The following is a 57,322-nucleotide window of genomic DNA, read 5'->3' as shown; positions in this document are numbered from 1 at the left end:
TGGAGCGTCGTCCTGATCGCCGACGCCCGCCGAGCCGGCGCGCCGTCCTGGTCCGGGGCCCGGAGGGGGACACCGGGCGCGGCGTCGGTCGAGACCGCGGCGGACGAGGCCGTGATCCACTGACAGACTAATGACTTATGGTTTCCTTCGTTCGCGACGGCGGGAGGAGCTTGGCGTGACCACGACGGCGGTCTTCACCGAGATCGGTTACGAGGTCTCCGACGGGGTCGCGACGGTCACTCTCGACCGTCCGGACCGGCTCAACGCCTTCACCACGGCGATGGGCCGGGAGCTGGTGGCCGCCTTCGACCGCACCGACGCCGACGACGCGGTCAGGGTCGTGGTGCTCACCGGGGCCGGCCGCGCGTTCTGCGCGGGTGCCGACCTCGGCGGGGGCGCCGCCACGTTCGACGACTCCGCGGCCGGGGCCGACGGCACCATCGACGGCATCCCGCGGGACGTCGGCGGCATCGTCGTCCTGCGGATCGCGGCCTCGCGCAAGCCGGTGATCGCCGCGGTCAACGGCGTCGCGGCCGGGGTCGGGGCGACGATGACCCTGCCGGCCGACATCCGGATCGCCGCCGACGGTGCCCGCTTCGGCTTCGTGTTCGCCCGGCGCGGCATCGCCCCCGACGGCGCGTCGAGCTGGTTCCTGCCACGGATCGTCGGGATCTCGCGGGCGATGGAGTGGGTGACCACCGGCCGGGTGTTCGGGGCCGACGAGGCGCTGGCGGGCGGCCTGGTCTCCCGCGTCGTCCCCACCGGCGAGCTCTCCGAGGCGGTGCGGGGGGTGGCGGCCGAGATCGTCGAGCACACCTCGCCGGTCTCCGTCGCCCTCACCCGGCGGATGCTCTGGTCGATGCTCGACGCGCCCTCGCCGTGGGACGCGCACCGGCTCGACACCCGGGTCATCTCCGCCCTCGGGCGGGGACCGGACGCCGCCGAGGGCGTCACCTCGTTCCTCGAGAAGCGCCCGCCGCACTTCACCGCCCGCCTCGAGGACTACCTCGGCCTCGTCCCGGGGTGGCCGGAGCCCCCGGACGACGTCGTCCCCGGCGGGCCGGGGACGGACGCGTGAGCCGGGAACGACGCGTCACCACCGTCAATCGGGGTGTCCGGCTCGTCGGGAGCCGCTGGGACCCCACCGGGCCGGGGCGCGGCACCGTCGTCCTCCTCCACGGCGGGGGGCAGACCCGGCACTCGTGGAAGACCACCGGGCGGCGGCTGGCCGCGGCCGGGTGGGCCGCGACCGCGATGGACACCCGCGGGCACGGCGAGAGCGACTGGGCCCCCGACGGGGACTACTCGCCCGACGTCCTCGTCGCCGACCTGGAGGCCGTGGTCGACGCGGTCGGGGAGCCGCCGGTGCTCGTCGGCGCGTCGATGGGCGGGATGACGTCCCTGCACGCGCTCGGCGACCGGCCGGGTCTCGCCCGGGGACTGGTGCTCGTCGACGTCGCGCCCTCCACGGAGGCCGAGGGCGTCGACGAGGTGGCCCGCTTCATGCGCTCGGGCGCCCGGGGGTTCGCGAGCCTCGAGGAGGCGGCCGACGCCGTCGCGTCCTACAACCCGCAGCGCGACCGTCCCCCGCGCCCCGAGGGCCTGCGCCGCAACCTCCGCCACCGCGACGGGCGCTGGTACTGGCACTGGGACCCACGGCTGGTCGACGACGCCCGCACCGCGCCGGAGACGCTCGAGGCGAACGCACGGCGGGCCCGGGAGGCGGCCCGGTCGCTGCGCCTCCCGACGATGCTGGTGCGCGGCTCCGCCTCGCGGGTGGTGAGCCCGCACGGCGCCCGGGAGCTGCTCGAGCTGGTCCCCGGTGCCCGGCACCTCGACGTCGAGGGCGCCGGCCACATGGTGGCGGGAGATGACAACGACGTCTTCGCCGAGGCCCTCGTCGAGTTCCTGGAGCACGACGTGGCGCAGGCGGGCTGACCCCCGCCGGCGCCGGCCGCGGCGGCCTCGTCAGGCCGAGGTCGGCTGGGCGACCGCCCGCTCGGCGTAGGTGGCGCGGATGGCCCGGCGGGCGATCTTCCCGCTCGCCATCCGCTCCAGCGGGCCGTCGGTGAGCACGACCCGGCGCGGCACCTTGTACCGGGCCAGCCGCGCCCAGCAGTGCTCGGTCACCGCCTCCGCGGTCACCGCGGCGTCGGCGTACACGACGGCGGCCGGGGTCTCCCCGAACTTGGGATCGTCCACCCCGATCACGCAGACCTCGTGGACCCCCTCGAGCTCCAGGACCGCCGCCTCGATCTCCGAGGGCGCGACGTTGTAGCCGCCGGTGATGATCATGTCCTTCATGCGGTCGACCACGCGGATGAAGCCCTCGGCGTCGCGCACGCCCACGTCCCCGCTGTGGAACCAGCCCTCGCGCATGGCGTCGGCGTAGGCCGCCGCGTTGTTCCAGTAGCCCGGGGTCACCCCGGGGCCGCTGACGATGATCTCGCCGGGCTCCTCGGCGTCGCAGTCGGTGCCGTCCGGCCGGACGACCCGGTGCCGGGTGAAGACGGTGCCGCGGCCGAACGACTCGGGCCTCGTCAGCGCCTGGTCGGCCGCGTTGACCGACGAGATGCCGCCCAGCTCGGTCATGCCGTACGCCTGCCGCAGCGGCACTCCCTTGTCCAGCCAGGCGCGGATCGTCGAGGTGCGGGCCGGTGCCCCGGCGATCGTGGCGAGCTCGATCGCGGAGAGGTCGGCGTCGGCGAACTCGGGGCGGGCCGCCATCTGCTCGAAGAGCACCGGCACGCCCGCGATGATCTGGATGCGCTCCTCGGCGAGGCGGCGCAGCGACACCGGGGCGTCGAACCCGCGCTCGTAGTAGATCGTGAGGCCGCGGGTGAGCGGGTGGAGGATGTGCCAGAGCAGCCCCGGGGCCCCGGACATCGAGAGCAGGTAGATGATCCGGGCGCCCGGGCGCAGCGCCGGTTCGGCCATCGCGAAGTCGGCGATGAGGTTGAACGTGCTCCGGTGGGAGAAGATCACGCCCTTCGGGCGCGAGGTGGTCCCGCTCGTGTAGACGATCTGGGTCACGTCGTCCGGGCCCGCGTCGGGGCGGGGCACGCGTTCCGGTGCCTCCTCGCCGCGCAGCGCGGTGAACGACGCGAGGCCCGCCGTGGCCGCGCCGGTGCCGCCGGCGGCGGTCTCGGCGACCTCGCGGTGCGCCTCGTCGCTCAGCACGTGCGTCGCGCCGGAGTCCTCGAGCAGGTAGCGGAGCTCGTCGGCGGTGAACCGACTGTTGAGCGGGACCACCACGGCGCCGAGCTTGAGCGCGCCGATCGCGGCGACGATCCACTCGAGGCTGTTGTCGCCGAGGATCCCGATCCGGTCGCCCGGCGCGAGCCCGCTCCGGCGGTGGGCCTGGGCGGCCGCGTCGGTCCAGCGGTCCAGGTCGCGGTAGGTGACCGCGTCGTGGCCGTCGAAGACGACCGCGTTGCGGTCCGGGGCCTGGATCGCCCAGGCCGCGAGACCGTCGGTGACCAGCTCCGTCATGGGGCTCTCCCGGAGGTCGAGAACGTCATCTAAAAGTATTAGGTGGCTACGCGACCGCGTCAACGGTCGGGGTCAGCGGGGCATCTGACCGTCGTCCAGCTTGATGACGGTGCCGGTGACGGCCCGCGCGGCCGGGGAGAGGAGGTGAAGGAGGGTGCCCTCCACGTCGGCGACCTGCTCGAGCCGGCCCCGGGGCATCTCGGCCGCGAGGGTGGCGGCGTCCATGCCGATCCGCGCGAACATCCCGTCGAGCATCTCGGTCTCCACCGCGCCCGGGGCGATGGCGTTGACGTTGATCCCGTGCCGGGCCCACTCCACCGCGAGCACCTCGGTCATGCGGTTGACCGCCGCCTTGCTCACCGAGTAGAGCGCGGCGGCGTCGTCGGGGGCGTAGTGGAAGGCGCCCATCGACGAGATGTTCACGATGTGTCCCGGGCGCCCGGCCGCGATGAGCCGCCGCCCGACCTCGGTCGCGAGCACCCACGGGGCCCGGACGTTGGTGTCGAGCACCGCGTCGACCACCTCGAGCGGCATGCGGCGGGCGCGGCGGGCGTCCGGGATGCCGGCGTTGTTGACCAGGACGTCGACGAGCCCGACCTCGGCCTCGACGTCGTCGAGCGCGGCCGGGAGGGACTCGGCGCGGGTGAGGTCGAGGGGCAGGGGCAGGCACCGGCCACCGTCGTCCCCGATCGCCGCGGTGAGCTCGGCCAGCCGCTCCTCGCGGCGTCCGACGGCGACCACCGTCGCGCCGGACGCCGCGAGGACGAGGGCGAGGTGCCGGCCCAGCCCGGACGTCGCCCCGGTGACCAGGGCGACGTGACCGGCCAGCGGCGGGCTCAGCTGAACAGCCGTTCCATCGAGGGCGTGAGGTTGATCGTCTTCAGCTCGTAATACGCCTCGACGGCCTCCTGGCCGGTGTCGCGGCCGACGCCGGAGCACTTCACGCCGCCGAATGGCGCCTCGGTGTTGTAGGTGAAGGAGTTGACGCTGAACGTGCCGGTCCGGACCGCGCGGGCGACCCGGGCGGCGGCCTCGTCGTCGGTGGTGAAGACGGCGCCGTGCAGGCCGTACTCGGAGTCGTTCGCGATCTTGATCGCCTCGTCCTCCGAGTCGTACGTCTGCACCGCCACCACCGGGCCGAAGATCTCCTCGCGGGAGATCCGCATGTCGTTGGTGGCCCCGGTGAACACCGTGGGGGCGACGAAGAACCCCCGGTCCAGGCCCGCCGGGGCGCCCCCGCCGGTCGCGAGGACGGCGCCCTCGGCCCGGCCGGCCTCGATGAGGGAGAGCACCTTGTCGCGTTGCCGTGCCGAGACCAGCGGGCCCATCGTGGTGGCCGGGTCGGTGGGGTCCCCGACGACGAACGACTCGGCGGTCGCCACCAGCGCGCCGACCATCTCGTCCTCGCGGGCCCGGGGCACGAGGACCCGGCTGAACGAGGCGCACACCTGGCCGGTGTTGAAGAACGAGCCCATCGCGAGGCCCTGCATGGTCGTGGAGACGTCCGCGTCCTCGAGGACGATCGCCGCCGACTTGCCGCCGAGCTCGAGCTGCATCCGCTTGAAGCTCGCGCCGCACTCCCGGCCGATCTCGCGGCCCGCGGCGGTGGACCCGGTGAAGCTGACCTTGTCGACCTCGGGGTGGGCGACGAGCGCCGCGCCGGCCTGCCGGTCACCGGTGATCAGGTTGAACACCCCGGCCGGGACGCCGGCCTCGGCGAGGGCCTCGGCGATCGGGAAGCCGTCGAGCGGGGTCTCCGGGGCCGGCTTGTAGACCACCGAACAACCGGACACGAGCGCCGGGAAGATCTTCGAGAGGGCCATGTTGAACGGCCCGTTCCAGGGGGCGATCGAGGCGACGACGCCGATGGGCTCGCGGACGACCGCGGCGGGCCCGTACTGGGTCTGCCGCACCTCGCTGCGGGGGAGGTTCCGGGCGACGTCGAGGAACCACCGCGCGACGTGGAGCCCTCCGGGGATCTGGATCCCGGCGATCGAGCTGGGCAGGCCCATCTCGGCGGTGACCAGCCGGCCGATCTCGTCGAGGCGGGGCTCGAGGAGGGAGAGCGCCCGCTCCAGGACGTCGGCGCGCTCGCCCTCGGACAGCCGGCGCCAGGGGCCGTCGGTGAAGGACCGGCGCGCGGCGCGCACGGCGGTGTCGACGTCGGCCGCGTCGACGTCGGGGGCCTCCCCGATCGACTCCTCGGTCGTCGGGTCGATCACCGGGATGCGGGCGGCGGAGCTGGGCTTGCGCCACTCGCCGTCGACGAGGAGCTCCTCGCGAACGATCATCGTTCATCCTCTCGGGCCGGTCCGCGGTCGGACCCGGCATGCGCGGTGCGTGGAGGGCGCGGGCGTCGGCGGCGCGGCCGCGTCGAGGGGCGCGGCAGGGGCCGGGGGAGGACGTCCGTGCGCCGGACCAGTGGTCGGCGCCCGGAGCCTAAGGGTTGAAGGTTTAGCGTGTCCAGGGTCACGGCGGGCCGGTGACCGCGGCGCTACCTAGAGGTTTTAGGTTCGGGCCACCGCCACGGTGGCGCGATGGGGAGGAGCGGGATGACAGCGGTGTCGTCGGGCCCGGAGCAGGCCGCGGCCGGCCCGGGTGGGTCCGAGGTCCTCGATCGGGTCCGCGAGTTCCTCGTCGGGCACCCCACCGCCGGCGCCGACCGGCTCGCCTTCCTGCGCGCCCGGTTCGACGCCGGGCTGGCGCGCGTCGACCTCCCGCCCGGGCAGGGCGGTCTGGGAGCCGACCGCGACCTGCAGGCCGTGGTCGAGGACGAGCTGCGCGCCGTCGGGGCGCCAGAGCACCGCCCGTCGGACAACCCGATCGGCCACGGGATGGCCGGGCCGACGCTGCGCGCCTTCGGCACCGACGAGCAGTGCCGCCGCTGGCTGCGTCCGCTGTGGACCGGGGAGGAAGCCTGGTGCCAGCTGTTCTCCGAGCCGGGCGCGGGCTCCGACCTGGCCGGGCTCGCCACCCGTGCGGTGCGCGAGGGGGACGAGTGGGTCGTCCACGGCCGCAAGGTGTGGACCAGCCTCGCCGACCGGGCCCGCTGGGCCCTGCTGGTCGCCCGCACGGACCCGTCGGTCCCGAAGCACCGCGGGCTCACCTACTTCGTGTGCGACATGCACGCGGCGGGGGTCGAGGTCCGGCCGCTGCGCCAGATCACCGGCGAGACCGAGTTCAACGAGGTCGTCCTCGACGGCGTGCGCATCCCCGACACCGACCGGGTCGGTGAGGTCGGCCAGGGCTGGGCGGTGGCCCAGGGGACGCTGATGAACGAGCGCGTCTCCTACACCTCCGGGACGGCCCCGCGACACAGCGGCGGGATCGGGGCGCTGCTCGCGGCGTGGCACGACCACCCGGAGCGGCGCACCGCCGGACTCCACGACCGGGTGCTGTCCCTGTGGGTCCAGGCGGAGGCGGCCCGCCTGACGACGGCGCGCTGGGAGCAGGAGCTGGCGCGCGGACGCCCGGGCCCGGAGGGCTCGGCCATCAAGCTCGAGCACGCCCGCCTGAACCAGGAGATCTCGCAGGTCGAGCTCGAGGTGCTCGGCGACGCCGGGCTCCGCTACCCCGACTACTCCGAGCGCGCCCCCGAACCGGTGCCCTGGACCGAGGCCGCCCCGGGCTGGCGCTACCTGCGCTCCCGCGCGAACTCGATCGAGGGCGGGACCTCGGAGATCCTGCGCACGGTGGTGGGGGAGCGCGTCCTCGGACTGCCGCCCGAGCCGCGTATCGACAAGGACGTCCCCTTCTCGGAGCTGCCGCGATGACCACCCTCGCCGAGTCCCCGCCCGTGGGCGACCTGCGGTACTCCGAGGTCGAGGAGGACCTGCGCGCCGCCGTCCGGGCCCTGCTCGACCGCCGCGCCGGCTGGCAGGACGTGCTGGCCCGCACCGAGACCGCCGAGCCGGTCGACCGGGCGCTGTGGCGCACCCTCGCCGCCGAGCTCGGGTGCGCCGCCCTGCCCGTCGCGGAGGAGCTCGGCGGGGCCGGCGCGAGCTGGCGCGAGGCCGCCGTCGTCGCCGAGGAGCTCGGTCGTGCCGTCGCCCCGGTGCCCTTCCTGGGCTGCTCGGTCGCGACGGCGCTGCTGCTGGCCGTGGGGGAGCGCGACCTCCTCGCCGGCCTCGCGGGCGGCGACCGGATCGTGGCGCTCGCCGTCCCCGCCGCGAGCGCGCCGGGCGAGCCGCTCGTCCCCCTCGCCGTCGACGCCGACCGGATCTCCGGCGACGTCCCCGGCGTCCTCGACGCCGCCGCGGCCGACGTGCTGCTCGTGCCCGCCGGCGGGGCGCTGTACGCCCTCGACGTCACCGACCCGGGCGTGCGGGTCACGCCGGCGGTCTCGCTCGACATGACCCGCCCGATCGCCGACGTCACCCTCGACGCCGCGACGGGACGGCGGCTGGCGACGGGCGCGGTCGTCGCCGACGCCGTCGCCGCGGCACAGCGGATCGGGGCGGTGCTGCTGGCCGCCGAGCAGCTCGGCGTGGCCCGGCGGTGCCTGGACGAGGCCGTCGCGTACCTGCGCGATCGGCACCAGTTCGGCCGGCCGCTCGGGTCGTTCCAGGCCCTCAAGCACCGCGCGGCCGACCTCGCGGTGCTGATCACCCAGGCGTGCGCGGTCGCCCGGTACGCCGCGGACTGCGCCGCCACCGGCGCCTCCGACCTGCCGGTGGCCGCGGCCCTGGCCCAGGCCCACCTCTCGCCGACGGCGCTGCGGGCCGCCCAGGAGTGCCTGCAGCTGCACGGCGGGATCGGCTTCACCTGGGAGTACGTGGTGCACCTGTTCCTCAAGCGCGCCACGAGCCAGGCGATCGTGCTCGGCACCGCCGACCGCCACCGGGCCGCGCTCGGCGAGCTGCTCGGCGTGCCCGGACCGGAGGAGACCTCGTGACCGACCTGACCGGGACCGTCGCCGTCGTCACCGGCGGCAACCAGGGCATCGGCCTGGCGATGGCGCGTGGCCTCGCCGAGGCCGGGGCCGACGTCGCGGTGTGGGGCCGCGCGAAGGACCGCAACGAGGACGCGTGTGCCCAGCTGCGGGCGGCCGGGGCGCGGGCGCTGCCGGTCACCTGCGACGTCGGCGACGAGGACGAGACGCGCGCGGCCATGGAGGAGACGGTCGCCGAGCTGGGACCGCTGGGGTGCATGATCGCCAACGCCGGGGTGGCCCGGGCGGTGCCCCTGGTCGACACCACGCTCGACGACTGGCACGCGGTGCTGCGCACCAACCTCGACGGCACGTTCCTCTCCGCGCGGGAAGCGGCCCGGCGCTTCGTCGCCCAGGGCACCGGCGGGTCGATCGTGCTGGTCTCCTCGATGGTCAGCCGCTACGGATCGGCCGGGCAGGCCGCGTACGCGACGAGCAAGACCGGTCTGCTCGGCCTGGGTCGCACGCTCGCCGTCGAGCTGGCCCGCCACAAGGTGCGCTGCAACGTCCTGGTGCCGGGGTGGACCCGGACCGCGATGAACGAACAGGCGCGGGAGGACGAGCGCTTCATGGCGGCCACGACCGCGCGCACCCCGGTCCGGCGCTGGGCCGACCCGGAGGAGTTCAGCCAGGTCGCGGCCTTCCTCGCCGACCCGACCCTGAGCTTCCACACCGGCGCGGAACTGGTGGTCGACGGCGGATACTCGGTGTTCTGAGCTGGTGCGGGAGGACGTCGGCGTTTACCTTGAGGTGTTAGGTAAACATGATCGCGAAGGGGCTCTCATGACCCGTACCACGGCCTCCCGACAGGACCGCGTCCGGCGGACGCTGGAGCACCTCGGCACGGGCACCACGGACGAGACCGACGCGGTGCTGCCGTTCGGGCCCGAGCAGTACCGGGACCCGGACATCGCGGCGCAGGAGCGCGAGCGGGTGTTCGGGCGCGTCCCCTCGATCATCGCGCACGCCTCGGAGCTGCCGCGGCCCCACGACTTCATCACCCGGCGGATGCCGCGCAACCACGTCATCGTCGCGCGCCAGCCCGACGGCGGGGTCAAGGCGTTCGTCAACCTCTGCCGCCACCGCGGCGCGGTGCTCGAGGAGCGGACCGAGGGGCAGTGCCGGTTGTTCTCGTGCCCGTACCACCGGTGGTCCTACGACCTCGACGGCTCGCTGCGCGCAATCACGAAGGACACGACGTTCGGCGAGGTCGACCGGTCGCAGCTCGGTCTCGTCGAGCTCCCGGTCGAGGAGCGCCACGGCCTCGTGTGGATCGTCGACCGGGCGGGCGCCGACATCGACGTGGCCGACTGGCTCGGCCCGGAGGTGGACGAGATGCTCGCCGGCTACGGGCTCGAGGACCTCGTCGCCTACCGGTCCGAGGGCTTCGACGAGCCCGCCAACTGGAAGCTCATGCAGGACGCGTTCGTCGACAACTACCACATCCAGTACGCGCACCCGAACACCGCGGCGAAGCACGTGCACACCAACGTGCAGGTCGTCGAGGACTTCGGTCGTCACGCGCGCATGTGCTCGCCGCGCAAGTCCATCGACCGCTTCCGCGAGGTCGACCCCGTCGACGCGCCGGACGACATCGTCCGCCACGTCACCGACGGCCACTTCCTGCTCCCGAACTCGACGCTGCTGCGCCAGCCCGACGACCACTTCGAGCTGCTGACCTTCCGCCCCCACCCCACCGACCCGGGCTGGTGCCGGATGGAGATGCGCCTGCTGGTGCCGACGGTGGAGAAGAGCGGGCTCGACCCCGAGAAGTGGCAGCGGGTCTGGGACAAGAACTGGGAGATCCTGCTCGCGGTGCTGCACCAGGAGGACTTCCCCCTGCTGCGCGCCTCGCAGAGCGGCCTGGGCAGCGCCGACGCGGCCGGGATGCTGCTGGGGCGCAACGAGACCGTGAACCAGATCTTCCACCGCGAGCTGCGCACGCTGCTCGCCTGACGGAACGGAGAACACATGCGCGACGCGGTGATCGTCGAGGCGGTCCGGACGCCGGTCGGCAAGCGCAACGGCGGCCTGTCGGGGGTCCACCCCACCGACCTGTCGGCCCACGTCCTGTCCGGGCTCGTCGAGCGGGCCGGGGTGGACCCGGCGCTCGTCGAGGACGTCGTCTGGGGCTGCGTCTCGCAGACCGGCGAGCAGACCCTGGACATCGCGCGCAACGCGGCGCTCGCCGCGGGGTGGCCCGAGACGGTCACGGGGGTGACCGTCGACCGGCAGTGCGGGTCGTCCCAGCAGGCGGTGCACTTCGCCGCCGCCGGGCTCGTCGCCGGCCAGTACGAGGTCGTCGTCGCCGGCGGCGTGGAGTCGATGTCCCGCGTGCCGATGGGCAGCTCCTCCCAGGGCGCCGACCCGTTCGGCCCCGCCTTCCACGCCCGCTACGGCGAGACCTCGCCGAACCAGGGGATCGGCGCCGAGATGATCGCCGAGCAGTGGGGACTCTCGCGCCGCGTGCTCGACGAGTACTCGCTCGGCTCCCACGAGAAGGCGGCCGCCGCGCAGGACGACGGCCGGTTCTCCGGCCAGATCCTGCCCGTCACCAGCCCGGACGGCACGGTGGTCGCGGCCGACGAGGGCATCCGGCGCGGCGGGACCGTGGAGAAGCTCGCCGAGCTGAAGACGGTCTTCCGCCCCGAGGACGGCGTCATCACCGCGGGGAACAGCTCACAGATCTCCGACGGGTCGGCCGCCCTGCTGATGACGACGAGCGAGAAGGCCGCCGAGCTGGGGCTGCGCCCGATCGCCCGGGTGCACACCGCGGTCCTCGCCGGTGCCGACCCGGTCATCATGCTGACCGCGCCGATCCCCGCCACCCGCAAGGCGCTCGAGCGGTCCGGGCTGGGCATCGACGAGATCGGCGCCTTCGAGGTGAACGAGGCGTTCGCCCCGGTGCCCCTGGCGTGGCTCGCCGACCTCGGCGCGGACGCGAAGGCCCTCAACCCGAACGGCGGGGCGATCGCGCTCGGGCACCCGCTCGGCGGCTCCGGCGCCCGGATCATGACGACGCTGGTGCACCACATGCGCGACCAGGGCATCCGCTACGGCCTGCAGACCATGTGCGAGGGCGGCGGCCAGGCCAACGCCACCATCCTCGAGCTGCTCTGACCTCGAGCCCCGTGTCAGGAAAGTGGCGTTGCCGACGACCAGTGTCCGCAACGCCACTTTCCTGACGTCGGCCGGGGATCAGCTCGCGGCGGCCGCGCCCACGCGCGCGCCCAGGGCGTCCGCGAGCCGCCCGGCGATGATGGCCTCGGCGTCGGCCACGATGCGGGACACCAGCTCGGCGCAGGTCGGGATGTCGCGGATGAGGCCCTGGACCATCCCGGCCGACCAGATGCCGTGGTCGAGGTCGCCGGTCTCGTAGACCTTCGCCCCGCGCACCCCGGCGACGAGATCCTGGATCTCGGGGAACTGTGCGCCCTCGGCCAGCTTCGCCACGACCTCGCGCGAGACCGCGTTGTCGGCGACGCGGGCGGTGTTGCGCAGCTGCCGGAAGATCAGCTGGGTGTCGCGCTCGCCGGCCTCGACGAGCCGGGCCTTCACGTTGTCGTGGATGCCGGACTCGACCGTGGCCATGAACCGGGTGCCCATGTTGATCCCCTCGGCGCCGAGCGCGAGGGCCGCGACGAGGCCGCGCCCGTCGCCGAACCCGCCCGAGGCGATGAACGGGATGGTGATCGCGTCCGCGGCCGCGGGCAGCAGGATCAGCCCGGGGACGTCGTCCTCACCGGGGTGCCCGGCGCACTCGAACCCGTCGATGGACAGGGCGTCCACGCCGAGCTTCTCGGCCTTGAGGCCGTGCCGCACGCTCGTGCACTTGTGGATCACCTTGATCCCGTGGGCGTGGAAGTGCTCGAGGTGCTCCACCGGGTTGGCGCCGGCGGTCTCGACGATCGGGACGCCCTCGTCGATGATCACCTGCCGGTACTCGGCGTAGGGCGGCGGCGTGATCGCCGGGAGGATCGTCAGGTTCACCCCGAACGGCTTGTCGGTGAGCTCGCGGCAGCGCCGGATCTCCGCGCGGAGGTCCTCGGGGGTGGGCTGGGTCAGCGCCGTGATGAACCCGAGCGCGCCGGCGTTCGCGACGGCGGCCACGAGCGGGGCGCGCCCGATCCACTGCATCCCGCCCTGCACGACGGGGTGCTCGACCTCGAAGAGCTCGGTGAAACGCGTCCGCATGTGTCGTCCTCCGTCGATCAGGGGGTCGCGGGCGGGGCCGGGGCCCACCCGCCGGTGAAGGTCGGCGTCCGCTTCGCGCGGAAGGCGGCGAACGCCTCGGGCGCGTCGACGCCCATGAGGTTGACGGCCTGCGCGTGGGCCTCGCGGTCGAGGGCGTCCTCGAACGAGGACGTGACGGCCTGGTCGAGCAGCCGCTTGGTCAGCGTGATGGCCACCGGCGGCCCCGCGGCGAGCTGGTCCGCCCATTCCGCCACGGCGGCGTCGAGCTCGTCGACGCCGACGATCTTGTTGACCAGGCCCATCTCGGCCGCCCGGGAGGCGGGCAGGACCTCGGCGAGCAGGCAGAGCTCCTTCGCGCGGTGCAGGCCCACCCGCTGGACGAGCAGCCAGCTGCCGCCGAAGTCGACCGACAGGCCGCGCTTGCTGAAGATCTCCGAGAACCGGGCCCGGTCGGACGCGACGACGAGGTCGCACCCGAGGGCGAGGTTGAACCCGGCGCCGACCGCGACGCCGTCGACCTTCGCGATCGAGGGCTTCGACAGCCGGTGCAGGGCGACGGCGGCGCGGTTGACCTCCTCCATCCCGATGAGTGGGTGGGGACGGTCGTCGCTGCCGGACAGGTCGGCGCCTGCACAGAAGTCGCCGCCCGCCCCGGTGATCACGACCACCCGCACGTCCGGGTCGGCGTCCAGCGCCGTCAGCTCCGCCGCGAGCCGGGCGAACGCCGCCGGGTCCAGCGCGTTCTTGCGGCCCGGACGGTCGATCGTCACGGTCGCGACGCCGTCGCGCCGCTCGCTCGCCACGCCGCTCCGCGGCTCCGTCGACACGCTCATCGCGTACTCCTCGTCCTCTAGCGGGGCTGCATGCGGATCGCGCCGTCGAGGCGGATGGTCTCGCCGTTCAGCATCGGGTTCGCCACGATGTGGGCGGCGAGCTGCCCGTACTCCGACGGCTGCCCCAGACGCGACGGGTGCGGCACCTGGTTGCCCAGCGACGTCTTGACGTCGTCCGGGAGGCTGCCGAGCAGAGGGGTCTCGAACAGGCCCGGCGCGATCGTCACCACCCGGATGCCCAGGCTCGCGAGGTCACGCGCGATCGGCAGGGTCATCCCGACGATGCCGCCCTTGGACGCCGAGTAGGCGGCCTGCCCCACCTGGCCCTCGAACGCGGCGACCGAGGCGGTGTTGATGATGACACCGCGCTCGCTCGCGACCGGCTCCGCCCGGGCGATCCGCTCGGCGGCCAGCCGGATGACGTTGAAGGTGCCGACCAGGTTGACGGTGAGGACCTTCGTGAAGTCGGGCAGCGGGAACGGCCCGCTCTTGCCCACGGTCTTGATGGCGTTGCCGATGCCGGCGCAGTTCACGGCCACCCGCAGGGTCCCGAGATCCTCGGCGACGTCGAGGGCGGCGCCCACCTGCGCCTCGTCGGTGACGTCGGCGGCGGCGAAGCGCACCGCCTCGCCGAACTTGGCGGCGACCTGCTCGCCGTCCGAGCTCGGCAGGTCGACGATGACGACCTTCGCGCCGGCGTCGACCAGCTTCTCGGTGGTCGCCAGGCCGAGGCCCGACGCTCCGCCGGTCACGAGCGCGACGGCTCCGTCGATCTCCATGGGTACACAGCTCCTTCCGGTCGCGGCGCGGACGTCGAGCGCCGGAAGAAACTTATGGCTTTAGGTAAGCGGTCGCAAGAAGTGTGGTCATCGTCCGGAGGCTCTGTGAGGTGCGGCGGTGACCGCATCGTCGAGGAAGGCCGGAAGGATGAAGCGCCGGATGAGGCGGCGCACGCGCTGCCACGTCTCGGGGCCGTCACGGTGGCGGACCAGCGTCATCATCGAGAGTTGGACGTGGACGAGCCAGAGGAAGGCGTCCTCGATGTCCACGTCCGAGCGGACCCCGGCCCGGATGCCGTCCTCGAGCAGGACGGCCCCCCACACCCGCTCGGAGACCCGTTCGGCGGCGTCGGACTCCAGGAGTCGGCTCGCCGCCCGGGGCGAGTCGGTCGACATCAGGTCACCCACGACGTCGTCGCGGCTGCCGTGGTCGATGAGGAAGACCAGGCCCTCGACGAGCTTGTCCTCGAGGGTGGGCTGCTTCTCGATGTGGGCGACGGCCCGGCGGACGAGGCGTTCGGAGCGGCGCATGACCACGCCGACGTTGAGCGCCTCGCGGTCGCCGAAGTAGCGGTAGAGGGTGGGGCGGGACAGACCGGCGCGGCGCGCGACGTCGTTCATCGAGGTCTTCGCGACGCCGTAGGTGGCGAAGCAGGCCTCGGCGGCGTCGAGCAGGTTGTCCCTCGTCCGTCGCCAGGTATCGCTCTCGGCCGGAGCCGATCCTTCCCCGGCGTCCCCCACTCTCGAAGCCTCCACGGGCTCGATGCTAAGGGTTCCTGCGTCCGGATCGGGCGGGGTTGCCCGGGTGTCGCTCCCCCACACGTGACGTGACACGCAGGTGTTACCGTGACCTGGGTCACAACAACGTCTCGCAAGACGGTTGACGTCGTTTGTCTCACTGACACGCTGAATCCGACGACGCCCACCCCGCGACCCGGACCACACCAGGGAGCCGCTCCCGTGCTCCTCGTGGTGGCGAACCCCTGCCGCGACGTGTCGCCTGCCCTCGCGCGGGCCGCCTGCTGTCTGCACCACCCGGTGTGGTGTGCCCGGAACTCGAACGGAAGTGGGTCGACGATGTCGTCAGCACCGTGGGAGGGCGCGGGATGAGCGCTCCCAGCATCGCGATGAAGGCCGCGAAGCCGGTCGGCGGTTTCATCGCGTTCACGCTCGACACGTTCGTCGCGATCTTCAAGCGGCCGTTCCAGTGGCGCGAGTTCATCCAGCAGACGTGGTTCGTGGCCAGTGTCAGTCTCGGGCCGACCATCCTGCTGGGGATTCCCTTCGTCGCCCTGGTCACCTTCCAGTTCAACCTGATCCTGGTCGAGATCGGGGCGATCGACCTGTCAGGAGCCGGTTCCGGCTTCGCGACGATCACCCAGATCGGACCGGTCGCCACCACGTTCATCATCGCCGGCGCGAGTTCGACCGCGATCTGCGCCGACATCGGCGCCCGCAAGATTCGCGAAGAGCTGGACGCCATGGAGGTCCTCGGCATCGACGTGGTCCAGCGCCTCGTGGTCCCCCGAGTCCTCGCCACCGCCCTCAACGCCGTCCTCCTCAACGGCGTCATGATCCTCATCGGGCTCACGGGTGGCTACGTCTTCGGTGTCTTCCTGCAGGACGCCAGTCCGGGCCAGTACGTCGACTCGTTGAAGCTCCTGGTCGGCTTCCCCGACCTCATCCACGGCGAGATCCGCGCCGTCGTCTTCGGCGTGGTCGGGGCCCTCGTCGGCTGCTACCGCGGAATGAACTGCGCCGGTGGCCCCCGCGGCGTCGGCAACGCGGTGAACGAGACGGTCGTCTACACGTTCCTCGCGCTCTTCCCGATCAACATCATCCTCACCCAGGTCCCTTACTCGCTGGGAATCGTCGGAGGACACACGTGAGTTTCACGGACAGTTCCGCGGGGCGGGTCGCGGTCAAGGTCCTCGGCGCGCCGCTCCGTGTGCTCGACGACCTCGGCCAGCAGGCCGCCTTCTACGGCAGTTCGATCGGCTGGACCTACAAGGCCGTCGGCCGTTACAAGAAGGAACAGGTCCGGCTGATCGCCGAGGTCGGGATGTCCAACGGTGCCCTCGCGGTGATCGGCGGCTCCTCGGTCATCTCGCTGTTCATCACGCTCTTCGCGGGTGTGACCGGTGGCGTCCAGACCTTCGACGCGCTGAAGAACCTCTCCCTCGAGGCCCTCGGCGGTTTCGCCTCCGCGCTCCTCAACCCCCGGCTGCTGGTGCCGATCGTCTGCGGCGCCGCGCTGGCGGCCACGGTCGGCAGCGGGTTCACCGCCCAGCTCGGCGCCATGCGGGTCTCGGAGGAGATCGACGCGCTCGAGGTCATCGGCGTGCGCTCGCTGCCCTACCTCGTCACCACCCGGCTGGTCGCGGGAATGATCACGATCATCCCGATCTTCGCGATGTCGATGGTCGGGGCCTGGGTCGGCTGGAAGACCACCCAGGTCGACTTCTTCGGCCTCTCGGAAGGTACCTACAACCACTACATGGACACGTTCATGCAGTGGTCGGACATCCTGTTCTCCTTCGCGCAGGCGATCGGGATCGCCGTCGTGGTGATCCTGATCCACACCTATTACGGATACACCGCGTCCGGTGGTCCGGCCGGTGTGGGACAGGCGGTCGGCAAGGCCGTCCGCACCTCCCTCATCGCGGTCCTCGGTGTCGAGCTCTGCATCTCGATGGCGCTCTACGCCAACTCCGACGTCTTCCGGATCTCCGGATGACCGCGGCGGTGCCGGCCGGGGTGCCGGTCCACACCGAGTCCTCCTGGGACCGGGTGAAGTACAAGCTCTACGGCCTGATCCTGCTCGCGATCGTCGCCGCGTTCATCGGGCTCTGCGTGCTGCAGTTCAACGAGGCCTTCACGCCCACCGACCGCGTGTACGTCGACGCCGGCCGGGCCGGGCTGCAGATGACCAAGGGCAACCGCGTCGAGATGCGGGGCGTCCAGGTCGGCAAGGTCGCCGACGTCGAGCGGAACGCCCAGGGCGGGGTGAGCCTCGCCATCGACATGCAGCCCGACCAGATGTCGGCGATCCCGGGCAACCCGGTGGTCGCCCTGAGCCAGCTGACTGCGTTCGGCGCCAAGACCGTCCAGTTGTCCGACCCGACGCAGGCCGTCGGGACGCTGCAGGACGGCGCGCACCTCGACGCCGGCCACATCACGGTCGAGGTCAACAACCTGTTCCAGCAGTTGCAGACGGTGCTGGACACGGCCACCCCGGCGAAGGTCAGCTCCATCCTCGGCGGCCTCTCGGGTGCCCTCAACGGGCGTGGCGACGACATCGGCCAGACGGTCGAGGCCGCGAACGCCTACCTGAAGAAGATCAATACCGATCTTCCGCAGCTGCAGCGCGATTTCGCCAAGGGGGCGACGGTGACGAACACCTACGCCGACGTCGCGCCCGACCTGCTGAACACGCTGGACAACCTGCGGACGCCGAGCAACACGCTCGTCGAGCAGCAGGGCAAGCTCGACAAGTTCCTGGGCGTGCTCAAGACGTTCGGCCACACCGGCCAGAGCTTCTTCGCCCAGAACGGCCCCCAGCTCGAGAACACGGCCGCGGACCTCAAGGACATCACGGGTCTGTTGAAGAAGTACTCGCCGGAGTTCAGCTGCTGGATCGGGGGCATTGCCGAGGCCGACCGCCGCGAGCTCACACAGCAGAGCGCGCACTTCCCCGGCTTCGAGGGCAACACCACCATCGAGTACGGCCGGAACTCCTACCAGTACCCGCAGAACCTCCCGGTCGTCGGCACGAACAACGGCCCGGACTGCGACGGCCTGCCCTACATCACCGCACCGAACGTCCCGGCCGGGCTGTTCAAGAAGGTCGACAAGGGCGGCAGCGTCGCCGACGGGCCGAACATCAACACCGCCCGCCAGCCGCTGGTGGCCACGCTCTTCGGTCCCGACGCGACCCTCCCGTTCCAGCCCACCCCGCAGGCCGGTGGCAACGAGAACACGATTCCGGGGGGGACGGACAAGTGAGCCGCAAGTCCGCACAGGCGATCGGCGCCCCTCTCACCAAGAGCATCATCTTCCTGATCGCGACCGTGTTCGTCCTGATCCTGATCGCCATCGAGCTCGCGGGCGGCGGGCTCTTCGAGGATCGCGCGAGCTACTCGGCGATCTTCACCGACGCGTCCGGGCTCAAGGCGGGCCAGACCGTCCGGGTCGCCGGCGTGAAGGTCGGGACCGTCAGCGACGTCGAGATCTACGACAACACCCAGAGCAAGGTGACGTTCGACGTCAACCGGACCACGCCGTTGCCGAACGGCGTCCAGGCCGACATCCGGTACCTCAACCTCACCGGCGATCGGTACCTGGAGCTCAAGCAGGGCCCCGGCACACCCGGCAACCTGCCCGAGGGCGCCACGATCCCGATCTCCCAGACCGCGCCGGCGCTGGACCTCAACGTCCTGCTCGCCGGGTTCTCCCCGCTCTTCCAGGGGCTGGACCCGGGCCAGATCAACGACCTCTCGAACGATCTGGTCAACGTCCTGCAGGGCGAGGGCGGCACCGTCGACAGCCTCCTGCAGCGGACCGCCTCGCTGACCAACGGCCTGGCCGACAAGGACGCGCTGATCGGCGACACCGTCAACAACCTCAACTCGGTGCTGACGACGCTCGACCAGCGCGGTCCGGAGGTCAGCGACACGATCAACAACCTCGACAAGCTGGTGAAGGGGCTGTCCGACCAGCGGGGCCGCCTGGGCGACTCGCTGCAGTCGACGACGAACCTGGTCAGCGGGGTCAACACCCTGCTCACCCGGGTCCGTGGTCCGCTCAGGGACGCGGTGCCGCAGATCGACCGGCTCTCCACCCTGGTCAATCAGGGCAGCGACGACGTCAACACGTTCCTGCGTGACCTGCCCGGTGGCTACCTGCGGATCAGCCGTCTCGGCTCGCGCGGCAGCACCTACAACCTGTTCATCTGCGCCCTGCGGGTGAAGGTCACCGGCCCGGACGGCAAGCCGCACGTCTTCCCGGACCCGAACGATCCGCTCTTCAAGGGCACCAACGGCTACTTCGGCCCGAACCCGAACGTGGAGCGCTGCAAGGCCAACGACGACGGCACCCAGTACCCGATCGAGGACCGGCACCCGCTGGAGACGCCCCAGCAGCGCGAGGCGAAGGGAGTGGGCAAGTGAAGCTCCGGTTCCGCGAGAAGAACCTCCTCGTCGTCGCGGTCGTCGGGATCGTCGCGATGCTGGCCGTGCTGTTCGGCAGCTTCCAGATCGCGGCCCTGCCGATCATCGCCGGCACCAGCTACGAGGCGGCCTTCGTCGACGGCGGCGGGCTCAAGTCCGGCGACGAGGTCGACGTGGCGGGCACGCAGGTCGGCAAGGTCACCGACGTCTCGATCGACGGCACCGACGCGCTGGTGACCTTCACCGCCAAGCACGTCGTCCTCGGCCAGTCGACCACGGCGGTGATCGAGACGCAGACGCTGCTCGGCGAGCGCCGCCTCAAGATCGTTCCGAGCGGGCCGGGGGAGATGCAGTCCGGGGACAAGATCCCGGTCCAGCGGACGCAGGCGCCGTACAGCATCACCCAGGCCATCGAGGACCTGACCAACAAGACCTCGCAGATCGACAACCAGTCGGTCTCGAAGGCCCTCGACACCTTCTCGCAGACCTTCAAGAACACCCCGAACGACATCGAGCCGGCCTTCGTCGGGCTGTCCCGGCTGTCGCAGACCGTGTCGTCCCGCGACGCGGAGCTCCAGCAGCTGCTCGCCCGTGCCGAGAGCGTCACGGGGCTGCTCAGGGACCACACCGCCCAGGTCACCGACATCATCCAGCAGGGCAACCTCCTCCTCGGCGAGCTCGAGCAGCGCCGGCAGGTGATCCACGACCTGTTGGTGCAGACCACGCAGGCCGCCGATCAGGCGTCCGGGTTCGTCAACGAGCAGAACGGCAAGCTCAAGCCGGCCCTGGACCAGCTCAACCAGGCGATGGTGCTGCTCCACCAGAACGAGGGGAACACCGTCGCCGCCCTGCAGCGGATCTCCTCGTTCATCACCGGTCTCGGTGAGGGCCTCTCGACGACCCCGCAGTTCAGCGGCGTCGGTGACCTCGCGGGCGCCAGTGGGACCGCGACCCCGGTCCAGTTCGTCCCGCAGCAGTTCTTCACCGAGCCGACCCTGCCGACGGCCGCGAATCCGTCGGCCGCGATCACCAGCCTGCTGCCGCAGGGAGGTAACCGATGATCGAGCGACTCCGCGCAGCGCAGCGCCCGCTCACCTACGTCACGGTCGGCCTGGTGGTGGTGCTGCTGGCGGTCGGCGCCTACGTGCTGATCAGCCTCACCAGCAGCAAGACCGCCGTCGCGTACTTCAAGACCGCGCAGAGCATCTACCCGAAGGACCGGGTGCAGATCGTCGGGGTCGACGTCGGTGAGATCGAGAAGATCGAGCCGGAGCCGAACGACGTGAAGATCACGTTCAGCTACGACAGCAAGTACACGCTCCCGGCCGACGCGACGGCGGCGGTCATGTCGCCGACGCTGGTCTCCACCCGGTTCCTGCAGGTCGGCCCGATCCTCCAGGGCAACGGGCCGGCGCTGCCGGACGGCGGGGTCATCCCGCTCGAGCACACCAAGTCCCCGCTCGAGTTCGACGACCTGAAGACCCAGGTGACCGACCTCGCCCGGTCCCTCGGGCCGACGGCGCAGGACCCGCAGGGCTCGCTCTCCCGGTTCCTGCAGGTCGCCGCGGCCAACGGCCAGGGCGGGAACGGCGCCCGGTTCAACCAGACGGTCAAGGACGCCTCGGCGGCGCTGCAGACGCTGGCCGACGGGCGGCAGGACTTCTTCGGGACGATCAGCAACCTGCAGGTCTTCATCACCGGGCTCGCGCAGGTCGACGACCAGGTCACCGAGTTCAACTCCCGGCTCGCCTCGGTGAGCGGGACGTTGGCCGACAACGACACCGAGCTGCAGCAGGCGCTCGCGTCGGTGGACCGGGCCGCGGGCCTGGTCAACTCGTTCGTCGCCGAGAACAAGGGCCCGCTGACCAAGACGGTCTCCGAGACCGGCCAGGTGCTCCAGGGTCTCGCCGCCAAGCGCGACGTCATCGCGCAGGTGCTCCACGTCGGCCCGAGCACGCTGCTCAACCTGTGGAACATCCAGGACACGAAGACCTCGGCCTTCCGCGGGACGCTCGTCGTGGACAACCTCAACACCCCCGCCGACCTGGTCTGCACGGCGATCGCGAACGCGGGTCCGATCCCTTCGGCCGATGCACAGCAGGAGTGCGGGACGGTCCTCGGCCCGACGCTCAATCTGCTGCGCCAGCAGAACCCGCCGATCGGCATCAACCCGATCGATGCCCCGAACACCGCCCCGGCCAACCCGGGCGTACCGGACACGACGAACAACGAGCAGCTCCCCGGTGTCGTCCCCAACCCGCTCGGAGGTAACTGATGAGGCGCAGGTGGGCGCTCCTCCCACTCCTGCTGTGCCTGTCGATCCTGGCGGGCTGCAACTACGACGGGATCAACGACTTCGCGCTCCCCGGCACGCAGGGGCGTGAGGACGGCAGCTACCCCGTCCGGATCCAGATGGCGAACGTCGCCGACCTGGTGCCCAACAACCCGGTGCGGGTCAACGACATCAACGTCGGCGTCATCCGCAAGGTCGAGCTCCAGGGCTGGAACGCCCTGGTGACCGTGGACCTCAACCCCGACGTCTCGCTGCCGGCCAACGCCACCGCGCAGGTCGGTCAGGTGTCGCTGCTCGGTGCGAAGTACATCGAGATCGACCCGCCGAAGACCGAGCCCGCGACGGGGCACCTCGATGCCGGAGCCACGATCCCGCTGACCCGGACCGGCATGTACCCGGCCACCGAGGACGTCCTCGCCACGGTGTCCACGCTGCTCAACGGCGGTGGCTTCGCCCAGATCAAGACGATCACGACGGAGCTCGACAAGGCGCTCGACGGCCGGGCCCCGCAGTACCGGGAGCTGCTCGACCAGGCGAACACCCTGATCACGGGCGTGGACCGGCAGAAGGGCGACATCATCAACGCCCTCAACGGCATCGACCGCCTCGCGGCCCGGGTGCGGGCCCAGGACGCGCAGCTGAAAGGCGCCCTGGACGACATCCCGCCGGCCCTGGCCGTGCTCGACCAGGAGCACACCCAGATCATCGACGCGCTCCAGTCGCTGGGTCAGTTCGGGACGACCTTCAAGGACGTCGTGGACAAGAGCAGCGGCAACCTCGCCACCGACGTGAACAATCTGGTCCCGGCGCTCCGGGGCCTCGCCGATTCGGGCCAGTCGCTCACCAAGTCGCTGGACCTCCTCGGCACCCTGGTGTTCCCGCTGTCGACGATCTCGCGCGAGTTCCGCGGTGACTACATCAACTTCTGGCTCACCCTCGACCTGACTCTCGGCACCCTCGACAAGAACTTCCTCACGGGGACGCCGCTGGCCGGGACGCTCGGCGGGATCGAGAAGGCGCTGGCCGGCGACACCGGGGCGGCCACCAAGCTCATCAATCCACTCGTACCGGCGGGTTCCAACCTGCCGGGTGCGGCGAGTCTCTCGCCCGATGCCGTGCAGGGCGGTCAACCCGCCCAGCAGGCTCCCGCCGCCGGTGGGTCCGCCGCACCGGCCGCCGGTGGAGCTCAACCCGCGGCTCCCGCACCGGCGGCACCGGCTCCCGCGCCGGCCTCTGGATCGCAGTCGGGCGGCGTGCTCGGCGGACTCCTCGGAGGTGGCCAGTGACCCGCTTCGTCCGCAACCAGCTGATCGTCTTCACGGCACTGACGATCACGGCGTTCGCCCTGATCTTCTTCGTCTACCTCCAGGTGCCGGCACTGCTCGGCTTCGGGCGGGACAACGTCACCGTCGAGCTGCCGCAGGCGGGCGGTATCTATCCGAACGCCAACGTGACCTATCGCGGCTACACGATCGGCCGGGTCACCCACGTCGACCTCGTCCCCGGCGGGGTCAGGGCGACGCTGTCCCTGAACGACGATCAGATGCCGCCGGCCAACAGCCGGGCCGAGGTGCACAGCGTGTCGGCCATCGGTGAGCAGTTCGTCGACTTCGTACCGCAGCCCGGCGGGGACGGGGCGTTGCTCGCCGACGGCGCCGACATCCCGATGTCGCAGGCTTCCACCCCACCGCCGATCGCCGCGGTGCTCGACGGCACGAACACCCTCCTCGCGAGCATCAAGCCCGCGCAGCTCAACACCGTCCTGGACGAGGGGTCGGCGGCGTTCAAGAACCTGGGCCCGGATCTCGGCCGATTGCTCGACAACACCCAGGCCCTGGTCGACACCGCTGCGCAGAACTATCCCCAGACGCACCAGCTGATCGGTGACGGGGAGACCTTCCTGAACTCCCAGCTGGCGAGCAGCAACGACCTCCGGTCGTGGACGAGGGATCTGAATTCGTTCTCGGCGGCGGTCAAGGCGAGCGACGGGCACCTGCGAGGGACCATCGACAACGGGATCCCGGCGGCGCAGCAGGCGAACGACCTGCTCGCCCAGCTCGCCCCGGTGACCCCGACGTTGCTCAACAGCACCGACACGCTGGCGAAGCTCGCCGATGCCTACCACGCGGGCATCGAGCAGGTGCTGGTCGTCTACCCCATGGTCACGGCCGCGGTGCAGACGAACGTGCCGTCCGACCGGTTGGGAGCGTTCAACTTCAACCTGACGACCACGGTCAACAACCCGAACTGCAGCTTCGGCTGGGTTCCCCCCGGTCAGCCCGGCGGCGCGCGTGACTCCAACCAGTTGGACGACGAACCGCTCCCCCCGAACAGCTACTGCAAGCTCCCGCAGAACAACCCGCTCCAGGCGCGCAGCGCGAGGCAGCTCCCCTGCTTCGAGCCGGGCTCCCCGCCCGGTCGGCGGGCGCCGCTCATCACCGAGTGCCGTGGAGCGGGCTACAAGCCCCTCGGTACCGGCCCGACCACCGTCCCGTCGAACACCAGCTCGGGGAACCTGCCCACGACGAACGTGACCGCCGACGGCTCCGGCCTCGCGATGCTCAGTCCGCTGGACGCCATCGGTGCGCCCCAGACGCCCGCCCCCAGTGCTCAGGAGATGACATGGCAAGGCTTGCTGCTCAACCACGGCTGACCCGGCCGGGAGCCGGGCCCGCCGAGCCCGGCTCCGCGGAGTCGCCCCAGGACGCTCCCCAGCGGACGGTCGTCGCCCCCCGTCAGGTGCACCGCGACGAGGAGGCCGCCGTGGCGGCCACGTCGTCGGGCGGGGGTGCGACGACCGGGTCCCCGAACGGGCCGCGTGCGGCCGAGATCGTGCCGTCCCGCAGCGCGACCCCGCGGTCCGCGGTGCCGCCGGAGCCCGGGGCCGAGCCGGCCACCGAGACCCGCGAACCGCGCACCCCGGCTCCCCGCCGGACGCGGATCGCGCTCATCGGGTGCGCCGCGCTCGCCCTCCTGGCCCTCGGCGCCGCGATCTGGACCGGCGTCGTGTGGGGCCTGGGCGCGGCCGCGGCGAGCGACCGCGAGTCCGTGCTCGCGGCGAGCCGGCAGGCGGCGGTGGACCTGGTGTCGGTCAACTACAACACCGCCGACGCCGACATCCAGCGCGTCCGTGAGGTGTCCACGGGGGACTTCGCGAGCCTGTTCGGGCAGAACATCGACTCGTACTCCGGGGTCGTCAAGGAGGGCAAGGTCATCTCGACCGGCCAGGTCACCGAGGCGGGCGTCGAGAGCCTGGACGGCGACGACGCGCAGGTCATCGCCTCCATCTCCTCCAAGGTCCAGAACAGCCAGGTCCCCCAGGGCGAGACCCGCGAGTACCGGGTCGAGATGTCCATGCAGTACGCGGACGGTGCCTGGAAGGTCGCGAAGATGGAGTTCATCCCGTGAGCACTGCAGCGCTCGAGACCGAGACCACGACGACCGACACCGGCACCGGGAACGCCCCGGACGGCGGGAAGCGTCCCCGGCGAGGCGCCGGCCTCGTCCGGAAGGCCGGGACGGGGCTGCGGGGCGGGTACGTCTTCGTCAAGGGCCTCCCGACGCGGACGGTGCGCGGCGCGAAGGCCGTCGCGGCGGCCGCCGTCGACCAGCCACGGCGGGCCCTGACGATCATGCTGGTCGCCGCGCTGATCCTCGGCGCCGTCTCGGGGCTCTTCGCCTACCTGGCGCACCAGCAGTCGGCCGTCGACGAAGCCGCCCAGGGCGCCCGGACGACCGCGGAGCAGAGCATCGTCACGTTGCTGTCGTACGACTACCACACGGTCGGCAGCGAGGTCGCGCAGCGTCAGGACCTCACCACGGGGCAGTTCCACGACGAGTACGGCTCGCTCATCAAGGACGTCGTGACGCCCACGTCCCAGCAGCAGCAGACCGTCACTCAGACGACGGTCGCGAACTCGGCCCCGACCGCCGAGGAGAGCACGACCCGCGTGTCCGTCCTGCTCTTCCTCAACCAGACCACCACAGCGGCGGGCAAGTCCGACCCGACATTCAGCGGTAGCCGCGTCCGCGTCGGCATGAACCTGGTCGACGGGCGCTGGCTCGTCGCCGACGTCACCCCCATCTGACCCGCGGCCCTCGCGGGCCGCGTCTGACCACCGAGGGAGGCCTGGCGCCGTGCCGGGAGCAGAAGTCGCCATCTCGCACCTGTCGAAGTCGTTCGGCAGCTCCAACATCTGGTCCGACGTGACGATGACCCTCCCGCCCGGGGAGATCAGCGTGCTGCTCGGGCCCTCGGGCACCGGCAAGTCGGTGCTGCTGAAGTCGATCATCGGGCTGCTCAAGCCCGAGACCGGCTCGATCCACATCCACGACACCGAGCTGGTGACGTGCACCGCGAACGAGCTGTACGAGATTCGCAAGCTGTTCGGCGTGCTGTTCCAGGACGGCGCGCTGTTCGGATCGATGGATCTCTACGACAACATCGCGTTCCCGCTCCGCGAGCACACCCGCAAGGGCGAGTCCGAGATCAAGAACATCGTCATGGAGAAGCTCGAGCTGGTCGGGCTCACCGGCGCCGAGGACAAGCTCCCCGGCGAGATCTCGGGCGGCATGAAGAAGCGCGCCGGTCTGGCCCGGGCCCTGGTGCTCGACCCGGAGATCATCCTGGTCGACGAGCCGGACTCGGGGCTGGACCCGGTGCGCACCGCGTACCTCAACCAGCTCCTGGTCGACCTCAACACCCAGCTGGACGCGACGATCCTCGTCGTCACCCACCACCTCGGGACGGCGCGCTCGATGCCGGACAACATCGGGATGCTCTTCCGACGCAACCTGGTGATGTTCGGACCCCGCGAGGTCCTGCTGACCTCCGAGGAGCCGGTGGTGCAGCAGTTCCTGCAGGGCCGCCGCGTCGGGCCCATCGGGATGTCCGAGGAGAAGGACAGCGCCCAGATGGAGGCCGAGCTCGAGGAACTGCGCCGCCAGGGCGGCGACACCAGCGACGACGAGACCTTCATCGACGACCAGACCATGCCCAGCGAGGGTCTGGGGGAGCGGCAGGCGATCCGGCGCCGCAAGGACCGTGTGATGGAGGGCCTGCACGATCTCCCGGAGAAGGCCCAGACCGCGATCCTGGAGACCCTGACCGAGGAGGACCGCCAGCGCTACGGGGTGTCACCCGTCGAGAGCGACACCCAGACCCACGCCTTCCACCGTCCGTTCCTGAACTGAGCCCATGAGCGCCCTCCCGGTGGTGGAGACCGAGCACCGCAGCGACATGCACCGCCGCATCATCCGGGCGGCGGAGCACTGCTTCAGCGAGTTCGGGCCGGCCCGGACGACGATGGTGGACGTTGCCCGGGTCACGGGAGTCTCCCGCCCGACGGTCTACCGCTACTTCCGCGACCGTGAGGCCCTCTTGGTCGAGGTGGTCGTGCGGCGGGTCCGGGCGGCGCTGTCCACGGCCGAGCGGATCCTCGAGGCAGGGGAGCGCTTCGGTCAGGCGCTCCTCGACTGCATCGTGCTCCTGGTGGACCGGGGCCGGGACGATCCCATGATCCGGAAGCTCTTCGTCGAGCAGGACCAGGTCTCGAACGAGATCTGGCCCGTCGCGCTCGGGCTCTCGCTCGAGTTCTGGGAACCGGTGCTCTCCGACGCCCAGGCACGGGGTGACCTCCGGGACGGCCTGGTGCTCGACGAGGCCTGCGCGTGGCTGACCGAGGTGCTGTTGTTCCTGGTCGGGCGGTCGCCTCGTGACGGTGCGTTGGAGACCGCCCGAGTGATCCGGGAGTTCGTGGTCCCGGCGCTCACGGGGTCACCGGTCACCGCTTGACCCTCTAAACCTAAAAGAATAAGGTGGCTCGGGTCACGGCCCGCCGCAAGGCACGAGTGGCCGACCACCTCTGACATCCGTCTCCTCGAGGAGGACGCAGCGCCATGAAGCTCGACGGCAAGGTCGCGATCATCACCGGCGGAGGCTCCGGTCTCGGCCGGGAGTCCTCGCTGCTCTTCTCCTCCGAGGGCGCGAAGGTCGTCGTCTTCGACATCAACGCCGACCGCGCCGACGCCACGGTCAAGCTCGTGGCGGAGCAGGGCGGCCAGGCCGTCGCCGTGCACGGCGATGTCCGCGTGGAGGCCGACGTGAAGCGCGGCGTGGAGACCGCCGTCGCCGAGTTCGGCAAGCTGGACATCATGTTCGCCAACGCGGGCATCGTGTCCCGCGGCGGCGTGCCGTCGGTCCTCGGCGGGGAGCACCTGGACTTCCAGGACTTCCCCGAGGAGGACTGGCACAAGGTCATCGACACGAACCTCACCGGGGTCTTCCTCTGCGCCAAGCACGCGGTCCCGGCGCTGCGGGCCAACGGCGGCGGCACGATCATCGCCACGTCCTCGGCGGCCTCGTTCGCCGCCTACCACAGCATCTCGCCGTACTCGGCGAGCAAGGCCGGGGTCAACGGTCTCGTCCGCGGGCTCTCCCTGGATCTCGGCAAGTACGGCATCCGCGTCAACGCCCTGGCCCCGACCCACGGCATGTCGCCCAACTTCCTCATGGACCAGGGCGCCGACGTCGTCGGGCAGTCGTACGAGCAGATGCAGGTCGCGATGCAGCCGGGGCCCTGGGACCCGGGCGTCTCGCCGATCCCGCTGAAGGTCGGCCGGCCGCCGGCCATCACCGACAACGCCAAGGTCGCGCTCTTCCTGGCGAGCGACGACTCGGGCTACATGTCCGGCGTCGTCCTGCCCTCCACGGACGGGGGGACGCTCGCCCGCGTCGCGATCCAGTTCGAGGAGGACACCCCGCACCCCTGGTACGACCAGGAAGGCTGAGGAGGGAACGCACCGATGGCGTGGCACCTGACGATCGACCGCGAGGCCTGTTCGGGCCACGGTCTCTGCTACGGCGAGGCTCCTGACGTCATCGACTCGGACGACCAGGGAGATCCGGTGATCCTCGAGGACCCGGTGCCCGAGGGCGAGCTGGAGGCCGCGCAGCGGGCCGTGCAGATGTGCCCGGAGCAGGCGCTCACCCTGTCCGAGGACTGACCGCTCCCGAACGAACCCGAGCGGACCCGAGCCCCGCCGACGGCCCTCGCCGTCGGCGGGGCTCTTCGCCGCTGTGCCCGAGGAGACCCATGACATCCGAGACCGAGACCACTGTCCGGGTCACCGCCAAGGAATCCCGCTCCACGGGCGTGGTGGGGCTCGAACTGCGCCGCGAGGACGGGGGCGAGCTGCCGCCCTGGGAGCCGGGCGCCCACGTCGACCTGGTGCTGGGGCCGGACCTGGTCCGGCAGTACTCGCTGTGCGGCGACCCGGCCGACCGCACGCGCTACGACGTGGCGGTGCTGCGCGAGGAGCACGGGCGCGGCGGGTCGGCGCACGTGCACGACGAGCTCGCCGAGGGCGACACGGTCACGCTGCGCGGACCGCGCAACCACTTCGCCCTGGTCGACGCCGACCGCTACGTCTTCGTCGCGGGCGGCATCGGGATCACGCCGCTGCGGCCCATGGTCCACCGCCTCGCGGCGGCCGGCGTGCCCTGGACGCTCGCCTACGGCGGGCGTACCCGGGACCGGATGGCGTTCCGGGAGGAACTGGGCGCCCTGGCCGAGGTGTCGCTCGTGCCCGAGGACGAGCTCGGCCTCCTCGATCTCGAGGCCCTGCTCGGGGACCCGCAGGAGGACGTGGCCGTCTACTGCTGCGGGCCCGAGCCCCTGCTCCAGGCCGTCGAGGCCGCGTGCAAGGCCTGGCCGGCCGGTGCCCTGCACGTCGAGCGGTTCGCGGCGAAGCCGGGCGCGGCGGACGGGCCGAACGAGGGGTTCGAGGTCGAGGCCCGGCGCTCCGGGGTCATGGTGACCGTGAGCCCGCAGGAGTCGATCGTCGAGGCGCTCGAGGCCGCCGGTGTCGAGGTGGAGACCTCGTGCCGGGAGGGCACGTGCGGGACCTGCGAGACCACGGTCCTCGAGGGGGAACCGGACCACCGCGACTCGCTGCTCACCGACGAGGAGCGCGCGGAGGGCGCCACAATGATGATCTGCTGCGGCCGGTGCCGCTCGCCGCGGCTCGTCCTGGACCTCTGAGATCCGGCTCATGGTCGACACGCTTACCTTAAGTTGTTAGATTAAAGGCGCCGTCACCACGGGTACGCCCCTGCACAGGTGGGGAATCCGCCCATGGACGAGGAGTTCGGAGGTTCGACCGATGACCACGGTGGAGCGCCGCTCGCGTCAGGACCGCATCCTGCGGGCCCTGGATCACCTGCGGGACGGGACGACCGACGAGGTCGACGAGGTCAGTCCGTTCGGCCCGGAGGAGTACCGCGATCCCGAGATCGCCCGGCAGGAGCGAGACCACATCTTCGGCACCGTGCCGTCGATCGTCGCGCACAGCACCGAGGTCGCGAAACCCAACGACTTCCTGACGCTGCAGATGCCGCGCAACAAGGTCATCGTCGTCCGCCAGCAGGACGGCTCGGTGAAGACCTTCGTGAACCTCTGCCGCCACCGAGGCGCGCTGTTGGAGGAGGAGGAGCGGGGCCAGTGCCGCATCCTCTCCTGCCCGTACCACCGCTGGTCCTACAACACCGACGGCAGTCTGCGCGCCATCACGAAGGGGCAGACCTTCGGTGAGGTCGACTCGGTCGAGCGAGGTCTCGTCGAGCTCCCCACCGAGGAGCGGCACGGCTTCATCTGGGTCGTCGACCGCGCCGGCGCCGAGATCGACGTCGCGTCCTGGCTCGGCGAGGAGATGGACGAGATCCTCTCCGAGTACCCGCTGGCGGACTACGTGGCCGTGCGGGCCGAGGGCTTCGACGAACCGGTGAACTGGAAGCTGATGCAGGACGCGTTCCTGGACGGCTACCACATCCAGTACGCCCACCCGAACACCGCGGCGAAGCACATCCACACGAACGTGATGACGTTCGAGGACTACGGGCGGCACTGCCGCTTCATCGCGCCCCGCAAGAGCATCGATCGGTTCCTCGAAGAGGACTCGACGGGTCACGACCTGTCCCAGTACGTGACCGAGACGCACTTCCTGCTGCCGAACTCGACGCTGCTCAAGCAGCCCGACCACTTCGAGCTGCTCACCTTCCGTCCGCACCCCACCGACCCGGGGCAGTCGCGGATGGAGATGCGGCTCATCGTGCCCAAGGTCGAGGACAGCCACCTCGACGAAGCGAAGTGGACCAAGCTCTGGGACAAGAACTGGGAAATCCTCCTCGCGGTGCTGCACCAGGAGGACTTCCCGTTGCTGCGCTCCTCGCAGAGCGGGATGTTCAGTGCGGACGCGGCCGGGATGCTGCTGGGCCGCAACGAGGTCGCGAACCAGCTGTTCCACCGGGAGAAGCGCCGGCTGATCGCCGAGGGTGAAGCGGCCCGCGGATGACGCGGGGCGTGCTCCCCGCGGGAAGGGGAGACAGGCTGTGCTGAGGGTGCACTGGCGGGAGACGCTCGAGGGCGTCGACCGCGACGGGGTCCAGGCGCTGATCGAGGCCGCCCGCGCCGAGGACGACGAAGCGGGGTTCTCGAGCGTCACCGCCGAGGAGTTCGACCGCAGCTCGCTCGACCACGCGGCGCACGTGGTCGTGCGGCTCCTCCCGCGCTCGTCGGGACGCTCGGAGGGACTCGCGCAGGACTGGGCCGACGATGAGCTGCCGCTGGTGGCATACCTCCGTCTCGAGGTGAGCGGGGACCGCGGCGAGGTGGGCTACCTCGTCCACCCGTCCTACCGGTCGCTGGGCATCTCGACCCTGCTGTTCGAGCAGCTCGGGCTGGACTTCTTCGGCCCGGCCGGGTGGCACGACACCGGGGCGCGCTCGTTGCTCGTGTGGGCCCACGGCGCCCATCCGGCCACCGAGCGCATGTCCCGCCGGTTCGGGGCGCGCCCGGTGCGCCGGCTCTGGCGGATGACCCGTCCGTTCCACGGCGAGCTCGCGTCGGAGCTGCCTCCCGAGCGCGGACCCGACGCCACCGCCCACGTGCGATCGATGACCACCGACGACCGGACCGCCGTCGACGCGGTCGCCCGGCGGTGCCGCGGCCGGGACCGCGTCATCGGGCGGTGGACCGTCACCGACCTGCGCTCGTTCGAGTCGGGGGGTGGCTCGATCGACCCCGACCACACCCTGGTGGCCGAGGTGGGCGGCGAGGCGGTCGCGGCGATGGTGCTGTCCACCGAGCCCGGCCGGAACGGTGCCGGGCGCCGGACGCTGCCGATCCGGGCGCTCCTCGCCGACGAGGAGACCGACCCGGCGGTGCTCGAGGAGCTCTTCGTCGGTGCGCTGCACGCGCTCGACGCCCGGGGGGCCTGGGCGGCCACGGTGTACGTCGACTCCGAGGAGATCGACGTCGCCAAGGCCGCGCTCACCGCAAGCCTGGAGCACGAGCAGTCCGACGTCTGCTACGAGATCCACTGATCTGCCGCCCCGACGACGACGGGCCCCGTACCGCGAGGTACGGGGCCCGTCGTCGTTCCGGCGGTCGCGTCAGCGGACCTTCTCGTGGTGGTCCGGGATGTCGGGGTACTCGTCGCGCAGCTGACGCTTCGCGATCTTGCCGCTCGCCATGCGGGGGAGGGGCTCGGAGCGCACGATCACGTAGCGCGGGATCTTGAAGTCGGCGAGCTGTTCCCCGCAGTGCCGGATCAGGTCGGGGACCGAGAGGTCGGTCCGCGAGCTGTAGACCACCGCGGCCGGGGTCTCACCGAACTTGACGTCGGACGCGCTGATGACCGCGACCTCGTCCACGCCCTCGAAGCGCGACACCGCGTTCTCCACCTCGGAGGGCGAGAGGTTGAGCCCGCCCGAGATGATCAGTTCCTTGAGCCGGTCGACGTAGGTGAGGTAGCCGTCCTCGTCGAGCTTGCCCAGGTCACCGGTGTGCAACCAGCCGTCGCCCAGCGCCGCCTTGGTGGCCTCCTCGTTGCGCCAGTACTCGGCGATGACGCCGGGCCCGCGCACGAGGATCTCGCCGACCTCGCCCGGCGGGCAGTCGCGGCCCTCGTCGTCCACCACCCGGATGCGGCTGAAGATCGAGCTGCTGCCGCACTGCTCGGGGTGCTCGAGGGCCTGCGCCCGCGAGTTGATGGTGACCTTGCCGCCCCCCTCGGTCAGGCCGTAGATCTGTCGCAGCACCACACCCTTCTCGAGCCAGGTGTGGAGCAGTTCCACGGGGACACGGGCGCCGCCGACGGCGGCCACCTCCAGGTGGGTGAGGTCGGCGTCGGCGAACCCGGGCTGCGCGGCGATCTGCTCGAAGATGATCGGCGGCCCGTTGAGGACCTCGACCTGGTGCTCGGAGAGGATCCGCAGGGCCTCGGGGGGGTCGAAGCGCGGCTCCAGGAACATGGTGCCGCCGTGCATGGTGGTCTTGACGATGCCCCAGAGCAGACCGGCCGCGCTCCCGAGGGGGAGGACCATCGCCAGCCGCACACCGCCGCGGCCGTAGGTCGGCTCCATGAGCGACCACTCGTGGATCATCCCGCCGATGGTCCCGTGGGTGAACACGGCGCCCTTGGGGGCACTGGTCGTCCCACTGGTGTAGACGATGATCGCGGCGTCGTCGTGCTCGGCCGGCCGCGGCTCCGAGCGGACGTCCTCGCCCTCGCGCAGCGGCTCGACGTCGCCCTCGATCAGCACCGTCGAGAAGTCCGGGGTCGACTCGGCGACACCGGCCACCATGTCCCGGTGCTTCTCGTCGCACACGACCACGGTGGGCGCGCAGTCGGTGACCAGCTCGGCCAGCTCGGAGCGCACGAGGCGGTTGTTGAAGGGGGCCACGACGGCGCCGATCTGCAGGCCGGCGAGGACGGCGGTGCAGTAGGCGAGCGAGTTCCCGGCGATGACGCCGACGCGGTCGCCCGGGGCGACGCCCCGCCCGCGGAGCAGCTCCCCGACCCGGGTCGTCCAGCTCTCCAGATCGCGATAGGTGACGACGTCCTCGCGCATGTTGAGCGCCGGGTGGTCGCCGGCCGTGGCGGCCCACCACCGCAGCGCGTCGTTCACGGTTCCGGTCATCGTCGAGCCTCCGCGTCGTGGTGTGGTGCCCCGTGCGGTCCGTGGACGGCCCGTCGGCGCACGCTCGACGGCGGCGCGTCTCGCGGGAGGTGGCGCACATCGGGCCGGACACGGACTCCGGGATCCCGGCTCGCTTAATCTAAACCAATATGATTAAGGTGACAAGCGTGCCCGATGCTCGTGAGCCCCGCCGTGAGCCCGGGGGCCGGCGTGCCGCGCGTCGGTCAGGCCGGCGGTGCGGCCGCGACGGACGCCGTGCGCACACCGCGGACGAAGGCCTCCACGGCCTGCCGGAAGAATTCCTCGCCGTCCTCGGGCTGGGCGTCCGCCGCCTCGGCGAGCCGGGGATGGATCTCCGGATCGACCCCACCGAAGGCGCCGCCCCCGGGCTCACGGGCTGCCTCGACGACGATCGTGCCGATGGTCAGCTTCTCGAGGCCGTCGAGCAGCAGGACGCGGCGTCCGGGCTCCAGGTCGCCGAAGCGGGTCAGCAGGACCGCGGCGTTCTCGTAGAGGTCGGTCATGACGTCACGTGGGAGGAACTGGAGCAGGACCGGCGTGGCCCGGGGGTGTGCCAGCGCCGCCCGGCGGAAGTTCACCGTCAGCTCGACGAACCAGTCCTCCCAGCGCTCCTCGTCGGGGATCGGGGGGAGGACGGTCTGCCGGACAATTCCGCGAGCCACCGCCGCGAGCAGTTCGGCACGATCGCGGAAATGGTAGTAGAGCGACGGGGTGCGGACTCCGAGCTCGTCCCCCAGTCGAGGAAGACTGAATCCGTTGAAGCCGTCGCGATCCATGATGCGCAGGGCTCCGTCGACGATGGAGTCGCGACTCAGGATCGGCTGCGAAGGGCGGGGCACGTGTTCGAGTATTCCTCACCTGTCGTTTGCTCGTCACGGGTTGTGGGAGGGAGATCAGGGTGGATCCGCGAACTCCGGTGATCGTGGGCGTCGGTCAGGCCGACGGGCGCGTCGAGGGAGGTGACGGCAGCTCGCCCGAGCCCGTGGACCTCATGGCGGCGGCGGCCCGCGCGGCCGGCGAGGACGCGTCGGCACGGTCCCTGCTGGCGCGCCTGGACTCGGTGCGGGTGGTGTCGCTGCTCTCGTGGCGCTACCAGGACCCCGGGCGACTGCTCGCGGAGCGCCTCGGCGCCGCCCCGCGCCACACGCTGTTGACCGGGGTCGGCGGCAACGAACCGCAGGAGCTCGTGACGTCGGCGGCGCGGGACGTCGCCGCGGGACGCGCGGACGTCGTCCTCGTCGCCGGCGGTGAGGCCTGGCGGACCCGCATGAAGGCGAAGAAGCGCGGGGAGCGGCCGGACTGGACGCGCCAGGCCGACCACGTCCTCCCCTCCGAGATCGGCGAGGACGTCCCCCTGTCCTCCGAGCAGGAGAAGGCGGTCGGGCTGGTCATGCCCGTCCAGCACTACCCGATCTTCGAGCAGGCCCTGCGCATCGCGGCCGGCCGGACGGTGGACGAGCAGCTCGACCGGTCGGCGGCGCTCTGGTCGCGGTTCAGCACCGTGGCGGCCGGCAACCCGCACGCCTGGACCCGCGAGGCGCTCGACCCGGCGACGATCCGCACGCCGGGCCCGCGGAACCGGTGGGTCGGCTGGCCCTATCCGAAGCTGATGAATTCCAACAACGACGTCGACCAGGCCTCGGCGCTGCTGGTGTGCTCGGCGGAGGTGGCGGGCTCGCTCGGGGTCCCGCGCGAGCGGTGGGTGTTCCCCCACGCCGCGGCGCGGGCGCACGACACCTACGCGGTGACCGAGCGTCCGGCCCTGCACCGCTCGCCGGCCATCCGGGTGGCCGGTCGACGAGCCCTCGAGCTGGCCGGCGTCGGGATCGACGACCTGGCCGCGGTCGACCTGTACTCCTGCTTCCCCTCGGCGGTGCAGGTCGCGGCCGCCGAGCTCGGCCTGCCCCTGGACGACGACGCGCTCCCGCTGACCGTGACCGGCGGGCTCACGTTCGCCGGCGGGCCGTGGAACAACTACGTCGGCCACGCGATCGCCACGATGGTCGCCCGGCTGCGGGCGGAGGGCTCGGCGACGGGGCTGGTGAGCGCGAACGGCGGGTTCCTGACCAAGCACGCGATCGGCGTCTACGGCACCGAGCCGCCCGCCGAGGGGTTCCGGTCGCAGGACGTGCAGGACGAGGTGGAGCGCGAGGCCGCCCCGACGCCGGCCGCCCCGGACCACGTCGGGCCGGGCCGGGTGGAGTCGTGGACCGTCGTGCACGGGCGCGAGGGGCCGCACCAGGCCTTCGTCGCGGTGCGGACCCCCGACGAGGCGCGCACCTGGGCCGTGAGCGAGGACCCGGACGTGCTCACCGCGCTCATGGAGCGGGACGTCGCGGGGGAGAAGGTCGCGGTGCGCGAGGGCTCTCGACTCGACCTGGGCTGACTCGACTTGGGCTGACGCCGTGTGCGTGCGTCCCCGTGCCCTGCCGCGGAGGGAATACAGCACGCCGATAGGGCACGCACACGGACGTCAGGCCGACGGCGTGAAGCGGATCGGGAGGCTCCGGAACCCCCGGATCTGGGTGGGCACCACGACGGGCGGCTCGTCCGGGTCCGGCCGGTAGTCCGGGATGCGCCGGTTGAGCTCCTCGATCGCGATGCGCAGCTCGACCCGCGCGAGGTGGGAGCCGAGGCAGCGGTGCGGACCCGACCCGAAGGACAGGTGGCGGTTCGGGAAGCGCTGGACGTCCACGTCGTCCGGGTCGCGGAACTCGCTCCCGTCACGGTTGGCGCCGCACAGCATGAGCAGGAGCTGGTCGCCGCCGCGGATCGTCACCCCGCCGATCTCGATGTCCGCGGTGGCGCGCCGCCCGGCCGACACCGCGGCCTCGACGCGGAGGATCTCCTCGACCGCGCCGGGCACGAGCGACGGGTCGGCGACGAGCCGGTCGCGCTGCTCGGGGTGCGCCGCGAGGTGGACGACCGCCCAGGCCAGCGAGCCCTGGACGGTGTGGAGCCCCGCGACGAGGAGCAGGAAGAACATCCGCGAGAGCTCGTCGTCGGTGGGCGGACGTGTCTCGTCGTCCAGCTCGAGCCGGAAGTCCATGATCTCGGCGGTGATGTCGTCGCGGATCTCTCCGGAGCGCCGGGCCGCGATCACCCGGCCGAAGTACTCGAACATCGAGTAGGCCGCCTCGGTGCGGGACTGCGCGGCCTCCTCGGGGGTGGTGTCGGTGGGCTTGCCGTTCATGGCGACGTCGGTCGCCTCGGTGAACAGCGGCGCGTCCTCGATCGGCCAGCCCATGAGGGCGAGGAAGACGCGGGCCGGGAGCTCGTGGGCGAACTCCGCGACGTACTCCGCGCTGCCCTTGGTGGCGAAGCCGTCGACGAGGTCGTTGACGATCTCCCGGATCCGGTCCTCGAGCGCACGCATCCGCGAGGGGTTGAAGAGCGGCTGCAGCGCCTTGCGGTAGGCGGTGTGCTCCGGCGGGTCGTACTCGATGGGGAGGAACTTGCCCCCGCCCGCGTCGACGAGGTTGTTCGGGTAGCTCGAGAACGTCACCGGGTCGCGGAGGATCCGGTGGACCTCGTCGTAGTGCGTGACGACCCAGTGCCCGCCGTGCGCGGTCGAATACACCACCGGCCCGAGGGCGGCGAGTCGCGCCACTTCCTCCTGCATCCGGTCGAACGGCATCGTGAGTTCCGGGTCGTAGACGTCGAAATCGACGACCAGGTGCTCCGGGACCTCGCCGAGCGTGGTCGTGGTGGCCATGTCCTCCCTTTCCTCACCGATCAGTGGTGGTCGCCCCGTTCCTCGAGCACGCCCGCGGCGAGCAGGTCGGCGAGCTCGTCGTCGGTCGTCCCGAGGACCTCGGTGACCACGTCGCGGGTGTGCTCGCCCTGGTACGGGGCCGAGGTGATCCGCGGCGGCGCGACGAGCAGCGAACCCGCCTCGCGGCCGTGCGCGGGGAGGGGGTCGTCGATCCCGGCCTGCTGCTGGGTGGTGAACAGCTCGCGGGCCGCGAGCTGGGGGTCCTCGCGGAGCTCGGGGACCCGGAGCATCGGCCCGCTCGCCACCCCCGCCGCCTGCAGCGTCTCGGCGACCGCGAGCGGGCTGCGGGTCGCCGTCCAGGCCCCGAGCGCCTCACGGAGCTCGTGGCGGTGGGCGACCCGGCCCACTGCGTCGGCGAAGCGGGGATCGGTGGTCCAGTCGTCCCGGCCGATCGTGCGCGCCAGCGCCGCGAAGTCGTCGTCGCCACGGACGTCCACGACGCACCACTCGTCGTCGCCGGCGCACGCCAGGACGCCGCGCGGGGCGTCACCGCGCGGGTCGTCGCCGTCGGGCTCGACCGAGGACGGATCGAGCTGCGCGTCGACCAGCAGCTCCCCGAGGTGGCGCAGGATCAGCTCGAACTGCGACACCGACACCTGCCGGCCGTGGCCCGTGCGATCGCGCTGCTCCAGCGCGGCGAGCACGGCGGTGGCGGCCACCCGGCCCGCGATGTGGTCCGGGTAGACCGTCATGGCGTCCGAGAACGACTCGTCGTCGTCGGAGTAGCGCCACAGCCCCGAGAGGCCCGCGCTCGCCCGCACCAGCGGGCCGTAGCCCATGCGCCGCGACCACGGCCCGGAGCGGCCGTAGGCGCTCGAGTCCACGGAGACGATCCGCGGGTTCGCCTCGCGCAGCGTGGCGTGGTCGAGCCCGAGGGACTCCATCGTGCCGGGCTTGAAGTTGGACACCACGACGTCGCTGACCGCCACGAGGCGCAGGAAGAGCTCCCGGCCCTCGGGCCGGCGCAGGTCGAGCCCGATGCTGCGCTTGGTGCGGTTGCCCCAGGCGAAGCTCGGGGTCATCGACCGGCCGTCGACGGACTGCCGGCTGCCGTCGGGGAACCTGCTGCTCTCGACCCGGATCACCTCGGCGCCGTGGTCGGCGAGCAGCCGGGAGGTCTCCGCCCCGGCGACGATCACGCCGAGGTCGAGCACCCGGATCCCCTCGAGCGGGCGGTCCGGGGCGGTCCGCGCGGGGCGCGCCGGCCGGGGCGACCACGCGGCCGCGACCTCGGCGGTGTGCTCCCCCCGGCCCGGGACGCCGCGCCACGGGCCCAGCCGGCCGTGCTCGTCCTCGAGCATCCCGGCCGGCAGGTCGACGACCTCGCCGGGCCCGATCTCCGTCGGGACCAGCGAGCCGCGGGCGATCGTGTGGTCGAGCCCGGAGACCTCGGTGAGCTCGCGCAGCCCCGCCGCCGGCACGCCGAACTCGGCGCCCTCGGCGGCGACCTGGTCGCGGTCGCGGCTCGAGAAGAGCTTCTCGATGAGCGGGTAGATGCGGTCGCGGGCGAGGAAGCGGTCGCGCATCCGCCCGTAGGCCGGGTCGGCGAACTCCTCGGGCTCGCCGAGCCAGCGCCACATCCCCTGCCACTGCCGCGGGCTGAGGATGCAGATGCGGACCCAGCCGTCCGCGCACGGGAAGATCGGGTAGAGGTAGCGCACGTCGGGCCGGCCCCGGTGCTTCTCCGAGGACGCGAGCCCCCCGCGGGCGCTGCCGCTGATCCCGAACGCCGGGTCGAGGGTGTGCACGACCGCGTCGAGGGCGGAGAAGTCCACGACGTCGCCGCGGCCGCTGGTGACCGCGGCGCGGTGTGCGAGGAGGGCGAACCACGCCGCCTGCAGCCCCGCCGACTCGACCACGAGCTGCTCGGGCGGCAGCAGCGGCGCCCGGCCCGGCAGGCCGGAGCGGGCGAGGACACCCCCGACGGCGGCGAGGACGTCGCCGCTGCCCCGCCAGTCACGACGGGGCCCGGTGGCGCCGAAGTCGGTCACGCCGACGACGACGAGCCCGGGCTGCCGCGCGTGCAGGACCTCGGCCGCGAGGCCGCGCCCGGCGAGCTCCTCGGGGGTGAAGGGGTGCACCAGGAGGTCGGCGCCGGCGACGAGGCGCAGCAGGTCCTCGGCGTCCGCGACGGTGACGGAGCGCTTGCCCGCGTGCCGGACCGCCCGCGTGACGCGGGCAGGCCCGGCGTCGTGGTCACCGGGCTCCTCGACCACGACGACGTCGGCGCCCAGCTCGGCCAGGGTCCGCGTCGCGACCCCGCCCACGGCGCCGCCGAGGTCGAGGACGCGCAGGCCGTCGAGCGGGCCGGGGAGCTCCCGCCGCGCGCTCACCGGGGCGTCCGGCCGAGCCGCCGCCGCCAGTCGTGCGCGCCGAGGAACCGGAACGCCTTGGCCTGCAGGAGGCTCTTCGCCGCCACGTAGGGGTACCAGTGGGGCTCGCCGGGCAGGGCGATCCGCTCGGAGACCACCGCCTGCTGGCGGCAGTACTTGAGGAGGCCGGACGCGCCCCCGAAGCGGGACCCGACCCCGGAGGACTTCCAGCCGCCCATCGGCAGCGGGAACTGGAAGGCGCTCATGAGCGCGTTGTTGATGTTCACCGAGCCCGACTCGATGCGGCGGGCGATCGTCTGTGCCCGGTCGGCGTCCTTCGTCCACAGGCTGGAGGACAGGCCGTAGGGCGAGTCGTTCGCCAGCCGCAGCGCGGCCTCGGCGTCGTCCACCCTCATGACGGGCAGCGTCGGGCCGAAGGTCTCCTCGCGCATGCAGGCCATGGAGTGGTCGACGTCGACCAGGACGGTCGGCTCGTAGAACAGTCCGTCGTCGCGTCGGCGGCCGCCCGTGAGCACACGGGCGCCCCTGGCGAGGGCGTCCTGGACGTGGCGCTCGACGATGTCGAGCTGGGCCGGGGTGGCCATCGCCCCGATGTCGGTCTCGTAGGACGCGGGGGCGTCCTTGCCGACGCGCAGCGCGGCCACCTTCTCGACCAGCTTGGCGACGAACTCGTCGTGCACCGAGGCCTCGACGTACACGCGCTCGACCGAGATGCAGGCCTGGCCGGCGTTGTGCATCCCGCCCCAGACGGCGGCGCCGACCGCGCGGTCGAGGTCGGCGTCGGCGAGGACGATCATCGGGTCCTTGCCGCCGAGCTCGAGGCTCGCGGGGATGAGCCGCTCCCCGGCGCGGGCGGCGATCCTGCGACCCGTCGCGGTGGAGCCGGTGAACGCGACCATGTCGACCTCGTCGACGACGGCGGCGCCGGTCTCGCCGCGGCCGTTGACGGTCTCCAGCACGGGCGGGGCGCCGATCTCCTCGTGCCAGGCCCGGGTGAGCTCGGTCCAGGACAGCGGGGTGACCTCGGAGGGCTTCGAGAGCACCGCCGCGCCGGCGATCAGCGCCGGGATGGCGTCCATCGCCTGGGTGCCGATCGGCCCGTTCCAGGGCGTGATGATCCCGACGAGCTGGTGGGGCCGGGGCTGCGCCACGAGCTTCTTCGTGAGCGACGCGGGCCCGTGCGGGCGCGCGCTGCGCGGCGCGAGGAACGCTTCCGCGTGCTTCGTGTAGTAGTTGATCACCTCGGTGGCGACGAGCGTCTCGAACGACGCGTCGCCCCACGACTTGCCGGACTCCTCCTGCGCGAGCCGGACCAGGCGTTCCTGGTTGTCCAGGATCCAGTCCAGCCACCGCAGCACGTGCTTCGCGCGGCCCTTCGGTCCCAGCGCCTCCCAGGCGGGCTGGGCCGCGCGCAGCCGCGCCGCGGCGGCGGCCACGTCGGCGGGGGTGTCGACCGCGACGCTGCCGGCGACCGAGCCGTCCGCGGGGCAGCGGATCTCGAGGACGGAGCCGTCGGTCGGCGGGGGTACGGTCGCCGTCGCGGGGCCGTGCGGGGGGCTCGCGAGCCCCGGATCCCTGGTCGTCACGATCCACCCTCCCCGGTGATGGCGGCCCGGACACCCGGCGCGACCGGAGCCCGTGGGGACATTATCTAAATCTATTTGTTTTTGGCAACGCCGTTCGCCATGCTGGTCCGATGGAGAGCGACCTGTTCGAGCAGGACCACGAGGACTACCGCGAGGTGGCCCGCGAGTTCGTTCGGCGCGAGGTGGAGCCGAACCTCGAGCGGTGGGAGGAGCAGCGCCTCGTCGACCGTGACGTCTGGGCCGCGGCCGGGAAGCAGGGGCTGCTCGGCCTCCAGGTGCCCGAGGAGTACGGCGGCCCCGGGGTGGACGACTTCCGCTTCCGGGTCGCCGCGTGCACCGAGATCGTCGCGGTCGGCGCCGCCTCCCTGCAGAGCGGCTTCGCGACCAACGACGACATCGTGCTGGGCTACCTGCTCGGGATGGCGACCGAGGAGCAGAAGGCGCGCTGGCTGCCCGGCTTCGTGACGGGCGAGACGATCGGCGCGATCGCGATGACCGAGCCCGGCGCGGGCAGCGACCTGCGGGGGATCCGCACCTCGGCCCGGCGCGACGGCGACGAGTGGGTCATCGACGGGTCGAAGACCTTCATCACCAACGGCATCCTGGCCGACCTGGTCGTCGTCGTGGCCCAGACCGACCCCGAGGCCGGGAGCCGCGGCTTCACCCTGTTCGTCGTGGAGACCGGCACCGAGGGGTTCCGGCGGGGGCGCAAGCTGGACAAGGTCGGGCTGGCCGCCCAGGACACGGCCGAGCTCTTCTTCGACGGCGTCCGGGTGCCCGACACCCAGCGGCTCGGCGAGGTCGGCACCGGGCTGCAGTCCCTCATGGCGAACCTGCCCCGGGAGCGCCTCGGCATCGCGATGTCCGCGCAGACCACCGCCGAGGCCATCCTCGAGTGGACGCTGGAGCACGTCACGGCGCGCGAGGCCTTCGGCAAGCCGCTGTCCGCGCTGCAGACGGTCTCGCACACCGTCGCCGAGCTCCGGATGAAGGTCGAGGTCTCCCGCGCCTACTTCGACCGCTGCGTCCGGGAGCTCAACGCGGGCACGCTGACCGCCGTCGACGCGGCGAAGGCCAAGTGGTGGGCCACCGAGATGCAGTGGCAGGTGGTGGACGCCGGGGTGCAGCTGCACGGTGGCTACGGCTACATGAACGAGTACGCCGTCGCGCGTGCCTTCCGCGACGCCCGCGTCCAGCGCATCTACGGCGGCTCCAACGAGGTGATGAAGGAGATCGTCGCCCGGGACCTGACCCGCGCGCGCTGAGTCGATGACCCCCACCTCCCTCCAGGTCACCGTCGACCGGGATCCGGAACGGACCGCCCGCGCGCTGGGCGCCCGCCTCGCCGCCCGCTACCCGGAGCGCGCCGCCGGACTGCGGGTCCACCCGCCCTCACCGGTCGTCGGGGCCGGCTCGGCGAACGAGACGCTCGTGGCGAGGGTCGACGGGCTCGACGGCGACGGCCCGACCTCGGTCGTCGTCCGGGTCGTCGTCCCGGCCTCGCAGGTCTTCCCCGGGACGTCGGTGGCACGGCAGGCGGCGGCGCTGCGGCACGTGGCGGCGCACTGTGACGTCCCGGTCCCGGCGGTGCTCGACGTCGATCCCGACGGCGAGGCGCTCGGCGCCCCGATGATGATCCTGGAGCGCCTGCCGGGACGGGCACCGCTGGACTTCCCGAGCTGGGCCGTCGAGGGCTTCGTCGCGGACATGACGGCCGCGGACCGGCGGGCGCTCTGGTCCTCCGCGCTGGACGTGCTGGCCCGCCTCGCCGCGGTCGACGTCACCGGGCTCGTCCTGCCGGGGCTGCCGGGCGTGGACGGGGACGTGGTGGGGGAGCGGGTGGAGTACCTGCGGCGCTACCGGGACGTCACGCTCGCGGACGCGCCGCCCGACCCGCTCGTCGACGACGCGCTGGCGGTCCTCGCCGACACCGCCCCGGCCCACCCGCCGCCGGGTCTGTCGTGGGGCGATGCCCGGCTCGGCAACATGCTGTTCGCCGGCACCCGGGTCTCGGCCGTGCTCGACTGGGAGATCGTCACCGTGGCCGGCCCGCTGTTCGACCTCGCCTGGTGGCGGATGTTCGACCACGTCCACGTCGAGGACCTGGCCGGCGCACGACCGGAGGGGATCGGGGACCCGGCCGAGACCGCCGCGGCGTGGTCCACCCGCACCGGGCTGGGACTCGACGACCTGCCCTGGCACGAGCTGTACGTGCACCTGCACCTCGCCATGGTCCGGCACCGGGCGTTCGCCGACCGCGCCGCGATGGGGCGCCCCGTGCCCGGCCCCGACGACCCCCGGCACGTCGACCGCCTGCTCGAGCGGGTGCGCCGGCTGCTCGACGACCGCTCCGCGGATCGGATCGTCGGCCCCCCGGCGACGACGGCGTCCCCGCCCCGGAGCGTCCGCGACGGCCCTCGTAGGGTGCCGGGCGACCGGCGCGACGAGGCGGGTGTGTTCGCCGTCGACCCCGGGCCCACGGAGGAGCGATGACCGACACCGAGACCGTGACCGAGCACGGGACGGCGGCGCCGACCCCGGCCGAGGGGACCGCGACGGCCCCTCCCCGGCGCTCGCGGAAGCAGACGTTGCTCGGGCTCGTGGGCGGCTTCCTCGTCGGGTTCCTGGTGGTCGGACTGCTCGGCGCCTTCGTCTGGCCCGGGCACGCCTTCGGCCCGGGCAGCCCGGACGCGCTGGGCGCGGAGGCGACCACCGCGCTGACCGCGAGGGACACCGGTACGTTGGACGCGATCTCCTGCCTCGGACCCGACGGGAAGCCCGTGCAGCCGATCGACCCCCAGATCTTCAGCGTCATCTCCGCGGTGAAGCCCGCGGGCGCGGCACACCTCCTGATCGACTCCGAGTCGCGCGTCCCGGTCGACCTCACGATCACCTACCAGGGACAGCCGCACCCCCTCCCCGTCGACCTCGTCCTCGGCGAGGACCACCGGACCTGGTGCCTCAAGGGCCTCACCCCACGCTAGGAGGAGCCCTCGACCATGCCGCCGCGCCTGGGACCGTTCACCGTCGCCGACGCCGCGCGCCACGACCCGACGCCCGGCGTCGAGCGCTGGCAGGAGACCGCGATGCTCTCCTGGTACGACGCGCGGACGCGGTGCGGGGGCTACCACCACGTCGACCTGCAGCCCGCCGCGGACCGGTCCTGCCTCTGGAGCTGGACGGTCCTCGACGGCGCCGTCGCCGGGAAGTTCCAGTCGCTGAACCTGCCGTTGCGCCCGGGGACCGAGGTCGTCGACCCGCCCGTCGGTCCCACGAGGGTCCGCACCATCGAGCCGTTCGCCCGCTACCAGCTCGCGGTGGCCCAGCCCGGTGGGGCGACCGAGGACGTGGACCTCGAGGTCGTCACGCCGGTGCTCCACCACGCCATGCCCGGCGACGACGCCGGCCCCGACGCCCCGGAGCGCGAGCACCGGGGCGCGGCGGACTACGGCTCCGCCGGGACGGGGCACTACGAGGTGCTCGGCCGGGTCCGGGGCACCGTCTCCGACGGCCGCGGCACCACCCGCGAGGTCGACGGGTGGGGCTTCCACGACCACTCGTGGGGTCCCCGCACCTACGGCGGCCTCACCGCCACCCACCGCTGGGTGCACATGGCGTTCGGGCCCGACCTGCAGGCCTCGCTGTACTCGATCGGCACCGACACCGACCGCCGGGTCTACGGCTTCGTGGTCCGGGACGGCCGCGTCAGCCGCGTGGCAGACGTCGAGGTCGAGGTCACCATCGCCACCGACGGGCACACCCCGCGGCGCTGCGCGGGCGAGCTGCGCGACACCGCCGGCCGGTCGCAGGCGTTCACCGGGGAGGTGCACGTCGCGAGCGTGTCCACCCACGACGGCGGCTACTTCGTCACCGACGCCTACGGCGAGTTCCGGCTCGGCGACCGGGTCGGCTCCGGCCTGCTCGCGGTGCGGGAACGGGCGACGCCCTCGGCCGAGCACCGCCGCGTGCTGGGCGAGCACGACACCGGGTCGCCGTGACCGGGTTCCGGTTCGGGGTGGTGGAGTCCGGCGCCACCGGGTGGGCGCGGTGGCCCGAGCTGGTGCGTCGCGTCGAGGCGGCCGGCTACGACACGCTCCAGGTGGCCCACCACCCGTCGCTCGCCACCCCGCCGCCGCTGCTCGCCCTCGCCGGCGCCGCCGAGATCCGAGATGGCCGAGCTCTCCGACCTGGTCGGCGTGTGCGTCGGCGACGACGCGCAGGTCGAGCAGGTGTGCGGGGACATGTGGGGGCACCTGCCGCCGAGCGCGGTCCTCGTCGTCCACAGCACCGTCGCGCCCGCGACCTGCACCCGCGTGGGCGCCCTCGCCGCGGAGCACGGGGTGGAGGTGCTCGACGCGCCGGTCTCGGGCGGCCGCGCCCGGGCCTTCGACGGCGACCTGACCGTCATGGTGGGCGGTGCCCCCGAGGTGTTCGAGCGCGCCCGCCCGGTGCTGGACGCGGTCGGGAGCCTGGTGCGCCACGTCGGTCCCCTGGGATCCGGCGAGGCGCTGAAGCTCGTGAACAACTACCTGTTCACCGCCCAGCTCGGCGTGCTCGACGAGGCCGTCGGGCTGCTCCGGGCCCTGGGGATGGACCCGCGCGAGGCGGTCACGGCGATCGCGTCGTCCACCGGCGGGAGCCGTGCGGCCCAGATGTTCGTGGCGGGCGGTGGCGAGCACGTGGTGCCCCGTCACCGGGAGGGCTGGACCCGGGGCCTCGAGCTGCTGCGCAAGGACCTCGGGCTGCTCGACGAGCGGCTCGACGCCGTCGGGGTCGTCGCACCAGGGCTCCTCGACCGGCTCGTGCGCCACGGGTTGCGCGCATTCCGGGACGCGGCCGAAACGGAGACCGGGTCGCCGACGGGCTGACCGTCGCTCAGCGTCGGGCGACCTCACGCAGGGCGTCGAGCGTCACGAGCTTGCGCCGGGGCGCGCCCGCCGCGCGCCCGGCCCGCCGCTCGTGCCGGTCGATGGCCCGCCAGGCGTCCAGGCCCAGGTGGTCGGGACGCCGCTCGGTGAGCAGCACCGCCAGCCGCTCGGCGTCGTGGGCCGGTGCGGGGAGGCGGCCGGCGACGTGGTCGGCGAGGAGGCTCTCGACGGTCTCGGCCGCGCAGAAGCGGTTGGTGCCGATGACCCCGGAGGGTCCGCGCTTGACCCAGCCGGTGACGTAGTGCCCGGCCCGGGCGGCGCCCGTCGTGGGGTCGACGACGCGTCCCCGGTCGTGGGGGACGGTGCCGCGCTCGGCGTCGAAGGGCAGACCGGGTACCGGGACGCCGCGGTGCCCGACCGCGCGGAGCACGAGCCCGCAGGCCAGCTCCTCGGTGTCACCGTCGGGCCCGGCGAGCCGGACGCCGCGGACCGCGTGCTCGCCGAGGATCGCCTCCGGACGCCGGTGGAAGCGCAGCACGATCCGGCGGGTGCCGGGACGGGGCTCCCGGTCGGCGAGCGCCGCGACGGCCGCGGCCTTGCGCCCGGCGGCGCCGTCCGCGGGGAGCGTCCCGAGCTCCGCCCGGTGGGCGAGCGTGTCGACGCCCGGCAGGTCGAGCAGACCGTGCAGCTCCGGCACGGTGAACGCGGCGTCGCCGGGCCCGCGCCGCCCGACGACGTGGACCTCCCGGACGGAGCTCGCGGCGAGCGCGTCGAGCGCGGGCGGCGCCATGTCGGTCGCGGCGAGGCTCGCGGGGTCGCTGACGAGCAGGCGCGCGGTGTCCAGGGCGACGTTGCCGTTGCCGATGACGACCGCGCGCTCGGTGGCGAGGTCGAGCGGGAGCCCGGCGTGGTCGGGGTGGCCGTTGTACCAGCCGACCACGTCGGTGGTGGAGTGGCTGCCGGGCAGGTCCTCCCCGGGGATGCCCAGCCGGCGGCCCTGGCGGGCGCCGACGGCGTGGACGACGGCGTCGTGGTGGTCGAGGAGCTCGTCGGTGCCGACGTCGCGGCCGAGCTCGACGTCGAGCAGGAGCCGCACGCCCGGTCGGCGCAGGGCGCGGGTCACCGTGGTCTCGAAGCGCTTGGTGCGGGCGTGGTCGGGCGCGACCCCGTACCGGACCAGACCGCCCGGGACCGGCAGGCGCTCGAGCACGGTGACCTCGGCGTGCCCGTCGGTGCGCTCGAGCAGCTCGAGCACCGTGTAGATGCCGGCCGGGCCGGTCCCGACGACGGCGACCCGCGGCGCGCGGCCCGTGGCGCGCGCCGGCCGGGACGGCCTGACCGTGGCGGGAGCCGGTGGCGCGGGCGTCATCTCCCGGGTGACCGCGATGCTCAGCTCGAGGCTGCGTCGCCCGGCGGCGTCGAGCGCGTCGCCGGGGACGATCGCCTCGACCGGGCAGACGTCGACGCAGGCCCCGCAGTCGATGCAGCCGGTCGGGTCGATGTGCAGCGCCTCGGCGGTGGCGTAGCCGGGCTCGTCCGGTCGCGGGTGGATGCAGTCGACCGGGCAGACGTCGACGCAGGCGGCGTCGTTGCAGCAGGGCTGGGTGATCACGTACGTCATCGGGCGGCCGCCGGCACCGTCGCGTGGTCGTGGGCCTCGACCTCGACGGTGATCCCGGAGAAGATCGCGATCCCGGTCAGGGGCTCGACGACGAGGTCGTCGGCGAGCGCGTTCACGTTCGTCCCCGGGCTGGCGGTCGCGCGGCGCATGCGCAGACCGCCGCCGTCGTGGCCCCAGCCGTGGGGGAGGCTCACCACCCCGGGCCGGATCGCGTCGTCCACGCGCAGCTCGGCGGTGACCTGGCCGGCGCCGGACCGCACCACCACCTCGTCGCCGTCGACGAGATCACGGGACGCGGCGTCGTCGGGGTGCATCAGCAGCGCGCTCTCGGCGTCGGTGCGGTGCGGCAGCGCGTTGTGCAGCCACGAGTTCATCCCGCGGCGCTGCCGCCGGTTGATCATCACCAACCGGTCGGGAGCGGCGTCCGCCTCCAGGCCGGCCCGCAGCCGTTCCACGTCGGCCATGAGGACCTCCGGCGCCACGTCGATCCGCCCGGTGGGGGTGCGCAGCACGTCGGGGAGACGCGGCCGCAGCGGGCCGTAGTCGATCCCGTCGGGGTGCTCCTCGAGCACCGCGAGCGTCAGGCCCGACGGGTCCTCGCCGAACCGGTCGCCGTAGGGGCCGCTGCGCAGCCGCAGGTCGAGCAGCCGCTCCGGCCCGCGGCGGGGCTCGACGGCCGCCCGCACGACGTCCTCGGGTCGGCGGGCGAGCTTCGCGGCCCGCCGGATCGCCTGGTCGGCGACCTCGTCGTCGAACGCCGTCACCGTCAGGTCCGGGTCCCCGCGCAGGATGCCGGTCAGCCGGGCGAGCTGGTGCCACTCCGGGAGCTCGCCGGGGGCGGGATCGAGCGCGGCGGGGCTCCAGCGGGCCGCGTCGCGGATCTGGAAGTGGTTGAGCGTCAGGTCGAAGTGACCGTGGGTGAGCAGGCCGGGAGCGGGCAGGACGACGTCCGCGTGCCGGGTCGTCTCGTTGAGGTAGGTGTCCAGGCTCAGCATGAAGTCGAGCGAGGCGAGCGCCTCCTCGACGTGCTCGCTGCCGGGGACGCTGCGCGCCGGGTTCCCGGCGATCGTGACCAGCGCCCGCACCTGCCCCTCGCCGGGCGTGAGGATCTCCTCGGCCAGGCAGGCCGCCGGCAGCTCGCCGAGCGACTCCGGCAGCCCGCGGACGCGGGAGTGCCAGCGGCCGGTGAGGAGCTTCCCGCCGCCGGGCCAGGTCGTCGGGCCACCGCCCGGCGGCTTCGCGAACATCGCCCCGCCGGGGGTGTCCAGGCGGCCGGTGACGATGTTGAGGACCTCGACCAGCCAGTTGGCCAGCGAGCCGTAGCCCTGGGTGCACGTGCCGATCCGCGCGTGCGCCACGGCGCGCTCCGCGGCGGCGAAGCTCCGGGCCAGGTCCCGGATCGTCTCCGGCGGGATCCCCACCACGGGGGCGACGACCTCCGGGGTGAACGGCGCGGCGAGCCCGAGCACCTCGTCGGCCCCGTCGACGAGGCCGTCGGCGGCCCCGAGGCAGGCGGAGCCGTCGGCGGCGATCACCGAGAGCATCCCGAGCAGCAGGTGGGCGTCGCTGTTCGGGCGCACCGGGAGGTGGAGGTCCGCGACCTCGGCGGTGCGGGTCCTCGCCGGGTCCGCCACGACGACCCGACCGCCGCGCGCACGCAGCGCCGCGAGCCGGTCCCCGAAGCCCGGCATGCAGACCGTGCTGCCGTTCGAGACCAGCGGGTTGGTCCCGAGCAGCAGGACGAGGTCGGTGCGGTCGAGGTCGGGCAGCGCCACGCCGAGACCGGTCCCGTAGAGCAGCATCGTCGCCAGGTTCTTCGGCAGCGTGTCGAGGCTGGCGGGGGAGAAGAGATTGGGCGTGCCGAGCGCACCGAGGAAGGCGGGCAGGTAGAAGGTGTGGTCGAGGTGGTGGGCCGCCGGGTTGCCGGTGTAGACCGCCGCGGCCCGGCGGTCCTGCGCGACCAGCGGCGGCAGGCGCCGGGCCACCGCGGCGAACGCCTCCGCCCAGGTCGCCGCCCGGAGACGCCCGCCCTCCCGGACCATCGGGGTGCGCAGCCGGTCGGGGTCGCGGTCGGTGGCGGCGAGCCCGAGCCCCTTCGCGCAGGCGTGCCCGGCGCTGAACACGTCGTCCGGGTTCGGCCGCAGGGCGACGGGGCCGTCCTTGTCGAGGTCGACGAGCAGCCCGCAGGTGGCCTCGCAGAGCGGGCAGATCCGACGCACGTCCCGGTGCACCACCACGGTTCCCCCCGGCAGGTTCCGCTTGTACCGACAGCCTTTAGGTTAAATCCCGTCGACGGCTCCCCGCCAGGTGACGAGCGCGTCCGGCATCGACGACCGCTGGCGGTGAGGACGCTCGGATAGGGTCGATGCGTGCCCGCGCGACCCACCCCGGCGCCTCGCCGGGCCTCCGCCGAGGAGCGGATCCTGGACGCGGCGGACTCCTGCTTCACCTACTACGGGATCGCGAAGACCACGATGGAGGACGTCGCCTCGGCCGCCGCGATCTCCCGGGCGACGCTGTACCGGACCTTCTCGGACCGGGAGAGCCTGTTGATCGCCCTGGTCCGCCGCCGGGCGCGGCAGAACCTGGCGCGCAACCGCGACCGGATCATGGCGCTCGGCTCCCTGACCGACCGGATGGTGGAGGGGATCAGCCGCAACGTCCGGGTCGGTCACCGCGATCCGCTGATCCGCGCCCTGGTCTCGCCCGAGCAGATGGCGCTCGCGAACAGCCTCCTGGGGCCGACCGGGCTCTCGATCGAGCTCACCCGGGAGTTCTGGGAGCCGATCCTCGTCGCGGCGCAGGAGGCGGGCGAGATCCGCGGGGACGTCGACCTCGACGGGCTGTGCGAGTGGATCTCCCGGCTGGAGATCATGTTCATCGTCCAGCTCCAGGACACCCCCGACGACGAGAAGCGCATCCGCCGGCTCGTCGCGGACTTCGTGGTCCCGGCCCTGGTGTCGTGACCGCCGGCCCCCTCAGCGGCGGGTGGCGACGTCGAGGGCGGCGGCCTCGGGCGGGACGGTGGGGTAGGTCTTGCGCAGCTCGGGCTTGGCGATCTTGCCCGAGAACGTCCGCGGGAGCGGCTCGGTGCCCGCGACGGCGAACCGCGGGCGCTTGAACCCGGCGAGGCCGGTGCGGGCCCGCTCGGCGAGCCGCGCGAGCGTCGTCGTGGGCTCGTCGGTGCACGTCACGACGACGAGCGGTACCTCGCCCCAGCGCTGGTCCGGCACGCCGATGACGGCGAGCTCCGCCACCCCGTCGACCCCGGCCAGCACCCGCTCGATCTCGGCCGGGTAGACGTTGATCCCGCCCGAGATCAGCATGTCCTTGGTGCGGTCGACGACCTTGAGGTAGCCGCGCTCGTCGGTGCTCCCGAGGTCGCCGGAGCGCAGCCACCCGCCCGGGAGCATCGTCGCGGCCGTCGCCGACGGATTGCGCCAGTACTCCCGCATGACGTGGTCGCCCCGGACGAGGATCTCGCCGACCTCGTCGGGCGCCAGGGTCTCGTCCTCGGGGCCGGCGATCCGGATCCGGGTGCCCAGGATCGCCTTCCCGGCGCAGCCGGGATGGTCGCCGGCGTCCTCCGCCCGCAGCGCGCTGATGAGCCCGGACGCCTCGGTCATCCCGTAGACCTGCACCAGCGAGACTCCGCGCTCGCGGTAGCGCTCGAGCAGGTCGAGGCGGACGGGAGCCCCGCCGACGGCGGCGGAGACCAGCGAGGAGAGGTCGCGCGCGGCGAAGTCCGGCGACGCGGCCATCCGCTCCCAGAGGACCGGGACGGTCGTCAGCGCCGAGATGCGGTGCCGCTCGATGGTGTCCAGGTAGCGGTCCGGGTCGAAGTCCCGCTCCAGCACCATCGCGCCGCCGGCGTAGACGGTGAACTGCATGAAGCAGGAGATGACGGCGCCGGTGTAGACCAGCGGGACGGCGACGAGGATCCGGTCGCGCCAGGAGAGCCCCTCGGAGACGACCTTGGCCTGCGCCGGGGCGAGCACGCTGCGGTGGGTCAGCACGGCGCCCTTCTGGATGCCCGTGGTGCCCGAGGTGTAGCAGAGGAAGGCGGCGTCGTCGTCGGCGATCTCCACCGCTGGCGGCGTGCCGCCGGCGGCGAGGAGCTCGGTCCACGACGGCAGGTCGGAGCCCCCCACCGACAGCACGTCGATGTCCGCGGCGGCCGCCGCGACCTCCAGGCCGGAGGCCAGGGCGTCCTCGGTGACGACCACCCGGCAGTCCGCGTCGAGGACGAGCGGCGCCAGCTCCGCCGCGGTGAGGCGGACGTTGAGGGGGACGCTGACGGCCCCCAGCTTGAGGGTCGCCAGGACGAGGTGGGCCAGTTCCGGACGGTTGCCCAGGAGCGCGCCCACCCGTTCGCCGTGGCCGACCCCGCGCGCGGCCAGGCCGGCGGCCACGGCGTCGCTGACCGCGTCGAGCTCGGCCCAGGTCTGGCGGAGGTCGCCGCAGAGGAGGGCCTCGCCCTCGGGACGCCAGTGGCCCCAGAACCGGACGAGGTCGGCGAGGTTCACGGGGGCTCCGGGGGCTCGGACGGTGCCCTCGACGGCGCCGTGTCGAGTCACGGTGACACGTGAGACAGTCAGCGTCAACCGTATCGCCAGCGACGGCGGCCGGGGCGGCTGCGGGTGAAAAATTGGCAGCTCAGTGCCCGAGTGATGAGACGGTTGACGCTTGCTGTCTCACGTGTCATGGTGCGGGGGTGGAGCAGGGACGAGGAGGGCGCTGATGGCCGGCTACTCGCTCCTCGAGGGCGTCCGCGTCCTCGAGGTCGCGCAGCTCGCCCCGTCGTCCGTGGGCGGGCACCTGGCCGATCTCGGCGCCGACGTCGTCAAGGTCGAGACGCCGGGCCGGGGCGACGGGGTGCGGGCGAACGGGGCGCGGGCCGTGGACGGACCGGACGGGCCCGGCTTCATGCACCTCCGCTGGAACCGGGGCAAGCGCAGCGTCGCGCTGGATCTGCGGACGGACGACGGACGGCGGGACTTCCTGCGTCTCGTCGCCACCGCCGACGCCGTCGTGGAGGGCACCCGGCACGGGTACCTCGAGCGTCTCGGCCTCGGGTGGGACGTGCTGCGCGGTGTCCGGCCGTCGGTCGTGCTCTGCGAGGTCTCCGGGACCGGCGCGGAGGGGCCGTACCGCGACCTGGCCACCGGCGGGATGTGGTTCGACGCGTACGCCGGGCTGCGCACCGTCGACACCGACCGTCCCTCCCCGCCCGGGGTGATGGGTGGCTCGGCCGAGACGCCCCAGGCGATGTACGCCCTGGGCGCGTACGGCGCGATGGCGGTCCTCGCCGCGGTGATCCGGGCCGGTCGGACCGGCGAGGGGGTCCGGCTGCAGCTCAGCAGCGTCGACGTGGCGACCGCGTGGGTGCCGGACCGGATCGACGCGGCCCTCAACGTCCACCGCACCGAGCCACGGCCGGGCTGGACCGCCGACGGACGGCTGCCGGACTGGCCGCTGCTCGACGCCTACGCGACCAAGGACGACGGGGCGATCGTGTTCGGCTCCCACACGGAGAAGTTCTGGCGGGCGTTCTGCACGGCCGTGGACCGCCCCGACCTGCTCGAGATCGACCTCGACACCGTCGACGACGGGGCCGACGCCCGGGCCCAGCACGTCTGGCGCGAGCTCGACGCGCTCTTCCGCACCCGCACCCGGGCCGAGTGGACCGACCTCTTCCTGGCCCACGACATCGCCGGCGGTCCGGTCAACAGCGTCACCGAGCTGCTCGCCGACCCCCACTTCACGGCCCGCGCCACCACCTACGAGGTCGACGGGCTGCGGTTCGCCGCGAGCCCCGTCCACGTGGTCGGCGAGGAGTTCCGCCCGGCCCTCGCGCCGGAGCTCGGGGCACACACCGACGAGGTCCTGGGAGGGCTGTCGTGACCGGGCACTTCTCGGACCTGCTGCGGTTCTGGGCCCGGCGCCGTCCCGACGCGCTCGCCGTGCGCTTCGCCGAGCGCGAGTACACCTGGGCCGGCCTCGACCGCGCCACCGACGAGCTGGCCGCCGGCCTCCACCGCGCGGGCCTGCGCCCGGGCGACGTGCTCGGCGTCCTCATGACGAACCGCATCCAGTTCGTCGAGGCGCTGCACGCCGCCTTCCGCGTCGGGGCCGTCGTGGAGCTGCTGAACATCCGCTTCACGCCGGGCGAGATGGAGCACCCGGTCCGCGACGCCGGGGCCCGCATGGTCGTGACCGAGCCCGCGCTCGTGCCGCTCCTGTCCCGGGTGCGCGCGACGATGCCCGACCTCACGGTGCTCACCACCGAGCCCGTCGAGGGCGCCACCCCCCTCGACGACCTGCGCCTGGCCGGCGAACGCCCGCCGGAGCGCCGCACGGATCCCGAGGAGACCGCGCTGCTGGCCTACACCTCGGGCACCACCGGGGTGCCCAAGGGCGCGATGCTCCCGCACCGGGCGATCATCGCCAACGCGACCGTCCGCGCCGTCGCCGACGCCCTGACCTGGCAGGACCGCGTCCTGATCATCATCCCGATGGCGTTCACCGGCGGGACGTCGAGCTACCTGCGCGAGTCGGTGACCACCGGCGCGCCCGCGATCGTGCAGGGCACCTTCGACCCGCCCCGGGTCCTCGAGCTCCTCGAGCGCGAGCGGATCACCGTCTGCTCGGCCGTCCCGGTGGTGTGGGAGGGCGTGCTCGCGCTGCCCGGGCTCGCGGACGCCGACCTGTCCGCGCTGCGGGCGGGGATCGGCGCGGGCGCCCCGATGCCGCTCGAGGTCATCCGCGCGTGGCAGCGCCTCGGCGTCGGGATGCGGCAGGGATACGGCCAGACCGAGTTCGCCGGCGGCTACGCCACGCTGCTCTACGAGGACGAGGCGGCCGACCACGTGGGCTCGGTCGGGCGCGTGGTGATGCACCACGAGATGCGCATCGTCGACGCCGAGGACGCCGACGTCCCGGTCGGCGAGGCGGGCCAGGTCCTGCTCCGCGGCCCGTCGGTGATGACCGGCTACTGGGGCCGGCCGGAGGCGACCGCCGAGACGCTCGCCGACGGGTGGCTGCACACCGGCGACATCGGCCGGCTCGACGACGACGGCTTCCTCACGCTGGTCGACCGGGCCAAGGACATGCTCATCTCGGGCGGGCTGAACGTGTACCCCGCCGAGATCGAGACGGTGCTGGCCGGACGCCCGGGGCTGGAGGAGTGCGCCGTCGTCGGCGTCCCCCACCCGCGCTGGGGCGAGGTGCCGATGCTCGTGGTCCCGGACCTGTCGCGGGTCGACGTGGCCGAGCTCGGCGCCCACGTCAGCACCGTCCTCGCCGACTACCGCCGGCCGAAGTGGATCGTCGGTACCGGCGCCCCGCTCCCGCGCACGTTGGGCGGCAAGCTGCTCAAGCGGGAGATCCGGGCTTCCTTCCCCGAGGTGCCGCCGGAGGCGGTACCGCTGTCGCGACCCCGGAGTGCCACCCCATGAGCCTGATGAACGACGACGTCGCCGACCTGCTCGCCGAGCACCTGCGGGCCGGCACCACGGAGATGTCCGACACCGACCTGCGCGTGCCGATCTCGCACTTCGTGAGCGAGGAGCGGGCCGCGGCGGAACGGGAGCTGATGACCCGGCTGCCCGTGATCATCGGTCATGCGTCGGAGCTGCCGCTGCGGGGCGGCTTCCTCACCCGGGAGGTCCTCGGCGTCCCGCTGATCGTGGTGCGCAAGGCCGGCGGCGGAATCGGCGGCTACCTCAACATCTGCCGGCACCGCGGCGGACAGGTCGAGTCCGAGGCCCGCGGGACGAAGCGCATCTTCAGCTGCCGCTACCACGGCTGGAGCTACGGCCGCGACGACGGCCGGCTGCGCGGCGTGCCCTACGACGACTTCTACACCCACGTCGACAAGGAGCGGCACGGGCTGCACGCGATCCGCGTCGAGGAGCGCCACGGCTTCCTGTTCGCGGACCTGTCCGGCCGGCAGGACTGGGACATCGACGACTGGCTCGGCCCGGAGGTCGACGCCCAGCTCGCGCCGTACGGGCTCGACGGCGCCGAGATCTTCCTCGACCGGTCGTTCACCCTCGACATCAACTGGAAGATCGTGCTCGACGGCGCGATCGACGTCCTGCACCCGATGTTCCTGCACCCGCACGGCGTCGGGAAGCTCATCGAGACGAACACCAGCGTGTGGCGGCGGTACGGACGGCACGGGCAGTCGTTCAGCCCCCGGACGCGGATGGGGGAGAAGGCGCGCGCCGGCGAGGAGGTGGACGCCAGCTTCCGGTACATGGGCAGCAACCTGGTGCTCTACCCCAACTCCATGGTCATCTCGACGCCGGACCACGTGGAGTTCTGGACGGTCTGGCCCGACCTGCACACCCCGGGCCGCTCGACCACGCAGATCCGGTTCCTGGTCCGGCCGGAGAAGCGCGACGAGCGCGTCGAGGCACGCATGCACCGCAGCTGGGAGATCCTCGAGCAGGCCGCCACCGACGAGGACTGGCCGATGGAGCGCACCATCCAGCGCAACGCCGAGGCCCACCCCCACGGCACCTTCCTCTACGGCCGGAACGAGCAGTCCTGCCAGCACCTGCACCGCGAGCTGGCCGCGGACCTCGGGGACTGACCGGATCTCACCGGTACGTCTCGCGGATTCGGCGCTTGAAGAGCTTGCCGGACTCCTCGCGGGGCAGCTCGTGGTCGATCACGACGAGCTGCGGGACCTTGTACCCGGCGAGCCGTTCGCGCAGGAACTCGCTGACCTCCTCGGTGGACGGCCCGCCGTCGGGGTCGGTGTCCACGTGCAGGACGAGACGCTCGCCGAGATCGGGGTCGGGGATCCCGAAGGCGGCGGCGTCACGGACGCCGGGCAGGCCGGTCAGGCAGTGCTCGATCTCGACGGGGTAGATGTTCACCCCGGCCGAGATCACCATGTCGGCGGTCCGGTCGGACAGGTAGAGGTAGCCGTCGTCGTCGAGCCAGCCCCCGTCGCCGATGCTGATGTAGCCGTCCCGCGTGCGTGGCCCGGTCCCGGTGGCTGCGCCGACGTACCGCGAACCCGGCCACGCCGTGCCCGGGTCGATGAAGATCTCTCCGGATACCCCGGTGGGTGCCTCGGTCCCGTCCTCCCGGACGATCCGGATGTCGCACCCGTCGATCGCGCGTCCCACCGTGCCGGGGTGCGCGAGCCACTCCTCGCTGTCGCACGCCACGACGGTGCCGACCTCGGTGCCCCCGTAGTACCGTGCAGGATCGGGCCCCACCAGTCGATCACCGCGTGCTTGACCTCCGGCGGGCAGGGCCCGGCGGCGTGCACGACGCACCGCAGGCTCGAGACGTCGTGGGCGAGACGTTCCTGCTCCGGGAGCTGGAGCAACCGGACGAGCATCGTGGGGACGACCTGGGCGTGGACGATCGCGTGACGCTCGACGGCCTCCAGGAACCCCGCGGCCGAGAAGCGGGGCATGAGCGTGATC

At 72.7% G+C, this 57,322-nt stretch carries 52 protein-coding genes (2 of these 52 running past the window's edge); 35 read left to right on the top strand and 17 right to left on the bottom strand.

Annotation, left to right across the window (positions count from 1 at the left end):
• The 3 genes in view from HH311_RS17820 to HH311_RS17810 are tightly spaced (at most 52 nt apart) and all read left to right on the top strand, a layout consistent with a single transcriptional unit that may run on beyond the window.
• Nucleotides 1-123 carry the 3' end of a hypothetical protein gene (locus tag HH311_RS17820; protein WP_169185027.1) on the top strand. Its footprint begins 651 nt before the window's first position, so 123 of the gene's 774 nt are visible here — the last part of the coding sequence; its start codon lies off the left edge, out of view; the stop codon is at nt 121-123.
• A gap of 52 nt (nt 124-175) precedes the next feature.
• The gene (locus tag HH311_RS17815; protein WP_312030218.1) at nt 176-1,078 is read left to right on the top strand and encodes an enoyl-CoA hydratase-related protein; all 903 of its coding nucleotides are present in this window, start codon (nt 176-178) and stop codon (nt 1,076-1,078) included.
• Nucleotides 1,075-1,938, top strand: coding sequence for an alpha/beta fold hydrolase (locus tag HH311_RS17810; RefSeq protein WP_169185025.1), 864 nt, complete (start codon nt 1,075-1,077; stop codon nt 1,936-1,938). The genes HH311_RS17815 and HH311_RS17810 overlap by 4 nt, the downstream gene beginning before the upstream one ends.
• Nucleotides 1,939-1,968: 30 nt before the next feature.
• On the opposite strand, the gene HH311_RS17805 is transcribed toward HH311_RS17810, so the two are convergent.
• From HH311_RS17805 to HH311_RS17795, 3 genes are all read right to left on the bottom strand, one after another.
• Entirely contained in the window at nt 1,969-3,492 is a 1,524-nt protein-coding gene (locus HH311_RS17805; RefSeq protein WP_169185024.1) for a class I adenylate-forming enzyme family protein, read from the bottom strand.
• A gap of 72 nt (nt 3,493-3,564) precedes the next feature.
• Nucleotides 3,565-4,431, bottom strand: coding sequence for an SDR family NAD(P)-dependent oxidoreductase (locus tag HH311_RS17800; protein ID WP_211190424.1), 867 nt, complete (start codon nt 4,429-4,431; stop codon nt 3,565-3,567).
• Complete coding sequence (locus HH311_RS17795) at nt 4,329-5,783, bottom strand: aldehyde dehydrogenase (RefSeq protein ID WP_169185023.1); 1,455 nt, start codon at nt 5,781-5,783, stop codon at nt 4,329-4,331. Before HH311_RS17795 ends, HH311_RS17800 begins: the two co-directional genes overlap by 103 nt.
• A 261-nt stretch (nt 5,784-6,044) precedes the next feature.
• Between HH311_RS17795 and HH311_RS17790 the strand changes: the two genes are divergently transcribed.
• The 5 genes from HH311_RS17790 (at nt 6,045) to HH311_RS17770 (ending at nt 11,542) form a co-directional block, all read left to right on the top strand.
• Nucleotides 6,045-7,265, top strand: a complete 1,221-nt coding sequence (locus HH311_RS17790) for an acyl-CoA dehydrogenase family protein (protein WP_169185022.1) — start codon at nt 6,045-6,047, stop codon at nt 7,263-7,265.
• Nucleotides 7,262-8,386 (top strand): acyl-CoA dehydrogenase family protein, encoded by a 1,125-nt coding sequence (locus HH311_RS17785; protein WP_211190423.1) that lies wholly within the window; start codon nt 7,262-7,264, stop codon nt 8,384-8,386. Before HH311_RS17790 ends, HH311_RS17785 begins: the two co-directional genes overlap by 4 nt.
• Nucleotides 8,383-9,138, top strand: coding sequence for an SDR family NAD(P)-dependent oxidoreductase (locus tag HH311_RS17780; protein ID WP_169185021.1), 756 nt, complete (start codon nt 8,383-8,385; stop codon nt 9,136-9,138). Before HH311_RS17785 ends, HH311_RS17780 begins: the two co-directional genes overlap by 4 nt.
• A gap of 67 nt (nt 9,139-9,205) precedes the next feature.
• On the top strand, nt 9,206-10,378 hold the full coding sequence (locus HH311_RS17775; RefSeq protein WP_169185020.1) for an aromatic ring-hydroxylating dioxygenase subunit alpha: 1,173 nt from the start codon (nt 9,206-9,208) through the stop codon (nt 10,376-10,378).
• Between the two features lie 15 nt (nt 10,379-10,393).
• Nucleotides 10,394-11,542 carry an acetyl-CoA C-acyltransferase gene (locus tag HH311_RS17770; protein ID WP_169185019.1) on the top strand — a complete coding sequence of 383 codons (1,149 nt, stop codon included), beginning with the start codon at nt 10,394-10,396 and terminating at the stop codon, nt 11,540-11,542.
• Nucleotides 11,543-11,620: 78 nt separating this feature from the next.
• Here the strand turns inward: HH311_RS17770 and HH311_RS17765 are convergent, their stop codons facing one another.
• From HH311_RS17765 to HH311_RS17750, 4 genes are all read right to left on the bottom strand, one after another.
• Nucleotides 11,621-12,616 (bottom strand): nitronate monooxygenase family protein, encoded by a 996-nt coding sequence (locus HH311_RS17765; protein WP_169185018.1) that lies wholly within the window; start codon nt 12,614-12,616, stop codon nt 11,621-11,623.
• Nucleotides 12,617-12,633: 17 nt separating this feature from the next.
• Nucleotides 12,634-13,449: an enoyl-CoA hydratase/isomerase family protein gene (locus HH311_RS17760; protein ID WP_169185017.1), complete on the bottom strand. Its 816-nt coding sequence runs from the start codon at nt 13,447-13,449 to the stop codon at nt 12,634-12,636.
• Nucleotides 13,450-13,466: 17 nt separating this feature from the next.
• Entirely contained in the window at nt 13,467-14,228 is a 762-nt protein-coding gene (locus tag HH311_RS17755) for a 3-hydroxyacyl-CoA dehydrogenase (protein ID WP_169185016.1), read from the bottom strand.
• 87 nt (nt 14,229-14,315) lie between these two features.
• Nucleotides 14,316-14,984, bottom strand: a complete 669-nt coding sequence (locus tag HH311_RS17750; RefSeq protein ID WP_169185015.1) for a TetR/AcrR family transcriptional regulator — start codon at nt 14,982-14,984, stop codon at nt 14,316-14,318.
• A 350-nt stretch (nt 14,985-15,334) separates the two neighbouring features.
• On the opposite strand from HH311_RS17750, the gene HH311_RS17745 reads away from it, so the two are divergent.
• From HH311_RS17745 to HH311_RS17665, 17 genes are all read left to right on the top strand, one after another.
• Entirely contained in the window at nt 15,335-16,117 is a 783-nt protein-coding gene (locus HH311_RS17745) for an ABC transporter permease (protein WP_248292725.1), read from the top strand.
• On the top strand, nt 16,114-16,965 hold the full coding sequence (locus HH311_RS17740) for an ABC transporter permease (protein WP_169185014.1): 852 nt from the start codon (nt 16,114-16,116) through the stop codon (nt 16,963-16,965). Before HH311_RS17745 ends, HH311_RS17740 begins: the two co-directional genes overlap by 4 nt.
• On the top strand, nt 16,962-18,233 hold the full coding sequence (locus tag HH311_RS17735; RefSeq protein ID WP_169185013.1) for an MCE family protein: 1,272 nt from the start codon (nt 16,962-16,964) through the stop codon (nt 18,231-18,233). Before HH311_RS17740 ends, HH311_RS17735 begins: the two co-directional genes overlap by 4 nt.
• Nucleotides 18,230-19,396 carry an MCE family protein gene (locus HH311_RS17730; protein WP_169185012.1) on the top strand — a complete coding sequence of 389 codons (1,167 nt, stop codon included), beginning with the start codon at nt 18,230-18,232 and terminating at the stop codon, nt 19,394-19,396. The genes HH311_RS17735 and HH311_RS17730 overlap by 4 nt, the downstream gene beginning before the upstream one ends.
• Nucleotides 19,393-20,457 (top strand): MCE family protein, encoded by a 1,065-nt coding sequence (locus HH311_RS17725; RefSeq protein ID WP_169185011.1) that lies wholly within the window; start codon nt 19,393-19,395, stop codon nt 20,455-20,457. The genes HH311_RS17730 and HH311_RS17725 overlap by 4 nt, the downstream gene beginning before the upstream one ends.
• The gene (locus HH311_RS17720) at nt 20,454-21,671 is read left to right on the top strand and encodes an MCE family protein (RefSeq protein ID WP_169185010.1); all 1,218 of its coding nucleotides are present in this window, start codon (nt 20,454-20,456) and stop codon (nt 21,669-21,671) included. The genes HH311_RS17725 and HH311_RS17720 overlap by 4 nt, the downstream gene beginning before the upstream one ends.
• A complete protein-coding gene (locus tag HH311_RS17715) occupies nt 21,671-22,975 on the top strand; it encodes an MCE family protein (protein WP_169185009.1) in 1,305 nt (434 codons plus the stop codon). Before HH311_RS17720 ends, HH311_RS17715 begins: the two co-directional genes overlap by 1 nt.
• Entirely contained in the window at nt 22,972-24,342 is a 1,371-nt protein-coding gene (locus HH311_RS17710) for an MCE family protein (protein WP_169185008.1), read from the top strand. Before HH311_RS17715 ends, HH311_RS17710 begins: the two co-directional genes overlap by 4 nt.
• Nucleotides 24,312-25,097 (top strand): hypothetical protein, encoded by a 786-nt coding sequence (locus HH311_RS17705; RefSeq protein ID WP_169185007.1) that lies wholly within the window; start codon nt 24,312-24,314, stop codon nt 25,095-25,097. The genes HH311_RS17710 and HH311_RS17705 overlap by 31 nt, the downstream gene beginning before the upstream one ends.
• Nucleotides 25,094-25,777, top strand: coding sequence for a hypothetical protein (locus tag HH311_RS17700; protein WP_169185006.1), 684 nt, complete (start codon nt 25,094-25,096; stop codon nt 25,775-25,777). Before HH311_RS17705 ends, HH311_RS17700 begins: the two co-directional genes overlap by 4 nt.
• 49 nt (nt 25,778-25,826) lie before the next feature.
• Nucleotides 25,827-26,882, top strand: coding sequence for an ATP-binding cassette domain-containing protein (locus HH311_RS17695; protein ID WP_312030217.1), 1,056 nt, complete (start codon nt 25,827-25,829; stop codon nt 26,880-26,882).
• 4 nt (nt 26,883-26,886) lie between these two features.
• Nucleotides 26,887-27,483, top strand: coding sequence for a TetR/AcrR family transcriptional regulator (locus HH311_RS17690; protein ID WP_169185005.1), 597 nt, complete (start codon nt 26,887-26,889; stop codon nt 27,481-27,483).
• Between the two features lie 104 nt (nt 27,484-27,587).
• Entirely contained in the window at nt 27,588-28,478 is an 891-nt protein-coding gene (locus tag HH311_RS17685; RefSeq protein ID WP_169185004.1) for an SDR family NAD(P)-dependent oxidoreductase, read from the top strand.
• Nucleotides 28,479-28,493: 15 nt separating this feature from the next.
• Nucleotides 28,494-28,694 carry a ferredoxin gene (locus HH311_RS17680; RefSeq protein WP_169185003.1) on the top strand — a complete coding sequence of 67 codons (201 nt, stop codon included), beginning with the start codon at nt 28,494-28,496 and terminating at the stop codon, nt 28,692-28,694.
• Between the two features lie 89 nt (nt 28,695-28,783).
• Nucleotides 28,784-29,731, top strand: coding sequence for a PDR/VanB family oxidoreductase (locus HH311_RS17675; RefSeq protein WP_169185002.1), 948 nt, complete (start codon nt 28,784-28,786; stop codon nt 29,729-29,731).
• A 121-nt stretch (nt 29,732-29,852) separates the two neighbouring features.
• Nucleotides 29,853-31,040 (top strand): aromatic ring-hydroxylating dioxygenase subunit alpha, encoded by a 1,188-nt coding sequence (locus tag HH311_RS17670; RefSeq protein WP_169185001.1) that lies wholly within the window; start codon nt 29,853-29,855, stop codon nt 31,038-31,040.
• 37 nt (nt 31,041-31,077) lie between these two features.
• A complete protein-coding gene (locus HH311_RS17665; protein WP_169185000.1) occupies nt 31,078-32,070 on the top strand; it encodes a hypothetical protein in 993 nt (330 codons plus the stop codon).
• Between the two features lie 69 nt (nt 32,071-32,139).
• Here HH311_RS17665 and HH311_RS17660 read toward each other — a convergent pair whose 3' ends face one another.
• Both HH311_RS17660 and HH311_RS17655 read right to left on the bottom strand, forming a co-directional pair.
• Entirely contained in the window at nt 32,140-33,669 is a 1,530-nt protein-coding gene (locus HH311_RS17660; RefSeq protein ID WP_169184999.1) for a class I adenylate-forming enzyme family protein, read from the bottom strand.
• Nucleotides 33,670-33,893: 224 nt separating this feature from the next.
• The gene (locus HH311_RS17655) at nt 33,894-34,529 is read right to left on the bottom strand and encodes a TetR family transcriptional regulator (protein WP_312030216.1); all 636 of its coding nucleotides are present in this window, start codon (nt 34,527-34,529) and stop codon (nt 33,894-33,896) included.
• A gap of 59 nt (nt 34,530-34,588) precedes the next feature.
• Between HH311_RS17655 and HH311_RS17650 the strand changes: the two genes are divergently transcribed.
• Nucleotides 34,589-36,076 (top strand): acetyl-CoA acetyltransferase, encoded by a 1,488-nt coding sequence (locus HH311_RS17650; RefSeq protein WP_312030215.1) that lies wholly within the window; start codon nt 34,589-34,591, stop codon nt 36,074-36,076.
• Between the two features lie 87 nt (nt 36,077-36,163).
• Here HH311_RS17650 and HH311_RS17645 read toward each other — a convergent pair whose 3' ends face one another.
• The 3 genes from HH311_RS17645 to HH311_RS17635 are packed head-to-tail and all read right to left on the bottom strand — an operon-like array spanning nt 36,164 to nt 41,384.
• Nucleotides 36,164-37,405 (bottom strand): cytochrome P450, encoded by a 1,242-nt coding sequence (locus tag HH311_RS17645; RefSeq protein ID WP_169184997.1) that lies wholly within the window; start codon nt 37,403-37,405, stop codon nt 36,164-36,166.
• A 20-nt stretch (nt 37,406-37,425) separates the two neighbouring features.
• Nucleotides 37,426-39,798 (bottom strand): CaiB/BaiF CoA-transferase family protein, encoded by a 2,373-nt coding sequence (locus HH311_RS17640; protein ID WP_169184996.1) that lies wholly within the window; start codon nt 39,796-39,798, stop codon nt 37,426-37,428.
• Nucleotides 39,795-41,384 (bottom strand): aldehyde dehydrogenase family protein, encoded by a 1,590-nt coding sequence (locus tag HH311_RS17635; protein WP_169184995.1) that lies wholly within the window; start codon nt 41,382-41,384, stop codon nt 39,795-39,797. The genes HH311_RS17640 and HH311_RS17635 overlap by 4 nt, the downstream gene beginning before the upstream one ends.
• A 110-nt stretch (nt 41,385-41,494) precedes the next feature.
• Here HH311_RS17635 and HH311_RS17630 point away from each other — a divergent pair, with 110 nt between their 5' ends.
• The 5 genes from HH311_RS17630 to HH311_RS17610 all read left to right on the top strand — a co-directional run bounded on the left by HH311_RS17630 (nt 41,495) and on the right by HH311_RS17610 (nt 46,252).
• Nucleotides 41,495-42,649, top strand: coding sequence for an acyl-CoA dehydrogenase family protein (locus HH311_RS17630; protein WP_169184994.1), 1,155 nt, complete (start codon nt 41,495-41,497; stop codon nt 42,647-42,649).
• 4 nt (nt 42,650-42,653) lie between these two features.
• Nucleotides 42,654-43,877, top strand: a complete 1,224-nt coding sequence (locus HH311_RS17625) for a phosphotransferase family protein (protein ID WP_169184993.1) — start codon at nt 42,654-42,656, stop codon at nt 43,875-43,877.
• Nucleotides 43,874-44,368, top strand: coding sequence for a hypothetical protein (locus HH311_RS17620; protein WP_169184992.1), 495 nt, complete (start codon nt 43,874-43,876; stop codon nt 44,366-44,368). The genes HH311_RS17625 and HH311_RS17620 overlap by 4 nt, the downstream gene beginning before the upstream one ends.
• 15 nt (nt 44,369-44,383) lie before the next feature.
• Nucleotides 44,384-45,382 (top strand): hypothetical protein, encoded by a 999-nt coding sequence (locus HH311_RS17615; RefSeq protein WP_169184991.1) that lies wholly within the window; start codon nt 44,384-44,386, stop codon nt 45,380-45,382.
• A 171-nt stretch (nt 45,383-45,553) separates the two neighbouring features.
• Nucleotides 45,554-46,252 carry an NAD(P)-dependent oxidoreductase gene (locus HH311_RS17610; protein ID WP_169184990.1) on the top strand — a complete coding sequence of 233 codons (699 nt, stop codon included), beginning with the start codon at nt 45,554-45,556 and terminating at the stop codon, nt 46,250-46,252.
• Nucleotides 46,253-46,259: 7 nt separating this feature from the next.
• On the opposite strand, the gene HH311_RS17605 is transcribed toward HH311_RS17610, so the two are convergent.
• Nucleotides 46,260-47,873 (bottom strand): FAD-dependent oxidoreductase, encoded by a 1,614-nt coding sequence (locus tag HH311_RS17605; RefSeq protein WP_169184989.1) that lies wholly within the window; start codon nt 47,871-47,873, stop codon nt 46,260-46,262.
• Entirely contained in the window at nt 47,870-50,107 is a 2,238-nt protein-coding gene (locus HH311_RS17600; protein WP_312030214.1) for a molybdopterin dinucleotide binding domain-containing protein, read from the bottom strand. Before HH311_RS17600 ends, HH311_RS17605 begins: the two co-directional genes overlap by 4 nt.
• 135 nt (nt 50,108-50,242) lie before the next feature.
• Between HH311_RS17600 and HH311_RS17595 the strand changes: the two genes are divergently transcribed.
• On the top strand, nt 50,243-50,839 hold the full coding sequence (locus tag HH311_RS17595) for a TetR/AcrR family transcriptional regulator (protein WP_211190421.1): 597 nt from the start codon (nt 50,243-50,245) through the stop codon (nt 50,837-50,839).
• Between the two features lie 12 nt (nt 50,840-50,851).
• On the opposite strand, the gene HH311_RS17590 is transcribed toward HH311_RS17595, so the two are convergent.
• The gene (locus HH311_RS17590) at nt 50,852-52,399 is read right to left on the bottom strand and encodes an AMP-binding protein (RefSeq protein ID WP_169184987.1); all 1,548 of its coding nucleotides are present in this window, start codon (nt 52,397-52,399) and stop codon (nt 50,852-50,854) included.
• 214 nt (nt 52,400-52,613) lie between these two features.
• On the opposite strand from HH311_RS17590, the gene HH311_RS17585 reads away from it, so the two are divergent.
• The 3 genes from HH311_RS17585 to HH311_RS17575 are packed head-to-tail and all read left to right on the top strand — an operon-like array spanning nt 52,614 to nt 56,472.
• Nucleotides 52,614-53,777, top strand: a complete 1,164-nt coding sequence (locus tag HH311_RS17585) for a CaiB/BaiF CoA-transferase family protein (RefSeq protein WP_169184986.1) — start codon at nt 52,614-52,616, stop codon at nt 53,775-53,777.
• Nucleotides 53,774-55,330: an AMP-binding protein gene (locus HH311_RS17580; RefSeq protein ID WP_169184985.1), complete on the top strand. Its 1,557-nt coding sequence runs from the start codon at nt 53,774-53,776 to the stop codon at nt 55,328-55,330. The genes HH311_RS17585 and HH311_RS17580 overlap by 4 nt, the downstream gene beginning before the upstream one ends.
• Complete coding sequence (locus HH311_RS17575) at nt 55,327-56,472, top strand: aromatic ring-hydroxylating dioxygenase subunit alpha (protein WP_169184984.1); 1,146 nt, start codon at nt 55,327-55,329, stop codon at nt 56,470-56,472. The genes HH311_RS17580 and HH311_RS17575 overlap by 4 nt, the downstream gene beginning before the upstream one ends.
• 7 nt (nt 56,473-56,479) lie before the next feature.
• Here the strand turns inward: HH311_RS17575 and HH311_RS31905 are convergent, their stop codons facing one another.
• Both HH311_RS31905 and HH311_RS31900 read right to left on the bottom strand, forming a co-directional pair.
• Nucleotides 56,480-56,779, bottom strand: coding sequence for an AMP-binding enzyme (locus HH311_RS31905; RefSeq protein WP_169184983.1), 300 nt, complete (start codon nt 56,777-56,779; stop codon nt 56,480-56,482).
• Nucleotides 56,773-57,322 carry the end of an AMP-binding protein gene (locus HH311_RS31900; protein ID WP_169184982.1) on the bottom strand. It continues 668 nt past the right edge of the window, so only the last 550 of its 1,218 coding nucleotides appear in the window; its start codon lies beyond the right edge, outside the window — the gene reads right to left on this strand; the stop codon is at nt 56,773-56,775. The genes HH311_RS31905 and HH311_RS31900 overlap by 7 nt, the downstream gene beginning before the upstream one ends.

Source organism: Actinomycetospora sp. TBRC 11914 (assembly GCF_012933465.1).
Taxonomy (GTDB): domain Bacteria; phylum Actinomycetota; class Actinomycetes; order Mycobacteriales; family Pseudonocardiaceae; genus Actinomycetospora.
The sequence above is the reverse complement of the archived record's forward strand: the minus strand, read 5'-3'. Positions and strand labels throughout refer to the sequence as shown.

Bases quoted from the DNA above. Each gene is read 5' to 3' on its own strand.
- HH311_RS17775 (WP_169185020.1), top strand. From the start codon at position 9,206: ATGACCCGTACCACGGCCTCCCGACAGGACCGCGTCCGGCGGACGCTG.
- HH311_RS17720 (WP_169185010.1), top strand. From the start codon at position 20,454: ATGATCGAGCGACTCCGCGCAGCGCAGCGCCCGCTCACCTACGTCACG.
- HH311_RS17615 (WP_169184991.1), top strand. From the start codon at position 44,384: ATGCCGCCGCGCCTGGGACCGTTCACCGTCGCCGACGCCGCGCGCCAC.
- HH311_RS17765 (WP_169185018.1), bottom strand. From the start codon at position 12,616: ATGCGGACGCGTTTCACCGAGCTCTTCGAGGTCGAGCACCCCGTCGTG.
- HH311_RS17715 (WP_169185009.1), top strand. From the start codon at position 21,671: ATGAGGCGCAGGTGGGCGCTCCTCCCACTCCTGCTGTGCCTGTCGATC.
- HH311_RS17795 (WP_169185023.1), bottom strand. From the start codon at position 5,783: ATGATCGTTCGCGAGGAGCTCCTCGTCGACGGCGAGTGGCGCAAGCCC.
- HH311_RS17705 (WP_169185007.1), top strand. From the start codon at position 24,312: ATGGCAAGGCTTGCTGCTCAACCACGGCTGACCCGGCCGGGAGCCGGG.
- HH311_RS17690 (WP_169185005.1), top strand. From the start codon at position 26,887: ATGAGCGCCCTCCCGGTGGTGGAGACCGAGCACCGCAGCGACATGCAC.
- HH311_RS17620 (WP_169184992.1), top strand. From the start codon at position 43,874: ATGACCGACACCGAGACCGTGACCGAGCACGGGACGGCGGCGCCGACC.
- HH311_RS17675 (WP_169185002.1), top strand. From the start codon at position 28,784: ATGACATCCGAGACCGAGACCACTGTCCGGGTCACCGCCAAGGAATCC.
- HH311_RS17685 (WP_169185004.1), top strand. From the start codon at position 27,588: ATGAAGCTCGACGGCAAGGTCGCGATCATCACCGGCGGAGGCTCCGGT.
- HH311_RS17660 (WP_169184999.1), bottom strand. From the start codon at position 33,669: ATGACCGGAACCGTGAACGACGCGCTGCGGTGGTGGGCCGCCACGGCC.
- HH311_RS17625 (WP_169184993.1), top strand. From the start codon at position 42,654: ATGACCCCCACCTCCCTCCAGGTCACCGTCGACCGGGATCCGGAACGG.
- HH311_RS17605 (WP_169184989.1), bottom strand. From the start codon at position 47,873: ATGACGTACGTGATCACCCAGCCCTGCTGCAACGACGCCGCCTGCGTC.
- HH311_RS17630 (WP_169184994.1), top strand. From the start codon at position 41,495: ATGGAGAGCGACCTGTTCGAGCAGGACCACGAGGACTACCGCGAGGTG.
- HH311_RS17670 (WP_169185001.1), top strand. From the start codon at position 29,853: ATGACCACGGTGGAGCGCCGCTCGCGTCAGGACCGCATCCTGCGGGCC.
- HH311_RS17745 (WP_248292725.1), top strand. From the start codon at position 15,335: ATGAGCGCTCCCAGCATCGCGATGAAGGCCGCGAAGCCGGTCGGCGGT.
- HH311_RS31905 (WP_169184983.1), bottom strand. From the start codon at position 56,779: ATGGTGATCTCGGCCGGGGTGAACATCTACCCCGTCGAGATCGAGCAC.
- HH311_RS17575 (WP_169184984.1), top strand. From the start codon at position 55,327: ATGAGCCTGATGAACGACGACGTCGCCGACCTGCTCGCCGAGCACCTG.
- HH311_RS17805 (WP_169185024.1), bottom strand. From the start codon at position 3,492: ATGACGGAGCTGGTCACCGACGGTCTCGCGGCCTGGGCGATCCAGGCC.
- HH311_RS17680 (WP_169185003.1), top strand. From the start codon at position 28,494: ATGGCGTGGCACCTGACGATCGACCGCGAGGCCTGTTCGGGCCACGGT.
- HH311_RS17770 (WP_169185019.1), top strand. From the start codon at position 10,394: ATGCGCGACGCGGTGATCGTCGAGGCGGTCCGGACGCCGGTCGGCAAG.
- HH311_RS17645 (WP_169184997.1), bottom strand. From the start codon at position 37,405: ATGGCCACCACGACCACGCTCGGCGAGGTCCCGGAGCACCTGGTCGTC.
- HH311_RS17610 (WP_169184990.1), top strand. From the start codon at position 45,554: ATGGCCGAGCTCTCCGACCTGGTCGGCGTGTGCGTCGGCGACGACGCG.
- HH311_RS17785 (WP_211190423.1), top strand. From the start codon at position 7,262: ATGACCACCCTCGCCGAGTCCCCGCCCGTGGGCGACCTGCGGTACTCC.
- HH311_RS17735 (WP_169185013.1), top strand. From the start codon at position 16,962: ATGACCGCGGCGGTGCCGGCCGGGGTGCCGGTCCACACCGAGTCCTCC.
- HH311_RS17760 (WP_169185017.1), bottom strand. From the start codon at position 13,449: ATGAGCGTGTCGACGGAGCCGCGGAGCGGCGTGGCGAGCGAGCGGCGC.
- HH311_RS17790 (WP_169185022.1), top strand. From the start codon at position 6,045: ATGACAGCGGTGTCGTCGGGCCCGGAGCAGGCCGCGGCCGGCCCGGGT.
- HH311_RS17755 (WP_169185016.1), bottom strand. From the start codon at position 14,228: ATGGAGATCGACGGAGCCGTCGCGCTCGTGACCGGCGGAGCGTCGGGC.
- HH311_RS17585 (WP_169184986.1), top strand. From the start codon at position 52,614: ATGGCCGGCTACTCGCTCCTCGAGGGCGTCCGCGTCCTCGAGGTCGCG.